Origin of the sequence: Novosphingobium gossypii (genome assembly GCF_050433305.1) — a bacterium.
Lineage (GTDB): Bacteria > Pseudomonadota > Alphaproteobacteria > Sphingomonadales > Sphingomonadaceae > Novosphingobium > Novosphingobium gossypii.
In genome coordinates this window covers 1-57,443 of sequence record NZ_JBNPXM010000006.1, presented here as the reverse complement: position 1 = coordinate 57,443, position 57,443 = coordinate 1, and the positions used below count along the sequence as shown (strand labels likewise).

The window sequence follows — 57,443 nt, the reverse complement described above, 5'->3', positions numbered from 1 at the left end:
AGCCCCCATCCAGCAAGTCCGTCTTCAAGCGGGCGTAGACCCGCTCACTCGTGTTGTGATCGGCGACCATGGTGTAGCTCCCTTCGCCTGTAACCGGGTTGCCGCGCGGCCTAACTCTGCGCGCACCGATCCTGCGTTTGAATCCGGATCGCGATGGCGCCGCTTTGCCCGTTCCCGTTCGCAGGGTTGTCGTCCGGCCACGCAGTGCGGCTCCACGCAGACTCCGGATACCCCCGCTGCTTGCGCCATTGATGCCGCTCGATGGCGAGGCATAGAATGGCGATCATCGGATAGGAAAGCTTGCCCAGCACCAGCCAGTACGAATAAGGCAGGAGCTGTGGCTCGATGCCCTTTGCCCCGTGGCTGGCAACGGCGAAGCCCTGCAGGGCTGCAACCCACATCGGCCAGAACCGGTCGGCGAACAGTGCAATCAGGATGAGCCCTGATAGCAGGCCGACATCGATCCACAGCACCCCCCATTCAACGCTGCGGAAGGCGTGGGCCATGGCCGTGTTGCTCAGCACTGTCGCAATGGTTGCCATCAGCATGGCCGCACTGGCAAGCCTTTCAGGCGCACCGCCGCGACACGCCGCCTGCAGCGTAAGCAGCGTGATGAGAACGATGAACAAGCCGATCCCGCTCACCCCTGTTTCCCGATTTTGCCCCGTTGCGCTATCATGCAGCGAGGCCGGTAACGCCACTCTCATGCGATGCAGGCGGCTTGAGAACATCGCCAAAGGCCGTGGGATCAATGCCCAGTTTGCGGGCCAGCGTCTCCAATTCCCGGTGCGCATGCGCAATGTGGCCAAGCGCCGTTGATGTCAGCAATTGCGCATTGCTGATCGAAGTCAGGACCTGGTGGCCGGCTACCGGCGACAGATTTTGCCCGGCTTGCGCGAGGATCGCTGCGGTCGCAAGTTCTCCGCCTTTTGCAAAGAGCGCCTGCAGCAGCCGCTCGTAGGCATGCAGGTCGCTTGCCAGTGCCAGCATGCTCGATCGATTGTCCTCAGGTGCCGACGAGAAATCGGGAGAGGATGTCGAGGCCGATGAGAAGCATGCCAAAGCCGATGGCGCAGGCGATGACGAGCAGGAGGATCCAGAGGAAACGTCGAGAAGGCTTGATTGCATTGCGTGTGGCTCCCGAAGAACGATAGGGCAGCACCACCAGCAAGTCGCTGGTCTGCGAACCTGTCGTCATGGGTGGAGGAAATTCTGCCACCGCGGGTACCCCTATAGATTGGGGATTGAAATTCTCGGGGGCGTGCTCCGCCTCGGCGAGGAACAGCAGCTCGGCGGCATGTCTCCGATTGCGAGCGCCCAACCGGGTGACGGCGTCGGAGATGTAGGAGTTGACGGTCCCAACCCCGATACCGAGTTCGGCAGCGATCTCCTTTGAGGAATAGAGCTTTTGAACAAGCCCAAGACAATCCTTTTGACGAGGCGAAAGCCGCTTGGCCGCAACAGCTGCGTCATCAACCATGTCGCGCATCCGCTTTGTACTGCGGCGGCGGAGAATGTTGCCGGGCATTCCAGGACGGGCCCTCTCCGATGAGGACCACGAAGCCGAATATCATTGCGTGGAACAGCGTCTTTCTCCTCAAGCACGTTGCCACTGCATCGAATTTCAGGGAGAGAGCCCGGCATCCGATGCAGTCGCGCTTTATGCAGCCCTTTAGGCGCGCGATGTGCTTGGCATTCCGCAGGCCGCGGTTTCACCTGCCCTACCAGCGGACGCCTTTGTGGCCCCGGCGTGCGGCGGTATCAAGTGCTCACGACATCAATACGCGGATGCCAGGCGGAGTTGGGCACAGCCAACCTTCAAGCTTCTTACCGCAGTCTGCGCTGTTTGTTGGCAGAAGCTGCGAGGAAGTAACAGGCAGTGCGGACGACCTGTAATTATCTTACAGGGACCCGTCTTTCCTGCAACCTGAACGTATTTTTTAGGTTGGCAGGCTGGGGAGACTGCGATGCGCCAGACAGGACGGGATAGTTGCCAATCGATCGGACAGGCACGGCGAAGCGGGTCACCGCTCTTATCAACGGGACGCCGCGGCGCCTCGGCACCGAGGACCTCTAAACGGCCAAACGAATTCGCGAGGCGTCGCCATTGATGGAAGCGCATACCCGACGTTGTACCAGGCCCATTGCTTTCGATTCCAGGTCCGGAGCCCATCCCCGAGGGCCCGTCGTTCAAATCTGCGCCAGTATCTGCTCCAGAAAGGCGGGCTCCAGCGCTGCCGGGTGCGGCCTGAGTGCAAGGTCGAGGCTTGAGGCACCGCATCCCATCTGGATTTCCTTTGGATGATCTGCAGGTCCACTTGGCTACCGTGATGGCTGAATGGCCGACCAATGGCGTCGTGCGAATTTCATGGACTTCGCCAGTAGGGAACGAAGTCGATGTGCGGTCCGTCACGCTGGTCGACGAGCCTCCCCGGGCGCCTGATTGGGCAGCGGGAACGCAAGAGCAGGTTCGTCGACGCAGGAAGGGGTCATTACGAGCTGGCCCCTCGCTGTAGAAATTTTTGCCGCAGAGGCAAGGATCATGCTAGAGCTGTCCAAAGTGTCCAGTTCTGTCCCGGCAGGTTCGCAGACATGCAGACGGCTATCGAGCTCTCCGCGAGCAAGATGTCGCACTTCTCCGGCCAAGGGTACGATTAAGCCGTACTTCGCGGCATCCCGCGGCGAGGCGTCGGGTGCGAGGCGCGTCTGCCTGGATTCACCTCGACGACCATCGTTGCATTACATCCGCAATGTTGCTCGCGTGGTCTTTCGCGCGGGACAGAAGCTGGCTGGTACGATCGGCGCTGAGCGCCCGGCCGAACAGATATCCCTGCGCTATGTCGCAGCCCAGTTCGCGCAGCTTGGCGACCTGGAAACTGGTCTCCACCCCTTCGGCGACAGTGCGTATGCCCATGCGGCGCGCGATGTCGATCACGCCATGCACGATAGCCGTACTAGAGGCGTCGCGCTCATCCAGGCGCTCGACGAATGAACGATCGATCTTGAGCACATCGACTGGAAATTGCTGCAAGTGTGCAAGCGAGGCATGTCCAGTCCCAAAATCGTCCAGCGCGATGGTAACCCCTTCCTCACGAAGCAGGCCGAACGCACGCTCGACCGTGTCGGCGACCTGGCTCAGCAACACCGTCTCGGTGACTTCCACTTCGAGGAGGCTGGGCGCTACGCCGTGCTTGTCCAGGCGCGTGAGAATGCGGTCGGCAAAATCGCCCCGGCGAAAATCCGCAGGTGATCCGTTGATCGCGATTCGGCCGGGAGACAGTCCCTGGTCACGCCACCTGCAGATATCCGCCAGAACGAGATCCAGCATGCGATCGGTGATCTGCGTGGATAGCGAGAAGTCCTCGAACGCCGCAGCGATCGAAGCCGGCGACTGGAGCCCCCGCTCCCGATGCTGCCAGCGCAGCAGGGCTTCGAACCCAACGATACTCTCGGTCTGAAGGGAAATCTTGGGTTGATAGAAGGCGATGACCCGCTGGTCTCTTAAGGAAGCGCGTGCGTCACGCAGCATGGTGTTCCTGGCTTCAACCGCATGACGCATGCTGGGCACGAAGCGCTCGACGGTTCCCTGCCCGTTCGCCTTGGCGGAATAGAGTGCAAGATCGGCGCTTTTCAACACGGCTTCGGGAACGTCGCCGTCGAGTGGCCATGTTGCGACACCCGCGCTCAGGCCGATCTCCACCATGCTTTCGTCGACGGTGAGGGGGTTGCTCACAGGCTCCAAAACGGTGCCGATCCGGGCGACACAATCTTGATCCGCCTGCAGGGCAGGAAGGATGATTGCGAATTCGTCTCCGCCAAGGCGTGCAACACATGCTCCGGGAGGCAGAGCCTCATGGATCCTGGCACCGACGGCCTTCAGGACGGCGTCGCCCGCCGCATGGCCCAGGCCATCATTGATGGACTTGAAGTTGTCGATATCCACGACGGCTATTCCAACATGCGTGCCCAGCCTCCTCGCAGTCGCGAGAGCGCGGCTCAGTTCTTCGGCAAAGCCTGTCCTGTTCGGCAATCCCGTCAGCGCATCGTGGTGGGCTGCATGACGCAAAGCCTGTTCGGCAATGACCTGATCGTGGATGTCCTCGATATTGCCGTACCACATCACGATCTGCCCGGTCTCGTCGCGCCGTGGATAGGAGCGGGCACGTACCCAACGAAAATTGCCGTCGGCCTGTCGCAAGCGATACCGCGCATCAGCTACAGGCGCGGCTTCGCGGTCCTCGAGCGCAGCATTCCACTTCGCGATCAGGAGAGCCAAATCATCGTTATGGACGGCCTGCATCCAGCCCGTTCCGAGGCCTTGCGCAGTCGGGATTCCGGTCATCAGCGACCAGCGTGGACTAAGTTCACGCACTCCACCTTGCGCATCGCTGATCCAGGGTATCTGCGGGTTGAGATCGACAGAAAACCGGTAATGTTCCTCGCCCTGCCTCAACGCGTCGAGGAGGGCGCCCATCTCGGAGCGGGACTGAACGAGCTCACAAAAAGCGGATTGATTGGCCGCGAGCGTACGCACGATGACGGCGGCGACAAGGAGGAACGTCATCCCGGTGCCAATGAGATACCAGTCACCCGACACAAGCAGCCTGATGGTGATGGGCGCTGCGCCGAAGAGCAGCACGAGCCGAGCCGCGGCGGGAAGGGCCTGGAGGCTGTAACAGGCGCCGATTGCCCCCACGAACACGTACAGTGCGATGGAGCTTGCCCGGGTCGGGTCTGCTCCGGCAAAGAGAAGAAGGCCCCAGCTTCCATAACACAGGCTGAGGAGTGCCGCTGCAAGCATTGTCGTGCGGAAACGTTTTTCGATCTGCTGGACGGAGACGTCCCGTTCGCGACGCAGCAGCCAGACCCCAGCTCGCCACGCGGATACGGCGGTGAGGACCGCCGGCACGGCGATGCTGACCAAAGTCCGGGTTTCGCGGTGAGCCACAACCGCAAGAAATCCCGCGTTGATGGTCATCAGCAGATACATGAGCGGGATCTGCCGTCCCAGACTTGCGTATTGTTCGCGAAGCAAGGAGGCGGATTGCGCAAATTCTTGCCGAGGGTTGAGGGAAGAGCGCACGAAGACCGATGCCTTTCTTGTTTGTCGCTCATATACCCTTTTTGTCTTAATAATTACTGAGTTCACTTCTGATCACAAGATCATTCCAGATCAGATCTCCTCAGATAGGGATATGCCGGCAATCCTCTTTGCGGTTCAGGTAATGGGTGGAGGCTGTAACTGTCAGGGGCGAGGGAAGCTGGAATGGACTTCGCGCATCATTGGCTGGTCTCCTCGAGCGGCTCGGTGATCCCGAACGGCAACGGACCCGGGCCGAAGCATGAGTGAGCGGCGCCGTCAGGGAAGTGCACACGCATACTGAGGTCGGCGAACGTTTTTACAACATTGTAACTGAACCATCCATCCAGCCAGCCTTATGTTGTGGACGTTGTAGGAGAAAATCATGAGCCAGCCCGTAACACTCGACTGTGTCAATGACTGCGATATCGAACGCGCACTGGCACACATTCCCCCTTTTGGATGGCCTGTCGACGAAGAGGAACTTGTTGCCTTGTTCAGCCGAATGTTGCAGGCCCTGTATTCCAGCGCGCAGAAAATCGCGCGCCAATAGTTGTCCGGCGAGATCTCTGGAGCAAGGTCCGAGCCAGACATCATCAGACGGGCCCTATCCTGAGCGCTTTTTGACGCAAGCTGCAGTGATGGACGGGTTTGACTCTTGCAAGCGCCTGCGGAAGGATTTTCCGCGAGCGCCGGCCTTGGAATTCACGATCCCCGCAGCAAGCGGGCCGAACAGCTTGGGCATCGTGTCGGCTTGCGCCGGGCCGTGTCCCGGAGATACGAAACACGCTTTTCCTGCAAGAAGGCCAGATCGGCCGCTCGTTGCGAACAGGCGAATTGTCAATTCGCGCTCGGCGTCATGAGGGGCGGATGTCGGTGCGATCTGCAGTCACCTCGATTATGCACACTGCCTCGAGACCACCATTGGTCCTTCCGGCAGGTACAGTACTGACTCGGCAGGCTCCTGTAAGGGAAATGGATGAAACCAGCCGCGTCAGCCATTGACTGTTCGGCCCCACGCGCGGTCACAGTTTGCGCGAACGTATTGCCGGTAGTGTCCAAGTCTGCTGACATGCGCGCCGACCAGCATGGATGGCTGGATGTTTTCCTCCCGTTGCGCACCGTCATGGCCGCAGCACATCGCGCAAAGGAACGTTCCACTGGTTCGAATCCCCCGGCAACCGGCTATACCAGGCTCAACGACCTGCAATCCCGCCAAGGGCAAACGCTTCCTAGCTTATTGCTGCTTGCATCGTTGGTTTATGCCTGCAGTTTCCGCTTGCCCACGCAGTGTCCGAAGCCGGCGGCATGTTATCCGCTGCCTGCTGCAGGCGTTCGTGGTAAACAGGTATTTCGTACCGGTGACTGCGGGCATCAGGGCCAGGGTTTGCCAAGCTCCTTCGCAATGCCCCACATGCGGTTGGCAATAAAAGCGCATCCCGGTCAGATTGCGTTTGCCGGCAATCGTGCTAGAGGACGCCAAGGACGGCAGCGCGAACGCGACCACGTACCCTGCCGTCCGCCAGGCATCTCCCGCATGATCGCAGCAAGACGGCAGAGTCTTCCACATTTCTTGCGGGTTTCGCCCTGGACTTCGTGCCTGAAGCGGAAGGAGCGACGACCACGATGCCGATCCGTCGGTGCCGCCTACCATCGGCCAACAGGTTCGGCAGGTATGGATGGACTTCGCGTCGTCGCTGTCTCGTTGCACGGCTGTCGCGGTCGATCACGCGAGGGGAGGGGCCTTCTTGAGACTGATCGCAGTTATGGTGCAGGCTTTTTGGATCCAGGGCGCAGTTGCAGGGGTTGGCTCAATATGTTCGTGTTTATCGATTTCGAAGCGTCATCGCTCGGCAAAATGAGCTACCCGATCGAGGTAGCGTGGGTTTTTGAGGATGGTCATGGAGAAAGCTTCCTAATCCAACCGGCCCCGCACTGGACAGACTGGGATCCAGATGCGCAGGCCATCCATGGGATAGCGCTCGAAAGCCTGCACGAACACGGGACTGCGGTAGAAAGCGTGGCGCAGCACATGATCAATCAATTATCTGGCCATGACCTGTTTGCCAGTGCGCCGTCGTGGGACGGTAAATGGCTGAGCGCCCTCCTGCGTGCTGCCAAGCGTCCCCGCCACGCCCTGCGAATTCGTGACACCGAAGAAGCCCGAGAGGAGACGGCAAGGCGAATCCTCTCCCCAGCTGTGCCGGCCGACCAGCTTCATGTGGCCATCGCGGATTTGCTTGCACTCGTGGAGGTCAGACATACTCGCGAGGCGCGGGCGCACCGCGCACTTTCCGATGCCCGGGACGAATATCGTCACTGGCACGAAGTCGTGTCCGGAGCGACGGCCATTGCCAAACGAGCTGGCGCTGATGGCTAATTCGCCGGCGGTGACACCCGATGGACGCTACCTTGTTGTACGAGGACGCCTCTGGCGTCGCTCCGATCCGGCTATCCCTGAAGAACGACGCCAGCAGCTCGTCGATGAACTAATGGATGCGCGGCGCTCGGTGGGGGTTGCGAAAAGACGCGGTGACAAGCTCGGGGAGCGCAATGCACGCATGCGTGTCGATCACGCAAAACGTGACCTGGGAGAACGTGGTCCTGTATGGTGGACGGATGGTGACGCGGATTACAACCGGCATAAGGCAGCAAATACCCCCTATGCCGATTGGTACGCTACTTTCACAGCATCTCGTTCAGGATGAGCCAGCTGCACTGCCGCGCCCATCAATCGGATTGAAGGTGCGCGGTGTCGTAGATGCCCGGCAGCTGTGCAACATTTTTCCGATGGTTTTGCAGCGGCTGCGGGAGAAGGTTGAGATCACCTGGAATTTTCTCTCGCCCGAAAGCCTCGATCTGCGTGATCAGAAGGGGTGGCAGCGCCTTCGTCTCGCGGGCGAGAGACCGGAACGCGACGATCAGCTCGCGCTGGCATCGGCGCTCCTGTGATCAAGAGGATGAGAATCAGCCTCTGCCCCGGACGGCTGACGACAGTGGGTGCGGCCAATCCGCATGCCGCACCCACATTTTTCCCCGCCGAGCGTAACTTTGCGTGAGTCCGCGTGTTATCGGGTTTGTAGTTGACACGGAAGATACGGGACCGATCCTCTCAGTAAACCGCACCAAGCGGGTGAGCTTGAAGGCGATCGCAACGATCGCAACAGAAAGGTTCTGCATGATTACTGGACGCCCGATACTGGAGCGCGCTTTCGAGCTGTCGCGCGACGGAAGCTGTGCAAGTCTCGGTGAACTCAAGGTCCGACTTGCCAAAGACGGTTATTCCAATATCGACGCCCACCTGGAGGGCCCATCGCTGAGGAAGCAACTCTCGGCGCTTATTCGCAGTTCTAGGCTCGTGCCCGCTCCGCCGGGTTGAACAGCTGCCAGACGGGCTGCTCACCCTGATCCCTAAAGGATACAGCACACACCGCGCGATCGAGTGTCGGCCGCAATGTTGTCCCTGGCAAGAACCAGTTAGGGCTCCTCTAAGCGGCAATCATAGATCCCAAGCCTTACTGCGCCGGGCCCGCACTTCCTCATATGGACATTTAGCATACTCGCCCCCAGATGAACCATGCACAGCATCATGCAGTGCTTGGCAATCACGCCCGTATGCGTCGCGAGAGGTCTTCAGCACCAGACGCTCACGCCTCAGATGCCGCCGTCACGCGCTTTATCTGCTTAGTTTGAAAAGTTAACCGGGTACGGGGAAGGTCAGAGGTCTTCACTTTCCTTGATGGCCGCGTCGACCATTGCGGACCATATGCCCGGATCGCCGTTTTGAGCCATCCATTCCGACGGCTCGCGTATGGTGCGAAGAACTGCATCGGCAGACACGAGATAGGCCCGCCAGGTGTCATCGACGCTTTCTGACGCCGAGGCTTCGACGCCATCCGCGTTGGCACTGTGGTCGAGGCCCGCCAGAACGCGGGCGATGCGCTCGACCAACGAGGTATGTGCAACATCCATGGTTCGATCTCCTTGCCCGGCTTCAACCGCGGCCCTAGGCGGCTTGTTCCCGGAATTCCGTGAAGCCCAGGAGCAGTGCATAACTCAGCTTCGTGGGAACAACCGCCACACCGGCCGCTTGAACGATCATGGAGCCGAAACATCTCTCGATCCGATGGCCCAGCATACTGTGGCTTGTACGGCATGGGCAGAGTGCCGGGAACGTCGCTCGTGACGAGGCCGCCGCCAACGGGCATCATCGTATTGCCCTCGATCATCGAGATGTGGACGTGCCGCTTTCAGACTTGGGTCGGGAGCAGGCGCGGGCATTGGGGCACTGGTTTGCGGATGGACAGGAGGGCGACCGCCCGCAGGCCATTTTGTGCAGTCCCTACGTCCGGGCGGTGCAGACTGCGGAGCTGTTCCGCAAGGCGGGCGGATGCGCGCAGGACCTCGGCATTTCTCTCGATGAGCGACTGCGCGAGAAGGAGTTTGGGATTCTGGATGGGCTGACAGGCGCGGGCATTCGGCAGCTGCAACCCGAGCAGGCCCACTTCCGCAAGGTGCTGGGCAAGTTCTATCACCGCCCCCCCGGCGGGGAGAGCTGGGTAGATGTGATTTTCCGGTTGCGAGCGCTGCTGGACACTATTTCGCTTCACTATGCCGGGCAGCGCGTCATGATCGTGGCGCATCAGGTCGTGGTGTTATGCTTGCGTTACGTGCTGGAGAACCTGACCGAAGCGCAAATCCTCGACATCGACGCGCAAGGCGATGTCGCCAATTGCAGCGTCACCCAGTACCGCTTCGATCCCAACACCGCGCAGCTCCTTCTCGATCGCTACAATGCCCTTGCCCCGCTGGAACGCGAAGGTACCCCGGCGACCCGTGCGCCCGATCCGATAGTGGCTTCGCGTGGCTGAGGAGCAGGACCAGGGCCTCCCCCTTGATCGCGCATGGTTGCGCGCTCACCCCATTCCGCTGCCCGACGAGGGAACCGACAAGAACATGCGCGGGCGGGTCATGGTGCTTGGAGGGTGCCTGGAGGTTCCGGGCGGTATCCGGCTTACAGGCGAGGCGGCGCTGCGCGCGGGGGCGGGCAAAGTGCGGATCGGAACCATTGCCCCTGCTGCGATCATGATAGGCACGCTGCTTCCCGAAGCGGCCGTCGTGGCCTTGCCGGTCAGCGATAACGGAGAAATAGACGCCTCCGTCACGGTTCTCGAAAGACATGTCCGTCGCTGCGATGCGATCGTAGTCGGTCCGGCCATGGCATGCCGCGACCACGCGTTTGGGCTGCTGGAGGCGGTGCTCGATCTTGTCGGCGAGGAGCAGGACATCGTCATCGATGCAGCTGCATTGATGAAGCTGGGTGGCCATGCCGAGCGCCTTCGTCGTCGCCAGCGCCCTGCCATCCTCACTCCCCATCCGGGAGAAATAGCCGCCATGCTTGGCGAGGATCCTACCGTGCTGGAGCAGGACCGCGCAAATACTGCTCGCCGGGCCGCCGCTCGCTTCAACGCTGTGGTCGTCCTCAAAGGCAGCACTACGCTTGTTGCCGGTCCTGAGGGAGCGCTTTTCTTCTATGGCGGGGGTACGACAGGGTTGGCAACAAGCGGGTCCGGAGACGTACTGGCCGGTATCGCCGCAGCACTGCTGGCGAGAGGATGCAATCCGCTGGCGGGGGCATTGTGGGCGGTCTGGCTGCATGGGGAAGCAGGGCGCAGATGTGCCGATACGATCGGGCCGCTGGGATTTAGGGCCAGCGACCTCTTAGCGCTTCTGCCACGTCTCATGCAGTCGGGGGGGCAATCCTGATCAGGGGCCTTGCAGTCGTAAGGTCGCTCAGATCGCGTAGCGAACGGCAGGCTGGGCAGCCCCTGCGCGATCTCGCTGCCGCTGCATGGACGAACGCGATGCTCCAGTAGCTTGCGAGGACAGCGGCCATAAACAAGCAGCAGCGACACTTTACCCGAAAAACGGGTAAAGTGTCGCTAGCGACAAATGATGGCTCTGATCGATGGCGTCGTCGAATAAATGGATTCACATCCGCGGCGCGATGTGCTTGATTCATGGTATGTTCCAGACCGATCTGTTCGCCTCCTTTCCTTCCGGTAGGGAAGGGCACTCAAGACAAGAGCTCGATTTGCAAGGGGTACTCGGGCGCCTGACGATCACGAGCCAACGTCCTCGATACGCGTTTATGGTGCTCAACCTGATTGCCAAAGCAAGCCTGCAGACCGGAGCAGCAGGTCCTTACGTGCAGGAAGGCGACAACCTGATGCCGGTGCGCGAATGGCTCTGCGCGGCTATGGCGCCAATGACACAACGTGCATCCTCCAGACAAAAACTCATCGCGCGCGTCTTGGACGAGCTCGCCCACGCAGGGAAGTTGCCGAAAGACGCCGCACTTGCCGAAGCGCTCGTCAATCAGCAAGTCGAACAGCGTGTCCGATCATCGGGACTGACAAATATCAGCCGCGCCGTGTCTGAACTCGTGAGGGCAGGCTTGGTGCACCGGCACTATCAGGGGTTTCGGGTGGATCATCACAATCGGGGCGCTCAGCGTCTCGCTGTGTATACCTTGACGCTGGAAGCGCATCGAGCGCTAGCGACGCATTAGCGCGCTGTGCCGCGATCATACAGTGCGGCCGCAGATCATGCCGATAGGTGCGACTACCATTTACACCAGCATACTGGAACTGGTTGTTTAGGGTCTGCAAGTGTTGTGGCTACTGCGATGGAGGCGTGTGAACCTTGAGCGTCGCGCCGAGAGCCGGCTGGTTAGAACCAGGGAAATCATGGCGCAGTTGGCATTCCCATTCAGACGAAAAACTGTTGCGTATCGTGCAATTGCTCGGAGCCCATGTCAAACTGTTCGCGAAGGTCCGATTTCCGGGTGGTCCAGCGTAAGGAAACGATGTTCAATAGCGTTCGGCGAATGAACAGGAGGCGCCGACCGTGTCGAACCTGGTCAGCTGCGAGTTGAACAAGTCAGGGTTTGAGCAGGAGGATATGTTTAAACTCCACTCCAGAGATTATGAAACTGCCCTGATTTCCCGAATTTGACCGGGCCCAGCTAACTTCGCAACTATTGCACGGTCTTATTGCCGCGACCTTGTACTCCCACAGTCCATGGGGTTGACCGCTCGCCTGTGCAGTGGCGCGCACGTACGTCTGGGCCGTTGACGCGCTGGCACTCTTGGCTCGAAGTGCCTTCACTTTGCGGCAGCGCGAAGAGGCGTTAGTAACGGTTGGCATCGTCAGCGGACTGGATCATCCCCCGACAATTCCGTTTCAACGGGCGAGATACAAAAACGCCGCCCCGTAAGGGCGGCGTCTCGAAGGTCGAGGACCCTTACTCCTTGGCGCCGGTGCCTGGCTCCGTAGTCTTGGGGGCCTTCCCGTCTTCAACACGGCCTTCGTTGCGAAGGTCGCGGCCTTCCTGAGCCTTCTTCTTCGCTTCCGGGGTATCGCCGTGTTCGTTCATTTCTTCCTTTACGAAACCGGCGGCTTCCTTGGCTTTACCTTCGATGCTCATGATAGTCTCCTTCAATCGCGTTGTTGGTAAAACACGCACGCACACGGGGTGTTCCCGGATCATGCCGCGCTTGTCTGAGCGCATCGAGCGAACATCCCGGGTTGCCTATGGCACGTTGCCGTTACCGGAACGGAGTTTGGCGCGGGCTTCGCCGGACGAAATCATCTGCGGGGAGATCTGCATCGGCGAATGTTACGCCAGCTCAATAAAGGACGATAGGGAGCCGTCGCTATCATAACTTATGATAGTATTCTGTGCCCGCCTGTTTCGAAAAACAGCGCTCGGTAAGAAGCGATCCTGCAACATTTAGATAGCAGGATCTGATCCCGCCTCGTAGAAGCAGTGCGCTGCTCGCGGGAAATCTGTACCTTCCCGAGATTTACCTCGGCTACGCGTGTCGCATTACGGAAACAAAGAGAGACATAAACGGTTGAAGACACGCCGATCGCGACCCTTGCGCATCGTCCCTGGGAGAGCGTTGGATGCGGATAGCTGTCATAGCCCATCTGAAATATGCCATCGGTGAGCCTTTCGCCGGCGGGCTCGAGATGCACACGCATATGCTCGTTCGCTCGCTGCGCGCGCGTGGCCATGACGTTACGCTGTTCGCATCGACGCGATCCGACCCGACCTTGGGACTCGAGCCGATCTGCGACGAGACCTCGCTCCTGGAAACCGGCATTGCCGAGGCCAATGATGTCGCCTTCTTCCGCGAGCATCATGCCTATCTCGGCCTGATGACCGAACTGCGATCGCGTTCGTTCGACGTCATTCACAACAACTCGCTGCACTATCTGCCCGTCAGCATGGCCGAGACGATGAATGCGCCCGTCGTGACCACGCTGCACACGCCGCCGTTCTGCTGGCTGGAGAGTGGCATAAGGCTCAATCGCGGGCCGATGACCTATGTGGCCGTCTCTGAAGCAACCGCCGCGATGTGGAGCCATGTGGCATGCGCCGATCACGTCATCCCCAATGGCATCGACCTTAGCCATTTCCCGTTTCGTGCGGTTGCGAGCGAGGAATCCTATCTGGTGTGGTACGGGCGGATCGTTCCGGAGAAGGGGTTGGACTTCGCCATTGATGCCGCGCGCCTTGCCGGCCTGCCCTTGCGTATTGCCGGGCCGATCTCGAACCAGACCTACTTCGACGAACTGATTGCGCCTCGTCTGAGCGGCGATGTCGAGCATGTCGGGCATCTGTCGCACGAAACGCTGGCCCGCCTGGTCGGCGGAGCCACCGCCGCCCTTTGCACACCGCGTTGGGAAGAGCCCTACGGTTTGGTTGTGGCCGAAGCTCTTGCCTGCGGCACTCCGGTTGCAGCGTTTCGCCGTGGCGGTGTGCCGGCACTCCTCAACCCTGACTGCGGCGTCCTTGCCGAACCGGATGATGTCGCGTCGCTGGCATCTGCGGCGCTCGCCGCTTCAGCGCTCAGCCGCAGCGCCTGCCGGGCCCACGCGGAACGCTACTGCGATGCACAGCACATGGTCGATGCTTATGAGGCCTTGTACCTTCAGTTGTCCGCGTCCTCGCCGGCCGTTGCCAATGAATCGGGAATGCCTCTCACCACGGTTGCCAGTGTCGCATGACACCGCCTGTCTGCGTTTGCGTACCGGCGCGCAATGAGGCGAGCCATATCGGCAGCCTGATCGAAGCCCTTGCGGAGCAGACGACGCAGGTGCCGTTTACCCTTGTGGTGTGCGTCAATAACAGCAGCGACAAGACCCGGGCCGTGGCAGTCGAGGCGGCGCTGCGCTTCGACGCGCGGTTCCAGCTTGAGGTGATCGAACGGGAATTCGAGCCTGCTCTGGCCCATGCAGGGTCGGCCCGCCGCGCGGCAATGAACCTTGGCGCAGAGATAGCGGGTATAGACGGGTGGCTGATTTCCACTGACGCGGACTGCCGCCCCCCGGCAAGCTGGCTGGAAGCAAATCTTGCGCAAATGGCGGCGGACCGCATCGTCGGTGGCCGGATCGAACTGGACGAGCGGGAGGCAACCACCGATCCGACGATCTTTGCGCTACGGGCTCGCTTTGACGCGTACTGGCACGCCGTCCGCGCCATCGAGGATGCCATCGATCCCGTCGCATGGGACATGCCGCCCAGGCACGGCGATCATACAGGCGCCAGCCTTGCTTTGTCCGTCGACTTGTATCGACGGGCGGGCGGCGTTCCGCTCCTTCCCACCGGTGAAGATCGCGCGTTGGTGGAAGCCGCGATGAAAGTCGGCGGCAAGCTCGTCCACCCAGTCACAGTGTGGACGCGGGCATCGTCTCGCACGGCAGGGCGCGCCGCTGGCGGCATGGCCGCCGATATGCAGCGATGGATCGATCATGCAAGAAACGGCGACGCGCCCCTGGTCCCGGCACTGTCGCACTGGGAAGCGCGGGCCCGCTGGCGCTCTCGAGCAAAGCGTGAATTGAGTCCGGACGCTTGGCTGGACGCCGAGCGCGCGCTGCCGGCGATGCCCTGCGACATGCCGCTTCCAGCGATGGCAGCAGTATCATGAGCCGTCCGATCGGCTACTACGTCCATCATCATGGCGACGGTCATCGTCAACGGGCGATGGCGATCGGCCAGGCGCTGCAAGACGTCGTTCTACTGGGGACAGGATTGGCGGGGAGGGCAGGCGATCTGCCGTGCGTCGATCTTCCCGATGACCGTCTGGAGGACGGGTTCACCGGCATCGATCGCACCGATCGCCCCGCATCGCTGCACTATGCCCCGCTGGATCATGAGGACATCCGCCAGCGCACAGCGATGATGAGCGCCTGGATCGCGCAGGCGCGCCCTTGTCTGATCGTGGTCGATGTGTCGGTCGAAGTCGGGATGCTGGCTAGACTGGCGTCGGTGCCCACCGTCTATGTCCGTTTGAACGGCCGGCGGCTTGATACCCCGCATCTCGATGCCTTCCGGGGCGCCAAAGCCTTGCTTGCGCCCTTTCATGAGGCGCTTGACGACGACGAGGTGCCGGCGTGGGTACGTGAGAAGACGTTCTACGCCCCCGGCATCGTTCGGGCCGCACCCAGCGATGCAGGTCCGGGCGAGGATGTCGTGTTGATCGTCCTGGGGCGTGGCGGCGACATGTCGGATGGGGGCAGGTGGGCAGAGGTTGCCCGCGCGACACCCGGCGTCCGGTTTCGCGTCATCGGCCCCTGCACGGTGCCCGCGTCCCTCCCGGCCAATCTGGAGTTTCGGGGATGGGTGGATGATGCCGGTTCGCAGATCGCCAATGCCCGGGTCGTGATCGGTGCCGCCGGAGATGGGGTCGTCAGTGCGGTGCTATCGGCACGCCGCCCGTTCATCTGTCTGCCCGAACCGCGCCCGTTCGACGAACAGGTCTCCAAGGCGCGACGGCTTGCAGCTGTGGGTGGCGCGATCGTGCGTTATACCTGGCCGCAGCCAGAGGAATGGCCGGCGCTGATCGATGAAGCAACGCAGCAGGCCGGATGCTGGCCGGGATGCCTGACGATGGAAGGCGGACCGGATCGCGCGGCCCGCTGGCTGGAAGACCTTACGCAACGATCATGCACACTACGGAACCGCAGCGCGTGATGAGCCATGAGCTCGGCCGGTCTTCACCGGCGATCGACATCGTGGACCACTTGGCCCGGCTTGGCGCGCGCTATGACGCGGCGCCCGGCTTTCCGGTGGAGAGCATGTCCACGCTCATCGAGAGCGGCCACCATCGACGCTTCGCGCCGGACGCCAGTGGCGGTCAGACATTCGCGGATGAGGCGGCACGCTGCCGCACAATGGCGCAGGCGTTGCGGGAAGTCGGGCGCGGGGATCTCAGCGTCGGCCGGCTCTACGAAGGCCATGTCAACGCCCTGTCGCTTCTGGACTGGTACGGCACGCCGGATCAGCATCGCTGGCTGGCCCGCGCCCTCGATCGCGGTGCGTGGCTGGGGGTCTGGGCGACCGAGCCGCCCCGCGGTACACGTTTGACACAGGAGGAGGGCGGGGCCTCGCTCGTCGGCGAGAAGGTCTTCGCAAGCGGCGCGGGGGGTCTCGATTATGCACTGGTCACAGCCGCCAGCGAGGATCAGGCGCGCCGGCTCGTCATTGTCCCTGCAAGCGAGAAGGCCAGAACCGACCTTTCGGGGTGGCGCGTACGCGGGATGCGCGCCAGCGTGAGTGGGCGCTATGTGCTTGACGGCATGACCGTGGACCCGATCATGCTGCTGGGCGAGCCCGGGGATTACGATCGCGATCCCCGCTTCACCGCAGGAGCCTGGCGCTTTTGCGCTGTCCAGCTTGGCGGTATCGAAGCGCTTGTTACAGAAGTTCGACGCGCCATGGGAGAAACCGCCCGCGAAGATCCCGTGCAGCGTGCCCGCTTCGCCAAGGCTGTAGTGGCGATGCGCACCGCCGGCTTTTGGGTGGCAGAAGCCGCGCAGCGCTTCGCGTCCGGCCATGAAGATTGCCTTGCAGTCGCTCTTCTTACCCGCGGCATCGTCGAGGATGCCGGATTTGCCGTGATGGAAGCCGCAGCACGCATTCTGGGCACGCGCAGCGCGTTCGATGGGGAACGCGCGGACAAGATCATCCGCGATCTTTCCCTTTACCTGCGGCAGGCAGGCCCCGATTACGCCCGGGACCAAGCCGCGAGGAGGCTTCTTGAACAGAATGTTTGGGATGAGAGCGACCGCTTATGGTAAAGATGGAGCCTTTGACATCCAGCCGATGGTCGCGCGCGCGCTGGCTCGTTCTGGCGCCCCATCCCGATGACGAGACATTGGGCGCGGGTGCGCTGATCGCGCATTCTTCTGCCACCCATCGACTGGGCGGGATCGTCTTCCTGACCGATGGGACTGGATCGCATCCTGAAGGGACACCCCGCGTCGCCATCACCCGGCGCAAGGAAGCCCGTCACGCCATCGGCAGGCTGACGGCGACTGCGCCGTGCATAACCTGGATGGGCTGGCGCGATGCACACCCTTATCGGTGCGATAGCTTGGCGTTCTCAAGAGCGGCCAACAGGCTTGCAGCATTGATCCGTTGGCGCCGGATCGATGCGATTGCCGTAACCGATCATAGCGAGACGCACTGTGATCATGTCGTGGCCTACAGCCTCGCTGAAGCAGCACTGCGCAGAGCACACCGACGAGTGACCCTGTTCGCCTATCATGTCTGGAGCGATTCCCCGGCGCGCGTGCGGCGCATCGCGACCCCAGCCATGCCGATCGGGCAGCGTCGGCACGCTCTTCTCGCCCACAGAAGCCAGATGTCGCCCATATTGGGCGACGGCTTTCGCCTTCCGCGCAGAATGCTTCGCATGCCCGCGCACGACGTGCTGACACTAAGACAGGATCGCCGATGACAGGTTCAAGCCTTGACGCCGAATACTTCGACGGCATCTTCGCAGCGGACGAAGATCCGTGGGATCTGGCGTCAAGCGATTATGAGGCTGCGAAATTCGCTCACACGCACGATGTGCTGGCGGATCGGCGCTATGCCCGGGCGCTCGAGATCGGTTGCGCGCATGGCGTTCTGACCAGCCTGCTGGCGCCGCTGTGCGACCGTCTGCTCGCCACAGACATCAGTGCCAGGGCGCTGGCTCTGGCGCGCAAGCGGGCAGGTGGTCATCCGGGCGTAACGTTCGCACATATGGCGTTTCCGCATACGACACCAGATCCTGCCGACTTCGACCTCGTGGTCCTCTCAGAGGTGGCCTATTACTGGGATCTGGTCGATCTCAAGAGGGCGGGTGCGTGGCTTCGGGATCATGTAGCGCCAGGCGGTCGGCTAATTCTTGTCCATTACACCGGCGAGACTGATTATCCGCATACTGCCGACGATGCAGTGGAGACCATCTGGTCCGCGCTTGGCGGAGAGTTCAGGATGGAAATGATGGCTCGCAAGGACATGTATCGCCTCGATCTGTGGGAACAAAAGTGAGAGGCGTTTCTGTCCTCACGATCGTGCGCAACCGCAGCGCACACCTCGCTCAACTGGTGGAAGGTCTGCGACGCAGCGATCGCATCCCTGATGAATTGATCGTTGTGGACATGAGCGATGAGCCAGTCGACCCAGGGCCGGCCAGCTTTCCCGTCCGGATCGATCGCTTCGAGACCGATGGTTTACCGCTGGCCGCTGCCAGAAATCGTGCAGCATCGTTGGCGAGGTACGACCAGCTCGTGTTTCTCGATGTCGATTGCATCCCTTTGCGCGGTTGTGTTGCCCAGCTGGTCGATCTCCTGTGCGGGCATGACGCCCTTCTGTGCGCCGACATACGTTATCTCGGTCCGAATGACGCTCGCGGATCCTGGGACGAGGCTACCCTTTTAAAAAGCGGGCGAGCGCATCCGATCCGCGTCTTCCCTGAAAGGGGCGTGCGCGAGGAAAAGAACGCCGGGCTGTTCTGGTCGCTTGCCTTCGCGTTGCGTCGATCGACCTTTGAGTCGCTGGGTGGTTTCGACGAGGCGTTCGCCGGTTATGGCGCCGAGGACACCGATTTCGGGTTCAGGGCTGCGGCGAGCGGATTGAAGTTGCTGTTCGCGGGACAGGCTATTGCCTGCCACCAGTATCACGACAGCTATGAACCTCCGGTCCAGCATGTCGCTGATATTGTGCGTAATGCCACACAGTTTCACGCGCGGTGGGGCCGGTGGCCGATGGAAGGATGGCTCGACGCCTTTGTTCGCATCGGCCTGATCAACTGGACGGACGAAGGTCTGGAATTATTGCGTTTGCCCACCTGTGCCGAAATGGCTGCAGCTCGCATCGAACCAAAGCAGTGGGGCGCGGAAACGCAGCTGGCGACCCACAGCGCCGGCTGCGTTTCAAAGGATAATCACCCGTGGGTAGCCAGGCGCCCGTAGTCGTCGATGAGCGTGATCTGCGATGGCGGTCCATCGCTCCAGTTCCAGAGCACCAGATTCAGGTCATCGTCATTGGCGCCGCGGGCATAGCTGCGCACGAGCAAGCCGTTGAAGCCACAAGCGACAAGAGTTTCGGCGAAAATCTGCGTTCGGGATTTGCCGCTCTTCTGCATTTGATCTCGCCAACCTGGGTCGGCCAGATCCGATAGGGTCATGTCGAAATTACGAAGTGCACGAGGATCGCGACTGTCGAGCACACTTTCGATGAAGGCATCATACGCCACGATCGTGGTCGGCTGCAGATCGCCGACCTGATTTGCCTCTCGTATGGCGGTGTGAAGCGATGTCGCAAGATAGAGTGCAGCCATCCCCTTCGGATTGAAGCGCCCGCCGTACAGTTCGGCGCCGCGGCCCGATAACGGCTCGTGCGCAAAGACAGGGTTCAACGCCCGGTAGAGCTTGCCTTCATATCGCACGGCCACGTTCAGGCGTACACGCCCGCATCCACCGCATCGATGTACTCCAGCACTTCGTTTGCCCGGCCACTTTGAACCAGTTGCATGGCAGTCTGACCCGAAAAACCAGGCAGCGGTTCCGAGCGGTACCATGCATAAGCAATGAGCGAGGATCCAAACCGCGGGGTAGTCTTGGTGACCACCTCGATCATTTCCCTGAGGCGGCGCTGCGTTTTGTCGGACCCGATGCGGTCCTTGCGTTGAACAGCGTCGCGGCCCAGACCCGCCGAGCGAGCCACCTCTTCACTCGTGGTGCGCAAGGCCAGCGCGATTTTGCTCGGAGCAAAAAGCCCATGATCAGCAAATTCGAGCAATCCCATATATCGTCCCTCGCGAATGCGGTCTGACGCTATATAGCGTCAGAATATGCGCGCTTCAAGGTCAGCGGCTGCATTGTCCTTCGCCACGGCATCCGTGCCGGGCGCTCAGGCACAAATGCATTCCGGGTTCGGTTGCCGTTCCTTCCATACGAAGCAGATAGTGAACCGTCCTACTGCTACCGAAGACCACTGCGCGAGATGTCGCATTGAAGAGGATGTCCTGGAAGCCGATCGCGTCAATAGCCGGGTGATAGAACTGCCGCGCCGCGTCGAGGCATCGTCGTGAATTCAACGTGGTCGCACCTGGGCTTACCCCTACAAGCTATTCTCGAGACGTGGACGATGATCCGTCTCTTCGTGAGGAAGCGGGCGCGGGGGTCCTGGTGCTTGAACAGGACATCAGGGGCGTCTCAGAAAACCAAAGATTGCAAGCCAGGAAATGCCTGTCACAGCGGCAAGGTCAGCTGAGTTCCATTTTCGCGCCGAGCGGCAGCAAGGCCAATCGCCAAATGGTCCGCGAGGCTGGCGATAGCCTCATGGCGCGCGCGTTGAGTTGCAGCGGTCAGTCCTACTCGCGCCCATGCCGGGGCGCTCTGCAGCAGATCCGCTAGGACGGAATTGGTGGAGCGTGAGTCGGTCATGAACTCATTTTAGAACATAAGGCGAACAAAGACGCAAATGAAATCGACGAAGCGCAATTGTTCTGGAAAGTTTGCTTCAAGGGCAGTTGGGCCAAAGGAAATCGGCAGGAATCTCCGGTGGTGCAAGCTTGGAAATTTCTAGTCTATGGGATGCGCCTAAAGGGCCAGTTTCATCGTCCGACTGTCGCAAAGCGGCATAGTCGCAGTGGCGGGGAGTGTGTCACGGGAAGGGATGGGCTACGGGCGCGGAGCGTCTTTGCGACGTCGAGTGATCAGGGGCCGCCACGCAATGTTCAGGCTCGTCCAGCTATCCAACCGGCCGCGCACCAACTTGCTTGGCTTACATGCAAACTGGACAATCGGCGCCGCCTTTGGAGTGTCTCAATGCCTACGTTTCTTCCTGCCCGACTTGTTGCTGTTGCTTTTGGATTGTCGATTGTCCCAAGCCCGGTTCTCGCGGCTTCGAATCATCTGCATCCATCTGCCCATAAAACCGATGCTTTGCAGTCGCGCCTTAGTGCCCGGTTGCACACCATCGAGGGCAAGCTGAGCGCCGCCCGCAAGGCTGGAAGGATCGGCCCTGCAAAGACAGCCCAACTCAGCAAAAAGCTTGCCTGGGTACGGGCCGATGCGGCGAAGTATGGCAAGGAGCAAGGCTTTCTGAGCGCGGGCGAGAGCGCCAGTTATAACCGGGCGCTTGACGAGGTGGAGCGCACTTTGCGCTGATCTGCGCGCTCGAATCAACAGGATGGCAGCGGATTGGTCGCTTCAACCCGCTGCCGTCGGCCACCTGACGCCTGGCCGTTGGCCTGTAAGAAAAGAATTTGAAGCAGCATCGTCCGGCCATGGGTGGGGATCACGACTTCACTGTTTCTCGCACCGGGCATTTCGACGGATCCTGACAATAACCAAAATGGTTTGGGGCGATAATAGAAATTATGTAAAACTACATGCGTGCTTGATCGTACAGATGCAGCACGAATGATTGATGTAGCTTCCGCTTCATGTTCAACCTGCGGGGTATGCCTGCGCGAGGCGTTCCAGGCGGCAGCGGATATCATCCGGTAGTACGAACTCGTCGCGATGGTAATCGTGCGTTCCCGCCACTGCACCTTCCACAAGGTCGTCATGAAGACTGCCCATTAACCCGTTAATGGCGCTGAGAAAGCGCGACATTCGAAACAGCTTGTCGCCCGGTTCCAGCGTTCGCATCGTATCGTAGAAAGAAACCTGCCGGCTGACGATCTTGCGCATGGCGTGAAAACGATGTGCTGTCAGTCTGGCATCGCCTAGCCACCGCCGCAGACGGCTGATCTCCTGCTTGCGGTAGCAAAGAAAGCCCTCTGCGTCGTCGAGCCGGACGTGCCGCACTTCGCGGTGCACGGCGCTCCAGACAGGCCACGTCAGTAGCAACCGCAATGCCAGCGCATAGCCCAGCACCGCAAAGCGACGATTGTTGCGGTATGCGTCCTGCAGATGACCCATGACTGCCACAGTGGCACCGAACAACGTGGGAACACGGTGTTGCACGCCGTAGAGCACGAGCGCAAAGCGCAAGTGCTTGTATCGCGCCCGGATCAGCTTGTAGCGGCGGCGTGCGGCAGGCGCGAGGTTTCCGGTCGACAACAGCGTGCCGGTCAGGGAGCGCAAGTCGCTGCGCAGCGCGCCTTCGCGCCAGAACTGGATGCACAGGTCTAGGCATCGGCGCATTTCCTCTTGCGAGCAAGCGACGGGAATCCTGTCGGGCAGGCTGACCACCGGATCAACCACATCGTCCATCTCGACGGCTTCGAACAGCGCGTCGATGATTTCCGGCGCATATTGGACGCGCCGGGTCACGCCGGTGCTCCCGCTGCCATGTCGTGCGTCAAGGTATGGCGGGCGCGATAGGCAAGGATGGTGGGCAGCAGCATGAGCAGCGTCTTGAGGCAAACCCCGACGACATAGGCAAGGCCTGCGCCCCAAATCCCGAACAGGTGGATCAGCACGACGAGAACCACGGCATACCCCAACGCAGCCGCGCCTTCCGCGGCCAGGGCCGATCGCTCTCTACCAGCCATGTAAAGAAGGGACTCCAGCGGGAAAGCCGCCATCGCCACTACCAGCGACGCGGTCATCAGTTGCAGCAGATCGTAGGCTTCCACGTACTTCTTGCCGAAGACCAGATCGATCACCGGCTTTCCGCCAACTGTCACGATCAGCAATACGACCATGGCGATCGCACCCGAAATCACCGCGCTGCGCAGAGCCAGTTGCCATGGATGCCGGCTGCCCGGATCGAGGCGCATGATCTCGGGATAGAAGCTGCGGGACATGAGTTCTGCGGGCTTGCTGGCAGAATCGAAGAAGGTGGCCGCGATCTTGAACAGGCCGGCTGCAGCGGGACTGAGCAGCGCGCCGACGATCAGGTTGCTGACGGGCCCCCAGGCTGCCCAGATGGAGTGAGCGATATTGGTCGTCCACACGAAACCCCAGGCGCGGGGCAGTCTTCGTGCAGGGCCAAGGAGGCCGGGCCGCAATGCACCGCGCACCTTCCGGCGGCGCAACTCCCGGATTGAGAGCACCCAGAGGCACAGGTCACCGGCCAGATCCGCTGTGTACCACGTCAGCACGAATCCGGTGAAGCCGAAGCCGCCGAAATAGGACAGCAGTGCCCCTGCTGAGCGGACCAGCGGCGTGACCATCTGCTGCAGCGCAATCTGGTCGAACCGGTCGAACACGCGCAGTATGCCGGTTGGCGTAGCCGCCGCCATGGTAGGGATAAGCGTGCAGTAAAGCATGGCCAGCTTCAGATTTTCTGGCCCGATGCCGAACCATTGCGCTGCATGGGGAAGCAGCAGCAGGCCACCGGCAAGGCCGACGAAGCCGCTGGCAAGGTCCAGCCCCACGGCAAACCCGGTGACATCGCGCAAGGTCTTCATGTCACCGCGTTCCAGCGCGGGCGCGCCATAACGGACGATGAATTGCCAGGTCTGGAATTTCACCACAGCACCCACGCCGTTGGCATAGGAGTGGATCAGCACCAGCGTCCCGAAAAGCGCAGGCGTCAGCCCCCGCCCCGCGCAGGCGAGCGCGATGAGGCCCAGCAACGCGCCTCCCAGTTTGCCCGAAGCGAGCAGAGAGGCATTGCGCACGATCGTGCGGAACACGCCGTCGGAGAACCAGCGTTGCATCGGAAGGCTTGCCATCACGCCGCCAGCGCCTGCCGGGACACCAGCAGTTGCCACACCGCCGCCCTTGCCCGCGCGATCACCTGCTCCAGCGGTTCCTCCGCATCCAGTTCCACGATCGGAGCATCGCCGAAACGCAGGCGCGGCACGTCCGCCACCTTGCGCGCCAGCGAGGTGAAGCGATGGTCGGGCTTGCGGGCGGCGGCAACCTCAAGCGAGACGTTGAGGCGCAGCACGAGATCGGGGGCCTGCGCTGTCATGATCCGGAACATCCGCCGTTCGGACGCCGCCATCATGCCGACTATGCCGCTGGCGGATGCAGCGGCGAGGCCGGGGCCGTCCATCGGACCGGGCAGGTCCATTTGCGGAAAGCGGTCGGCGATGATCGTCCTGCCCCCTGCCCGCAGCCGCTGCATCCGGCGGAAGCGGTGCAAGCGGCGCAGCGAAAACGCGTAGATCACCAATGCAGCCAGCAGGCCGGGGCCCTTCTCGCCCTGCGCCTTGCGGGCCGTGGCGTGGATCGACTTGTCGAGGCGCCCGCCCAGCAGCGGCAGCCGCGCGATGACACGGCCGACATTACCCGACTGCTTGCCGAGGTGGCAGGTGACGGTGGGTCGGGTTTCGTTCAGCCAACGCTCCAGCTCCTGCGTCAGGGTGGACTTGCCGGAGCCATCGCAGCCCACGACGGCGATCAGGGGAGGCTTTTGCGTCATGCGCCCATGCCCCCAACCTGGGCCAGGGCGAGCACGGTGGTCAGAACTTCCAGATAAGGGCGCGTCGCATCGACATCGACGATGGGCGCGCCGCCGAACCGCAGCGTGGGCAGGATCGCCAGCTTCTTTTCCAGCAGTGCGCGCGTATGGTCTGACTTTCGAGCCAGGGCAGTGTCGGCGTCCACGTTGAGGCGAATCACCAGCGTGGGGCGGCAGGCCGCCATGTCCTGATAGAGCGCGCGTTCGCGGGCGGCGAGACGTTCCACCGCGGGCGTTCCCTGGCGCGTCCAGGCAAGGCCCGGCCCATCGAAACCACCGGGCAGTTCGGCCTGCGGATAGCGATCGGTGATGACGCGAATGCCGCTCTGGCGCATTGCGACAACCAGATCGAACCGCCGCTTGCGCGCCAGCGAGAAGCCATACATCGCCAGCGCCGTCACCATCCCCGGCAGCCGCTTGTCGGGCGCAGAGTGCGCCTTGCCGGCCTTGGCGGTAAGGAACCGTTCGACAATGCCGCCAATCAGCGGAAGACGCCCGATACGACGCCCCATATCGCCCGTGCCGAGGCCGAGGTACATCGATCGCGTCGGTGCCTCGCGATTGAGCAGTGCGGTCAGGTCGCCCACCAGCGTCGACTTGCCGGAACCATCGCAGCCGACCAGCGCGATGCACGGCGCCAAAGCCGCCCTGCTTTGCGACATGCCTTGCAGCGCGAGAGAATCCAGAGGTGCGAACGCCGCGATATCCTGCGGCCGATTCTGCATTGTCATATATCTGCAGCCATGCTCTGATACGTCGAGTGAAGGTTGGCGGTATTGCGCCCTCACGCGCTTCGAAATCCGCTCCGTAATCCATCAACCTGATGCGAAGCTGATGCGCGAAAATGCGTGTCCGCCGTTTGACAGCGCTTGCTTTCGGGGCCTAATTTCCGCGCGAATCCGGGCCGTTTCAGGCCCCCTGCACACTTTCCCGGAGCCACGCCTTGCCCCGCCTGCTGCTTGCAGAAGACGATGTCGATCTTGGTCCAGCGATTCGCCGCGCGCTGGAACTCGAAGGGTACGTCGTCGATCTGTTCACGCGGGGCGACGATGTGCGAACCGCCGCAAGAGTCAGCGAATACGACGTCATGCTCCTCGACATAGGGCTGCCCCATGGGTCGGGTCTGGACGTGCTGCGCGACTTGCGCGCAGGCGGTGATGCCACCCCGGTGATCGTGGTCACCGCGTTCGATCGCACGCAGCAGCGGGTAGCCGGACTGGACGCAGGCGCGGACGATTACGTGGTAAAGCCCGTCGATCTGGAAGAACTAGCCGCACGGATACGATCGCAAATGCGCCGCCGCGACGGGCGGCAGAACGACAGCATCGCGGTGGGGGCCGTCACGCTCGATTTCACGGGCCACGTTGCGACGATGGACGGTCAGGACGTTCCCCTCACCGCCAAGGAATACCGTGTGCTGGCGTTGCTGATGCGCCGTGCCCGTCGGTTCGTGTCCAAGGCAGACATCGAGGCCGAACTGTACGATCAGGACAACTGGGCCGAATCCAACACGGTCGAAGTCGCCATTTCCGCCCTGCGGCGCAAATTTGGACGCGAATTCATCCGCACCGCGCGCGGGCTGGGTTACATGGTCGGGGCCTCGCACGGATGAAGCGCAGGCCCTCGCTATCCACCGCGCTCTACCGGCGCGTCCTGCTGCTGCTGGCGCTGACGGGACTGGCCATGGGCGCGGTGCTTTATACGGTCGCCACGCGAGAGATCGCTCGTGCCTCTGACGCCCAGTTGGTCAATGCGTCGCGCCTGCTCTACATGATGATGCAGGACGATCTGGCAGCTGGCGTGCTCGAACGGCACGACCGCATCGTGGGGGCAGACGGTGACCCGCTGCTTTCCAGCCAGGAAGCGAAGGCATTCCAGGCGTCCTACGACACGTGCATGTTCACCGTCTTCTGGAATGGCAAACCGATTGCCCAGTCCGGATGGGGTGCGCCGGTGCGTCTCGTACCTCGCCGCGCCGGCCTGCACGATTTTCACGCGCTGGGCGATCACTGGCGCAGCTATGGCATGAAGGGGCATGATCCGCGCCTGCTGATCGTGGTGGCCGAACGCAGCGCCCTGCGCGAATTTTCATTCGGTCGCGTTCTGGGCGAACTCGCCGTGCCGTTGCTTGCGCTGCTGGCGGCCGCCATGGTCGTGCTGTGGTGGACGCTGAGCAAGAGCCTGTCGCAAGTGGAGCGCCTGGCCTCCACGCTGAATGCGCGCTCGCTTTCCGATCTGGAAGCGCTGGACCCGCAGGAATGGCCGCGGGACGTGGAACCACTGATCGTAGCGCTCAACAAGCTGTTCGCCCGGCTGGAAGGCGCCTACGAACTGGAGCAGGCGTTTACGGACGATGTGGCGCACGAATTGCGCACCCCGCTGGCGGCGATCCGCGCACAGGCGCAGCTGCTGCGGCGTCTGTCGCCCTGTGCCTTGGGCGAAGATGCCGACCGGCTGGTCGCGACGGTGGATCGCGCGAATGACCTGATCGACGGGATGCTGGTCCTTGCCCGGCTCAATTCCACCGCCGTAAGCGCGCGGTCGATAGACGTTCATGCGCTGGTCGCTGAAGTGGTGGCCGACAGTCTGGTGAACCTGCGCGCCGATGCGATGGAGGTTAGCGTCATCCCCGAGCATATCGTCCGGTGGCGGTGCGATGCCGCGTTGTTGCAGATTGCGCTGTCGGCCGTGATCGCAAATGCCATGCGGCACGGTCTGGCCGGTGCCCATCTCGACATCGCCATCGTGCGTGCATCCGACCGGCTGGTCATTACCATAGGCGATCGCGGCCCCGGCGTTCCTGCAGAGGAGCGTGAGCGCCTGCTGCACCGCTTCGAACATGGCGGTTCGAGCACTTCAGGAAGCGGTCTCGGCCTGTCGATCGCGACCAAGGCCATCGCCCTCCTGTCCGGCACCATTAGGCTTGACGACCGCCCGGACGGTCAGGGGCTGCTGGTGATCCTCACCCTGCCCTCGGCATGATGCCGCGACGTGAAGTCTTTTTTCGGAGTTCTACCATATCATGACCAGACGGCCGGTGCTGGCGACACTTTGTCTTTCCCTGAGCCTGCTTGCCGGCTGCGGTACCGCGCCGCCGCTACGCCATATGGCTCCTGCCGAAGTGCCGCCTGCGCGGATCGAACGCGCAGCGGACGGCGTCACCTACAGCACCACCTTGTCCGTGCTCACATACAATATCGAGGGCCTCGGCTGGCCGGCGAAGTCTGATCGCAAGGACGATCTTGCCCGGATCGGCGCCCATTTGGCCGCCCTGCGTACAGCAGGCAAGGCGCCTGACGTGGTATTGTTTCAGGAGGTGTTCAGCGGCGCCGCCAAGCGAGCCGTGCGCGCGACCGGCTATCCCGCCATGGTGCCCGGACCTTCGCGCCTGACCCCGCATGTCCGCATGTTTCCCGAGCGTCTGCCGGGGCACGCCAATCCCCGTCGCGGTGAAGTGGGGCTGCGCCTGACCGGCAGCGGGCTGGTGATCGCGTCAGCCTTCCCGGTTATGGAGACGCGCAAGCAGGCATATGGCCGCCGTTCGTGCGCGGGCATAGACTGCCTGGCCAACAAGGGCGTCCTGCTGGCGCGCATCGCCGTCCCCGGCGTTCCGGTTCCTGTGGACATCTACGATACGCACATGAACTCGCGCCTTGCGTCACGCTCGCCGGCCGCGCGCAATCTGGAAGCCCATGCGCGGCAGGCAATCGAAGCCTCTGCCTTCATTTCGGCCAGCCACGACAAGAGCAATCCGATCGTCTTTGGCGGCGACTTCAACATGCGTCAGTCGCAGGGCCGGTGGGAAAATTTCACTCGCTATCAACAGATGACGCTGGTCCACCGTGCGTGCATCGAACCGCAATCCGGCTGCGATGTCCGGATGTCCTGGGACGACGACGAGCCATGGGTGGACACGCAGGATCTGCAGTTCTTCGAGAGCGGCGAAGGCGTGGAAATCAGGCCCATCCGTGTGGAAGCGTTGTTCGATGGCCGACCCGGCAGCCCGGTGCTGTCAGATCATGACGGGTTTCTGGTGACCTATCGGCTGACGTGGCGCAATGGCGGATCGTAGCGCAGCCACTTGCCCCCAGACTGAGCGTCGGTCCCGCTTCTTCGCGCAGGCGCCCGTCGATTTGCGGGGCACCATCCGCCGCCCCGGCCTTTGCATCGTGCATGACCCGCGATATGCGCAGGCCATGATGAACATTCCCTGGGATCAGCCCGCGACATTGATCGATCTGGATGGCAAGACGCCCGTGATCGGATCGATGCTGGAATGCGTAATGCATTTTTCGCTCTTCAAACCTTTCGCCAAGGAGCAGGCGCGCATTCTGCTTACGCGGCCCGTGTTTCGCGAGGGCCGCAGAACGCGCACGTGGATCCTCAACCCTGACGACATCGCAAAACTCGTCGAACGGCTCAATGCCGAAAGGAACCAGGGTCAGTAAGGCTGCGCCATCACGCCGCATCTGCGGCATTCATCGCAGCGTAGAGGGCGAGGATTGTGCACGCGTGCCGCGCGGCCACGGCTTCGCGGTCCGCGCCATACCCTCCGCCCAGCGTACTCGCCAGTGGAATGCCCCGCCGCGCGGCTTCTGTCGCCACGAAGCGATCGCGGCCGGCAAGACCCTCGTCGGTCAGGGACAGGCGGCCAAGCTTGTCGTCGCCATGGGCATCGACGCCTGCCTGCAGCAGGATCAGGTCCGGCACGAAGTGATCGAGCACCATGGGCAACGATCCTTTCAGGGCTTCCAGATAGCCGGCATCGCCCGTCGCATCGGGCAGTCCGATATCCAGTGAAGAGCGCGCCTTGCGAGTGGGGAAGTTCTTCTCTGCATGGATCGAAAACGTGAATATCTCGCTTCGCCCTGCGGTCAGCGCTGCGGTCCCGTCACCCTGGTGCACATCGAGATCGAGGATCAGGATGCGCGAGGCGTCCCCCTCCTCCAGAAGCCTGTTGGCGGCAAGCGCCAGATCGTTGAACACGCAATAGCCCGCGCCGCAATCAGCCAGGGCATGGTGGCTGCCGCCTGCCGAATTTGCCGCGTACCCATGCTGGAGCGCGATCTTCGCCGCAAGCCATGTTCCGCCGGGGGAAAGCTGCGACCGCAGGGAAATGCGCTCATCGATCGTAAAGCCGATCCGACGCTGCTTCGCCGCCGGTACCGTGCAGGTGATGACTTCATCGACATAGGCCGGATCATGGACAGCTTCGAGCCATTCTCGCGGCATGACTTCGGGTTCATGCACCGCCAACGGCACAGTGCTTTCGTGCAGCGCACGCATGACCAGCGCATACTTGTCATGCGGGAACGTTCCCGAGCGCTCGGTTTCGACCACGTACCCGGGATGATGGACGACATGCAGCATGACCATTCAGGTAGGACGACAGGGCATGCACGTCGAGCAGCATTGCGCAGTGCAGAAGGGATAAGGACTTGCCCCCACCCCTTCCAAGCTCAGGCGAGAATTCGCCCTATTCGAAACGTTCGGGAATCACTCTTCCACACGCGCAAATCGATCAGTGAAGCTTCAACCGCGGCCTTACGACGCGATTGACATGGCCTACCGCGACCAGAGCCAGCCCCTTGATCCAGCCGTGAATGGCGATCAGGTGCAGGCGGTAGAGCGACAGGTAGATCATGCGCGCCAGGCGACCTTCCACGGCCATGCGTCCGCCCACCAGATTGCCCATGAGCGTACCGACGGTGGAGAAGCGGCTCAGCGAGACCAGCGAACCGCGGTCCTTGTAAACGAACGGCCGGGGCTGCTTTCCGGCCATGATGCGGTTCAGGTTCTGGAACGCCGTGGCAGCCATCTGGTGCGCTGCCTGCGCTCGCGGCGGGACCGGGCGATCACGGCCGGGGAGCATGCAATGCGCGCAGTCTCCCAGCGCAAGGATGCGCGGATCGGTGACGCTTTGCAGGGTTGGGGCGACCACGACCTGCCCGATCCGCGACACCTCGATGCCGTCCAGTCCGTTCGCGATCGGGCGCGCCTTGACCCCTGCGGCCCATACCTGCAGGTCCGCCGCAATCAGGTCTCCTGCGCCGGTCATCATTCCCGCTGCGGTACTTTCGACGACCGGCGTGGACGTGCGCACTTCCACGCCCAGCTTGCGAAGTTCATCCTGGGCCGCTTCGGCCAGTCGCTCTGGCAAGGCGGGCAGGATGCGCGGGCCTGCCTCGACCAATGTGACCTTGAGCCGGGTACGGTCGAACACTTCGAGCCCGTAGTGGCCCAGCGCATCCGCCGCGTTGAACAGTTCAGCCGCCAGTTCGACCCCGGTGGCGCCGCCGCCGACGATCGCCACTTCGACGCGCGCATCGCTTGCGGCATCGGCTGACATTGCCCGTGACACACGAAGGCACTGGTCCAGCAGGCGATCCCGGAACCGGTCGGCGTCCGCCCGTCGATCGAGGAAGATGCAGTTCTCCTTCACGCCGGGCGTGCCGAAATCGTTGGTTACGGAGCCATAAGCAAGAACGAGGTAATCGTAGCGCAGCTGCTGCGGCCCGACCACCTGCGTTCCGCGGTCGTCCATGATCGGCGCCAGATGTATGCGCTGCTCCTGCCGCTCTATGCCCGCCAGCGCGCCCCGGAAGTAACGATAGCCCCACTTGTGACAGTGCCCGCGATAGCCGACCTCGTCGAGATTGGCGTCAAGCGACCCTGCCGCGACTTCATGCAGCAGCGGCTTCCAGATGTGCGTGCGGTTCTCGTCCACAAGGATGATGTCATGCTGCCTGCGCCCATAACGTGCGCCCAGTCGGGTGGCGAGTTCAAGCCCGGCAGCACCGCCACCGACGATCACGATCTGGGTCTTCTGGGATTGCACGTCCGGTCCTCGATTCATCGCATATTGCCGAGAAGGCAGTTATGTACTAACTGGTACACACGTTGGGTGATCTTGTCACGACCCGAGTCCCGGTGCCGCAGACCACCCGCCCCATGCACCAGATCGGCATTGGACCCTCGCGATCCAAAGCGGAAGAAACAAGGAGATTCGGCGTGTCCGGCTCACAACAAGGGAGCACCCTGCTCCGCCGGATATGGCTGGCGGTGCTCGGTATCGTCATCCTGGCTGCCGGCCTGTTCTTCGTGGTCGGCGGCGCGCGACTCGCGACCCTGGGGGGCAGCTTCTACTTCCTGCTTGCTGGCCTTGCGCTGGTGGCTTCGGGCTTTCTCATCGCGCGGCAGCGGCAGATCGGCGGCCTGATTTTCGGCGCCACGTTCCTCGCGACCGTGGCATGGTCGATATGGGAAGTCGGCTTTGCATTCTGGCCGCTGATCTCGCGTCTGCTGGCGCTTGGCGTGGGCATGACCGTGGTGGCGCTGTCGCTCCCTTTGATGCGCCGCGCACAGGGGCTGGCACCTGCCTGGCGTCCGGCTCTTGGAACGGCGCTGGTGGTCGGTCTTGCCTCCGCCGCCGGTTTCGCGGCGATGTTCGTGCCGCATCCCAGTGTCCCCTTTGCGGGCGCAGAGACGCAGTTGCTGCCGGTCGATCCAGCGCATGAACAGAAGAACTGGCAGGCTTACGGCAACACCGACGGCGGCAGCCGTTTCGTGGCGCTGGACCAGATCACGCGCGACAACGTCAGTAACCTGAAGGTCGCCTGGACATACCGCACCGGCGACGTCGCCGAAAGCGACGGCAACGGCGCAGAGGATCAGGACACGCCGTTGCAGGTAGGCGACACCGTCTTCATCTGCACCCCTCACAACAACGTCATCGCGCTGGACGCGGACACCGGCCGGGAAAAGTGGAAGGCCAACGTCAACGCCCATGCTTCGGTATGGATGCGCTGCCGCGGTCTGGCCTACTTCGATGCCACCACGCCGCTCCGCCAGCCCGACGTGCCCGGCTCCACGCCCGTGACAGCAGTGACCGTGACGCCCGGCGCACCCTGCCAGCGGCGCATCCTGATGAACACCATCGATGCGCGCCTGATGGCTCTTGATGCGGACACCGGCAAGCTGTGCCCAGGATTCGGCAATAACGGCGTGGTCGATCTGAAAGCCGGGCTGGGCGACGCGCCCGATCCGCAGTACCAGCTGACCGCCGCGCCGACCCTGGCGGGCACCACCGTCGTCATCGGCGGGCGAGTGGCCGACAACGTGCAGGTCGACATGCCCGGCGGCGTGATGCGCGGCTTCGACGTGGTGACCGGCAAGCTGCGCTGGGCCTTCGATCCCGGCAATCCCGCGATCACCGGTGAACCGTCCAAGGGCCAGACCTACACGCGTTCGACGCCCAACGTGTGGTCGGCCATGTCCTACGATCCGGCATCGAACACGGTTTTCATGCCGGTCGGGAGTTCTTCGGTGGATCTGTTCGGCGTTCCACGCACCGCGCTAGACCACAAGTATGGCGCCTCGATCCTTGCGCTCGATGCGACGACCGGCAAGGAGAAGTGGCACTTCCAGACGGTTCATAACGACTTGTGGGACTTCGACCTGCCGATGCAGCCCAGCTTCGTCGATTTCCCGGTGAGGGGCCGTGGCGAGGTGCCCGCGCTGGTGATCGGCACCAAGGCGGGGCAGCTCTACGTGCTGGATCGGCGTACCGGCAAGCCGCTGACCAAGGTGGTGGAGACGCCGGTCAGGGCGGCCGACATCCCGAACGAGCCTTATGCGCGGACGCAGCCCAGATCGGTCGGCATGCCGCAGATCGGCGCGCAGACGCTGACCGAAGCCGACATGTGGGGCGCGACGCCGTTCGACCAGCTGATGTGCCGCATCGCCTTCAAGGGCATGCGCTACGAAGGGCTCTATACAGCGCCGGGCACCGACAGGTCGCTCAGCTTCCCCGGCTCGCTGGGTGGCATGAACTGGGGCGGCCTGTCGGTCGATCCGACAACCAATACCATCTTCGCCAACGACATGCGCCTTGGCCTGTGGGTCACAATGTTCCCCCAGTCTCATGAAAAGACCGCGATTGCCAGTTCAGGCGGCGAGGCCGTCAACACCGGCATGGGTGCGGTTCCGCTGAAGGGTACGCCCTATTCCGTGACCAAGGACCGCTTCCTCTCGGCGCTGGGCATTCCGTGTCAGGCCCCGCCGTTCGGCACCCTGACCGCGATCGACATGACGACCCGCAAGGTGAAGTGGCAGGTGCCGGTCGGTACGGTCGAGGACACCGGCCCGATGGGCATCCGCATGGGGCTGCCGATCCCGATCGGCATGCCGACGCTGGGCGGCACGCTGGCGACCCAGGGCGGCCTTGTCTTCATCGCCGGAACCCAGGACTTCTTTTTGCGAGCTTTCGATTCCGGCACTGGCAGGGAACTGTGGAAGGGCCGTCTGCCCGTCGGCAGCCAGGGTGGCCCGATGAGCTACAAATCGCCGCGCACAGGCAAGCAGTATGTGGTCATCACCGCCGGGGGCGCCCGTCAGTCGCCCCAACGTGGAGACTACGTCATCGCCTACAAGCTGCCGTGACCTGACCCGTGGAGGGCACGGTCGATGGCCCGCCCTCCACTTTTTCGATCCGCTCATGCAATCACCCGCCGCCACGAACACCGGCGCGCGGGAACAGGAGAGGCCATGCGCCGCCACCCGCTTACCGCCGCAGCACTGGGCTGCACGCTGACATTCGCCACACCGGCACTGGCCAACGAAGCGGACACCGCAGCCCAGGATCATCCGGCATCCCCGCAAGGCGCGTCGACTGCAAGGCCGCCGCAGGCCCCGCACCCGCGCGAGACGTTGACTGGCGACTGGGGCGGACTGCGCAACAGCCTGAAGGATGCCGGATTGGCGGCGCGGGCGGACTATGTGTCGGAAACCTTCGCTGCGGTGGATGGCGGTCAACGCCGGGGGACCGCTTACGTCCAGCAACTTCGCGGGGGCGTGGATCTCGACATGGACAGGATCGCCGGGATTTCGGGCGCAGCGATCCATGTCACTTTCAACGATCGCCGCGGCGTGGGTATCTCATCCGATTTCGTGGGCAACCGGCTGCCGATCCAGGAAGCGGCGGGTGGCTATTACACGCGGCTGAGCGAACTGTCGTGGGAGCAGAATTTCGACGCCGGGAGGCTGAACCTGCGCGTTGGATACTTCGCGATGGGTAACGACCTTGGCGGGCTGTCGATCGGCTGCAATCTGGTGAATGCAGCGTTCTGCGCGCATCCGCTTTCGGAATCCGGCAATACCGGATGGTACAACTATCCAAACGCGCGTTGGAGCGCGGCGGTACGCTACAAGCTGCGGCCCGATCTTGTCCTGCGGACCGGCATCTATCAGGTGAACCCGGATCTGGGGCTGGAAGACAACGCCTTTAAACCGTTCGCAGGCAGAACGACCGGAGTGCTGGTGCCGCTCGAACTGGAATACGATCCCGGCTCCAAACCGGGAAGCCATGTCCTTCCGGGCCATTACAAAGTGGGGTTTTACTACGATACGGCGAACGCGGCTCGGCAGGGTCGGCCCGGTCGGGTGCACGGTCGCTTCGGGGGCTACATCCTTGGCGACCAGATGATCCTGCGTGACGCCGGAGGAGACCGATCGCGCGGGCTTTCGGTCTTCGGGCACTTCACCGCCAATCCCGAACAGTCTGCGCAGATCACGCGCTGGTACGCGGGCGGCCTGCTCAAGGTCGGCACTTTCAAAGGCCGGGACGCCGATACCGTTGCCTTGGGCGTCATCCATGCGCAAGTGAACGAGCGGCTTCGGGTTGCGCACGCCGGTACTTCCCCGATGACGCCTGCGGTTGGCTACACGGCGCTTCCGGTAGGAGAGACCGCCATCGAACTGAGCTATGGCGCGCAGGTCACCCGGTGGCTGAACATCCGCCCCGACGTCCAGTACATCGTCGATCCCGGCGCGTTCGCCTATCGCCGGACACCGAATGCGCTGGCGTTGGGCGTGCAGGTCAAGATGCAGATCTAACGACCGAAACGGCATTGCCCTGGCGGCATCGGGCAGGTCATAGGAGGCGGCATGCAGGACCAGGGTTTTACCGAACGCAACCGGCGCGACATCGTTGCCATCGCCACCGCCCACTTTGCCGAAAGGGGCTTTGCGGGCGCGCGCGTGGATGAGATCGCCGCCGCCACCGCAACGTCGAAGCGGATGATCTACTATCACTTCGGCAGTAAGGAGGGCCTCTATCGCGCTGTTCTGACCGAAGCCTATCGCGGGATCCGCTCTGCCGAGCTGGGAGCCGGGCTGGACGCGATGCCGGCCCTGGCCGCGCTGGAGCGGCTGACCGCCCTCACCTTCGACTACCATTTCCGCCACCCTGAGCTGGTCCGGCTGGTGATGGACGAAAACATGCGCCAGGCCCCGCATGTCGCGAGCGTGGTGGAAGCGCACAACGCCACGGTGCTGCCGTCCATCCAGGCGCTGATCGACCGAGGTGTCCTGGAAGGCACCTTCAGGCCGGGCATCGAGGCTCTGGACCTCCACATGACCATCAGCGCGCTTGCCTTCTATTACGTGTCCAATCGCTACACGTTCGCCACGATTTTTCAGGCCGACACTACCAGTGATGCGGCTGCCGCGCGCAGGCGCGAGCAGGTGGTTGCGATCGTGCTGTCCTATTGCAGCTCCGTCACGGTGCCGGCAGTGTGATTGTATAACCCGATGCTATGGTAGACGGTTTCAAGGCCACTTAAAGTTATGCTCTCATGCCCGGATAAGCACAGGACACTCTTGAGCGGAGCATTCGATGCACAACGTCATTGCCACCGTGTCGCTACGCGGCGCTCTTGAAGAAAAACTCACCGCTGCGGCACAGGCCGATTTAACAGTGTCGAGATTCTCGAAAATGACCTGATCGGGTCTGCAATGCGCCCGCATGAGATCCGCAGGCTGATGGACGATGCGGGACTTGCCTGCTCGCTTTACCAGCCGTTCCGCGATTTTGAAGGTATGCCCGGCAAAATGAACCAGCGCGCGCTGGATCGCGCGGAACGCAAGTTCGACGTGATGGAAACGCTGGGCACCGATCGCATCCTGGTATGCTCCAATTGCTCACCCGCTTCGCTGGGCGATCGTTCGCGCATCATCGACGATTTTCGCGAACTCGGAGAGCGGGCCGCCAGTCGTGGCATCTGCGTCGGCTACGAAGCGTTGGCCTGGGGGCGCCACGTCAACGATCACCGGGAAGCGCCCGCCCAGGGTTTGCGAGATCCGGCGCGGTGGGCACCTCCCCCTCCGGCAGGAATGCCAAGGCACCTGCCACATTGCCGCCGAGCGCCTGCAGCAGCCGGAAAGGGTTGTCGCGTGAGACGCAAAGGGCCGCGGCGACGGCAGTGCGCTGGCCTTCCTCCGGCAGCAGACCACCGAACACCGCGTCGCACACGGCATCCGGGAAAGGCTCCTCGCGTTTTGGCGAAGCCTCTGAAAACGGTGGCGCGGCAATATCCGTCAGCCATTCTGGCGCATAGGCGAAGTGCATCGTCCCGCCTCGATCAATTGTCAGCTGACTCGACGCACGGCTGTTCCACCAGACGATCAAGCGACCTTGCACCGGCAAACTCATATGCCCTGCCCTTCGCCCGGCTGCGCAAGCTCAATCGAGCAGCCTAAGGCGGCCAGCACAGCGAGCACCTTCCCCAACTGAACCGTTTCTTTTCCGCGCTCAAGGTCGACTATGAAGCGCAGGCCCACTCCGCTGGCAGCTGCAAGATCGTCTTGGCGCAGACCCTGCGCTTTGCGTTCCGTGCGGATCAGTTGGCCGATTTCGGCAACACTTTTTAAGGGCTGACTCCGTTTTCCCGAACGGGAAATTAAGCGATCATACCATCGCCCTATCACATAATTTTTCCCGAACGGTATGTTTCTCGCCAGAAAGCACTCAGTACGATTTTTCCCCGGTCGGGGCGATTAGCTCAGCAAAAAGCTTGCTTGGATGCGGGCCGAAGCGGCGAAGTATGTTAAGGAGCAAGGCTTTCTAGGCGCGGGCGAGAGCGCAAGTTATAACCGGGCGCTTGAAGAGGTAGAGCACACTTTGCGCTGATCTGCGCGCTTGGATCAACAGGATGGCAGCAGATTGGTCGCTTTAGCCCGCTGCCGTCGCCCACCTGACGGCTGGCCGTTGGCCTTTAAGAAGATAATTTAGAGCAGCATCTTCCGCCTGAGAGCGGGGATCACGACTTCACGGTTTCTCGCACCGGGCATTTCGACCGATCCTTACGATAACCAAAATGGTTCCTGCATCAGGGCGGTATCGCGCGAAGGGTCATCGGCGATCCGTGCAGACGACCAGCGATCCGCGAGGAACTCAAGCCGTTCGCTGCGGCTCAACCTGAGGCTGAAGACTGCAGTTCCGCCACCGCACATCGATGCCTTTAGGGACGCCCTCCCCAAAGGGCTTCAGCGGCACCGGCCCCGGTCGGTCCAGCCGGTATCGCCGCCCAAGAACTACCGGATCAGCGCACAAGCTCGCTCACCAGCGACGGCTTATTCGATTCAATTAAATCTTTAGTGGATCAAACCGCGCGCAAGTGGCGCGGAAATGAATGGTTCTCAGTTTTGTACTCCGCGCCTGATTGCGCGAACATGCGGCCATCACGCCAGAACCCATCAGGATGCTCAATGGCTAAAATGTTTGTCACCCTTTCGATCTTGTGCCTTGCCACGGTGATGGCCGGCTGTACAGGAAGCGAACAGCTGCCCAATCTCACCTTGACCAGCAGCGACACCAGCTATTCGCTTGGTTCGGGAGACAAGCTGCGGATCACCGTTTACGGGGAAGAAAAGCTCACAGGTGAGTACCTTGTCGATGGTACGGGCGCGATCGCCTTCCCGCTCGTCGGTGCCATACAGGCAAAAGGGTTGACTGCGCCTGCCTTGGCAGACCGGCTATCCGCCGCACTTAGCAAGGGTTACCTGGACAACCCCAGCGTTGCGATCGACGTCCTGAACTTCCGTCCGTACTACATCCTGGGCGAGGTGTCCAAACCGGGCGAATATCCGTTTGTCGAAGGTCTTACGGTGTTCAGTGCAGTTGCCAAAGCCGAAGGGTTTACATATCGTGCGGATGACCGGCGGGTCTATATCCGACACAAGGATGGTACTGCTGAATCCCTTTACAGGCTTGACGGTGTTACTCCAGTTCAGCCCGGAGATACGATACGCATCCTTGAACGGCGCTTCTGACATGCGGTCTTGGTACCGTCCGGAACCGCCGCCTGCTTCATTCGCGCGCTACATACGGACGCCTGCTGGCTTAGCGATCGTGGCTTTGACCGCGGGGTGGAGCTAATCCTGCCACTCACAGGCAATCGGCCCTCTGATCCATGAACCCGACGACGTTCCCGGCCAGCGTGTCATTCCGGAATACACACCGATCGGGTTTGATCTGGCGGGCTTTGACGCCCTACCTTCCGTAGCTTTCGGCATTCGACTGGACGACAACATCTTCACGAGGAGCACGGTCAAGGCTTCCGACATCGTATTGCAAGCCGAGCCGCGAATTCGCCTCCGCAAAGAGCATGGGACTGGAAGCGTTACCATTGATGCCAACGCCCGGATCAGTCATTACGCCAACCTGACGGACCAGGACTCTGCCGAATACCGTCTTCAGGGTACATATGTCCGCGGAGCCAAAGGCCCTGAATCCATTACCGTGAACATGGGCTACAGGCGCGAAACCGTCCTGCGCGGCACGGCGGAGAACGATCTTATCGGCGGCGAACCATTGATGCGCCGTGTGTTGCACGGCTCGCTGACAGGACGCAAACGGTTCAACCGGTTATGCCTGGATACGCAGCTTCTTGGCGTGCGCCAACGCTTCGAAGATATCGGCAGCCGCTCAGGCCCCGACATACAGCAAAGCTTTCGCAACGTCGACCATCTCGGCCTTCGTGCCATCGCCGCCTATGATACGACGAGCAGGACGGCGGTGTTCGGCAGCCTTGAATATGATCGCTTCGATTATGCGACATCACCGCTGCTGAACAACCGAGACGCAGTTAACTGGAGTGCCGCTGCAGGCGTTCGGTACGAAGTCACCCACATCCTACACGTACAGTTGGCGGTCGGCTACCGGCGTTACGATTTTCACGACAAGGCTCTCGGAGCAATCGGCGGCCTCGCAGTGTCAGGCCACTTGCGATACTTCCCTTCTCGGGTGCTTGCGATACGTGGCACACTCAAACAAAGCAACACGACAAGCCCCTACGATCTCGTCGGATCCGTCACGCTCACCACCACGCGGATCGAAGCCGAATACGAGATGCGCCGGAACCTGTCCTGGCTCGGTACCGCCAAGTTCACGCTGGAGGATTACGCCAAGCAACCGTATTCGGCACGAAGGACAGAGATAAACGCCGGACCTCGGCATCGTTTTAACCGCTGGCTGACGATTGATGCGACTGCAGGATATGCGCAACGGTTCGTGCGCGGGCCGGCCCCTTTTGAACCTTTTTCCCAGTTGTACGGGATGGTTACATTATCGCTCGCCCGATGAGTATGAGCATTGGGGAAATCCCGCCTTCATGATCGTGACCATGATCGACCACGCACACCTGCTCATCCAGGCCGGCGGGCTCAACATCCTGACCGATCCGGTCTGGTCCGACCGCACGAGCCCGATCGCCTTTGCGGGGCCGCGGCGCCTGACGGCGCCGGGCATCCGGACGAGCGAGCTGCCGCCCATCGACGTGATCTTCCTGTCCCACAATCATTACGACCATCTGGACCTTGCGACCCTTCGGCATCTTCAGGCGCGGCATGCCCCAAGGATCATCACCCCGCCCGCGTCGAAACGGGCGACTGGTTCGATCGCTTCGACATCGCCACGGGTGCCGATGCCCATATCGTGCCGGCCTTGCACTGGTCAGCGCGTGGTCTCCGCGACCGCCGCATGGCCCTGACTGGCGGGTTCATGTTGCAGACCTTTGGCAGGACGGTCTATTTCGCCGGGGACACGGGCTATGGCACAGGTGCGATTGCTCGCGACTTGCGGGCGCGCTTCGGGCCGGTCGATGTCGCGATCCTGTGGTCACGATCGCAGCAAAGATCAGCGGCGGCACGGTGGCGCTTAACAGCGAAACAAACGTGCCACCGATAGTCTTCATTGCAAGTTCGAGCCCATCGCCCGCGTCACCAAGAGAACGGGCGAGAAATCCGAGCAACAGGCCCGCCACCATTCCGAGCAGCACGCGAAAGCCGCAACCGCGATGATCAATCTTCATTGCTACGACTGTCAGCGCGCCGGAGCGAGATAACGATCGCGCAATTCTTCGGCGCGCGATGTTAGCGGCTGTTCCGCACCTTCCACGAAGACCTGCGTTGCTACGCTGAGCGGTTCCAGCGGATCGCCAGTCCAGACCACGATATCGCCGCGTTTACCTGGGGCGATCGATCCGACTTGTTTGTCGAGGCCGAAAATGCGCGCCGGCGCAAGCGTGATCGCTTCCACACCCTTGGCATAGGGAAGCCCACGCGACACAGCGACGCCCGCGTTGTAGCGCAGGTCGCGAACGCGAGGGCCCGTGTCGTTGCCTTCTATCGCGATCTCGACGCCCGCGTCGGAAAGTCGTTTGGCATTGAGCAACGTTGCGCCCAGCATATCGAAACTGCTGGGAATATTGTCAGTGGGATTAAGCAGCACTGGCACCTTCGCAGCAGCGATCTCGGAGGCGACCATCCACGCTTCTTCCGCACCGCTGAGAATCAGCTTCAGACCAGAATCCCGACCGAGGCGCAGCACTTCTGAAATGTCGGAAGCCCGGTGCGCGATGACGATGAGCGGCATCGATCCATCGAGAACTGGGGCCAAAGCCTCCAGGTCTAGGCGCGAAAGACCAAGGTTACGCCCCTCGCCCCGCTCGTAAGCCGCCTTGTGCGATGTGTAATACCGCGCGTCGTCAAACAGGGCGCGAAGTTGAATGAATTCCGCGGCCCGCGATCCGCCCGCCCGGCTGGCGCCGTCTTCGCCAAATTCCAGCACCAGGCCGATCTTAGGCTTGAGAAGCAGGCGCCCGCCATACTTTAGCGAGATCGCTGCTGCCTGTCCGGCGAACGGCAGTTGCCGCGCTTTGTCGGTGTCATCGTATTGCGGCACGACGATGGCGCTGGTCACGCCCCCAAGTCGTGCGACCGGTATCAGCGTCGTATTGGGATTTAGCCCATACTGCACGTCGAAAGCAGCGCTGATCCCCTCGCTGTGCTGGCGATCGTCGCGCGTGCCGCTGACGGAGCTGACTTCGGTGAGCCCAAGCCCTGTGTTCACAGCGACGAGGCCAGCGGTCACGATCTGCCCCTTCGCATCGACAACGCGCGCACCTGAGGGAACTGCAACACCCTGCCCGGCTGCGGAGATCACGCCGTCCTTGACGACAATTGTACCATTTTCAACCTCACCAACCGGCTCGGCAGTCAGGATATGGGCATTGACGATGGCTAGGGTTTCCGCATGGGCGGCCGCGCCCATGACAATGGCAGCGACGGCCGCGCCAGTGACGATCTTGCGCAGCATGTCAAATGTCTCCGTTGGGCTGGCCGAGTTCGAAGTCGGAGCGGTAGTTGCCTGCGGGATTTTCCGCGTCCTGAACGAGGGCACCGTCGATGAAGACCTTTTCTGCGATGGCGTAGACGCTGAACGGATCGCGGCTCCACAACACGACGTCGGCGTTCTTGCCCACCTCCAGACTGCCGGTCTTGTCAGCGATACCCATGACCTTGGCCGGGTTCAGGGTGAACCACTTGACCGCCTCAGCCTCGGAAATGTCGATCCCCGCACGGCGACCGGCGGCGAGCGCGACGGCACTCTCGACGTTTAGGCGTTGGGTCAGGCGCTGTTCGTCCGAGTGAATGGCAACGCATACACCCTTCTTCGCAAGGATCGCGGTGTTCTCCTCGATCCCGTCGTAGGCTTCCATCTTGAAGCCCCAGCGGGTGGCCCAGGTCGCAACGCAGATGTCATTCTCGCGCAGCAGATCGGCGATCTTGTAGGCTTCAACCGCGTGGTGGAACGCGCGCGTCTTGTAGCCGAACTCCTTCGAGACATCGATCATCACGGCCATCTCGTCCGCACGATAGCAGTGGTTCTGGACGAGAATCTTGCCCTTCAGCACGCCTGCCATGGTCTCCAGGCCAAGATCGCGCTTGGGCGCTTCGCCTGCACCGCCGCTGGCCTGCTTCTTTTCGTAAGCGTCCCACTTGCGCGCGTACTCCGCCGCATCGATCCAAGCCTTGCGAAAGCCCGCGACCTCACCCATGCGGGTTGCCGGTGCGCGCCCCCGGCTGCCGTAGCGGCCCTTGGGGTTCTCGCCGCAAGCCATCTTGAGCACCGAAGGTGCACCGGGGAACTTCATCGCCTGCTCGGTGACCGAGGGCACGTTCTTGACCGCAACACCGCGTCCGCCGAACAGGTTGGCCGAACCAGGCAGGATGAGCAGCGTGGTGACGCCGCCCGCGCGCGCCTTGTTGAATACCGGGTCCTGCGGCCAGATGGAATGCTCGGCCCATACGTGCGCTGTATAAGGGTCGATGTTTTCATTGCCGTCGGCATGGCCCTGCACGCCAGGCGCCGGGAACACGCCAAGGTGCGAGTGCGCGTCGATCACGCCGGGCGTGACCCACTTATCCGTGCCATCGATGATCTTTGCCCCAGCCGGCGCGGTAACATCGGCGCCCACGGCGATGATCTTGCCACCGTCCATAACGACTGTGCCGTGATCGATCCTGTCACCGGCGGCCGTCAGGATGGAGGCGTTGACGATCGCAGTCTGCACTGAGGGCAGTGGCCGATATGTGCTAGGAAAAGCTTCTGGCGCAGTCGGAACCGGCCGGGCAACGGCAGGCGCTGGAATGGGAGATGGAGCGCCTTGCGCGCCGGTGGTCACCAGCGCGGCAAGGCCCACGGCCAGCGGGAGTGCGGTGCGCGTCATCCAGCGGACGTGCCTGGTGGGTTCGGAACAAGGGCGCACGTGCGCTTCTCCTTCAAAGCTTGCGGGTAAGGTAGACGGCCCGCCGCGCCAAGCGACGGACCGGTTGGCAGATCAGAAAGACTTGCGGACGCTCGCGTACCAGTAGCGGCCATAAGGCTGGTAGAGCGAGCCGGCATAGCCATAGGTGCTGGAATCTAGCGGCGGTTTTTCGTTGGTGATGTTGCGGGCGCCCACCCGGATCGCGGTGCCATCGAGCGCACCATTGCTGAAAGCGTACTGGAGATAGAGATTGGCCGTAACTTGGCCCTTCACCACCCAGTTGTTGCCGGCTGCATCGGTAAGGCCAGTGTCCTCGATGCTGCTGATGTACTGCGCGAAGGCGCCGGCGGTAATATTGCCAAGGCTCCAGGTGAAAGATCCCGAGACGCGCCATTTGGGCAGGCCATCCTGGCGGATCAGGTCGCCGCCACCGGTGATCGCAGTGCCAGCATTGATGAGCCCATCGCTGCGTGCCTGCAACAGTTCTGCAATCGCGGGCGAGGGATCGCGCTGGTACTTGAGCAGGCGCGCCGCATTCACGTCGAGCGCGAAGTTGCCGATGCCGGTATCGCGCTTCTGCCAACCGAAGCTGAGGTCGATGCCGCGCACGGTCTGCGGTTGGAGATTGACGTACTGGTCGTTGACGTACTGCACCTGACCCACAGGGGCGAGGTCCGTTCCCTGCACCAGCGCGATATCATCAGCCGTAGGCGCAAGACGGATCACATTGGGATTGGACGACCCCTGCTGGCGCAGCAGGTAGTCGAGGATCAGCGCGTTGCCCTCGCCGAACAGGCCGACGATACCCTTTTGCTTGATCTGCCAGAAGTCCACCGTGAACAGGAAATCGCCAAGACCTGCGGGAATGAACTTTGGCTGGAAGACAGCGCCAACCGACCAGTTGGTGGAAGTTTCAGGCTTGAGGTTCGGGTTGCCCGCACGCTGCGCCGTGGCGACATAGGACTGCGAGCAGTTGGCGAACGATGTAATGCGTCCCGCCTGCAAATCCGCCTCACACCGCACGTAGTCGGTGCGGGTATTGCCGCGCGTCACCAGCGATGCATTGACCTGTTCCAGGTTCGGTGCACGAAAGCCCTGCGCCCATGAACCACGCAGACGAAGCCCGTCGAACAGATCCCATGCTGCAGCGACCTTGGGTTTCGCTACGCTGCCAAAGTCGCTGTAGTGCTCGTAACGACCCGCGACCTGGAATTCCAGCTTGCGCACAAGCGGTATGTTCATGTCGGGCGAGATCACCGGTACGGCCAGTTCCGCGTAAGCCGCTGCCACCGTGCGGGCGCCATACGTGTCGGGCGTCGGGCTGACCCCGTAGAGGTCGCTGGGCTGAACGGTTCCGGTAACGGTGTCGGTCCAAGTGATCGTGCCGTCAACCCGGCTGTCGCGGTCGTCGAGCTGTGTATCGCGGCGCACTTCCGCACCTGCTGCGAAGCCGACGTTGCCGCCTGGCAGCGTAACGAGGTCAGGCGTCGAAACCTTGAAATCGCCCAGCGCCAGCGTCGTCTTGCCGCGGCGGGTGGCGATGATCGAGATCGAATCCAGCGCGGCCTGATTGCTTACAGTGGTGTCCACCCCTGATGGGTTGGTCAGGTTCCCGCCATTGAACGGATTATAGGCGTTTGGCGTCGAAAGTGCGAGGTTCTGTTGCAGCAGGGTGGAACTGATCCCATCCTGCTTGTCGATCACTTGCGCGGAGGAATAGAGCGCAGCGGTTTCCCAGTTGAACTTGCCAAAGTTGCCGCGCAGGCCGAGCAGGAAGCGGCTCTGCTGGTTCTCCACCTTCACCCGCGTCGGGCCAAGATCGCTGAAGCGATAGCTGGTGATCGTCACCGGCAAGCCTGAAGCCGGAATGTTGAGGCCGGCAACCCGGTTGGGATTCACGGTGCCATCCGGCAGCGTCGTAGCGGCGAAAGGATTCCAGTAGTTGGAGGCCGGCACCGTCATGCGGATCGAGCCGATCGAAAACACGGCATCCTGCACGCTTTCCGTCTGGGCGAGGTAATAACCCGCTTCGCCAAACACCGTAAGATTATCGGTCAGGTCATAGTGTGTCGTTGCAAAGAGATTCAAGCGCTTCAGGGACGGCATGACCGACATCGGATAGTTGGCCTGCGCATCACCGCGCAGATTGCGGTCGGCTGCAGCGGTCGCGCGGTTCCCGTCATCGATGCAGATGCCGTTGCCGATCGACCGCTGGCACCCGCTGTTGGTCGAGGGCTGGATGTGGAACTGACCCGAGGCATTGGTGAGCGCCGTGCCGTTGGCACGCACCGTACCAAAGCTCGCCGGGCTCTGGAAATCGCCCCAGGCGCTGGTCGTGCTGCGCCGGTCAAGCGAAGTCGCGCCTTCGAAGCGCGTACCCTCGAAAAGCGCCCGCTTGTCGGAGGACGCGGTAAAATCCTGATCGGTCGAATCCAGCGAGGTGCGGTCGGTGTAGCTGAACGAGAGCGTGAAGTTGCCCCGGTTCTCCGCGAAGTTGTGCCCGGCAAGGCCGCTCACCTGCAATTCGCGAAGGCCCGTTCCCTCCGCGCCGCCGTACTGGACTTGCGCATGGCCGCCTTCCACGTCGTCGCGCAGCACGGTATTTACGACGCCCGCAACGGCATCGGTACCATAGATCGCCGCAGCGCCGTCGCGCAGAACTTCAAGGCGCTCAAGTCCCGCTACGGGAATAGCGTTGCTGTTGTAGGTGATGACAGGGACGAGATTGCCATCAGCCTGGCTTCCGGGGTGCTGCACCACGCGGCGCCCATTAAGCAGGACCAGCGTATTACCAACGCCCAGATTACGCAGGTTCACCGAGCCGACATCTCCGCGCGCGAAGTTGCTGCTGGTGCCGCCATTGGTGCTGTTGAACGAAACGTCGCCCATCTGCGGAATCGAGCGGAACAGCTCGTCGCCCGACACCGCCGCCACTGCGTCAATCTGGCTGCGGTCGAAGACGCTGACCGGCAGCGCCTCGTTCACCTTAGCGCCCTTGATCTGGCTCCCGACAACGACGATCTCGCTGGCGCGGGCGGCATCCTCCTCGGCGATGGTGGTCTGGGCCCCGTCCTGTGCATGCGCGGCGGCGCCATAGGCCGCGAACGTCAGGATCGAGGATGCGAGCAAGGCATGCCGGAGGCCGGCACGATAATTAGACATTAGGTGATTTCCCTGTTTCTCAAGTGTCACGCGCCCGCGGCCGGGTGGCAGTGGTTCTTATCGCTGAGCGGCGGGAAGCCCCCTTCCCGCCCGTTTTCAGTAGAAAGTAACGTTGTCAATCTGGAGCCAGACGCGCTCGCCCGGCTCACGGCTCGCGCCGAATTCGACCTGCGTGATCCCATCGCCGCTCCAGCGCGGGCCCGGACCCTTGCGGGTTGCCTCTGCGGCCAGTTCGGAGAACGGCACCTTGATGCTGGTCCAGCCGGGCGTAGCAGAGAAGCCGCGTGTCCAGCGCCCATCGATGCCGTTGACGCGCAAAGTATAAGCGCCTTCGCCCTTCACTTCGAAGCGCACGCCTTTGTAGCCGCGCACATCAACCGGCTGCACCGACCCGCGCGTCAACGGGATGGCGATACCGGCGTAGACGTCGTCCTTTTGAGCCATATGCGCCGAAATCAGCAGCGCCTTATCACCTTGCGCATCGCCTTCACGCGGTACTACCTGGGAAATCTCCAATGTGCGGTCCATGCCGCCATCGGGTGTTTCCACGCGCAGCGTGCCCAGACTGGTGCGCTGGTCGGCACGCTCGAAGTCGTCGATCAGTGCAGCGACCTTGGTCGAGGGCAGGCGATCCGGTGCGCTCTGTCCCGGTAGCGGCGGAGCGCCCTTGCCCACTACCACGCGGCCATCAACCAGCACGCTATTGATGCGATGGATGGCGCCGATGTCCTCCCACGGCTTGCCATCGATCAGCACGATGTCGGCCCGTTTGCCTGCAGCGATGGTACCGCGATCGGTATCGTCATGCATGATCCTGGCACTGACGGAAGTTGCTGCCACAAGCGCTTGCGCCGGGGTCAGCCCCGCGCGCACCAGTAGCTCCAGTTCGCGCAAGGTGGAGGCGCCGTGCGGGGTGTCAGGCATGCCGGCATCGGTGCCAACGCCGATCGGAACACCTGCCTCGAACAGCACCTTGGCATTGTAGAGTGCATTGTCGAACTTGGCGAAGGATTGCGCGACCTTGGGGTCGGTGCGGTCGCGCGGCGCGCTGCCTGGCCTTTGTGGCTCGTAGACCGCAAGCGTCGGGATGACAGCCATGCCCAATCGCTTGATTTCAGCGACGGCGGCTGCGTCCAGCTTGCGATCCTGCATGGAATGCGCCAGCGAATCCACCCCGGCACGTGCCGCCGCCCGGCCGCGATCGACCGTGACGGTGTGCGTCAGCACTTCCAGGCCATTGGCATGTGCTTCCTCAGCCAACGCACGCAGCGTTCCTTCGTCCATGCTGGTGTTGTCGGGTGCCGTCCCGTAACGCCACCCGTCCGCAAAGCCTTTGATTAGATCCGGCTTGTAGACAAGCAGACCCTTCACGGCAGCGCGCGCGGCTGCAGGCGTGTTGATCCAGACCGTCGTCGACTGGTCGCCCCAGTCGGCACCGTGACCGCCCGGCGTGCTCACACGCGCGGCGAAGCTGACGTGCGGTGTTGCCAGCCGACTCAACCATTCACGACGCGGCAGATAGGATTCAGGCGCCTGGTGGAAGTCGTTGACCGAAGTGATGCCGCTGCGAAGGTAAGCGGCGGCGATCTGCGGTGTCGTGGCCGGAGCCCCGGAAGGAGTCCAGTGCGTATGCAGATCGAACAGACCCGGAAGCAGCGCTTTACCCTCAGCACGGATCACTTTGGCGCCGCGCGGAAGCTTTACCGCGCCTTCGACCTGTACGATCCGACCGCCGTGTATCAGGACGTCCGCACGGCGCGGCGCAGCGCCGGTCCCGTCGAAGACGGTGGCACCAACAATTGCGAGGTCCTGCCCTGGCGCACTCGAAGCGGCGTACGCTCCGCCCGAAAAAATCCCCGTCGAAGCGAGCGCGATCGTGACAACTGATCGCATCCTTGCGCTGACCACTTTGAATACCCCTATGCCAACCGCGCGAAAAAGGAGCCGAAGCCCCAGGGAGCGCAACTTTGCAGTTGAGATTGACCCCCGCCGGTCGCTATGCGCTATTCTCAACCAATTTAGTTGTCAATCGGAGTAGGTCCAAAAATGTTCACGAATGTGAATGGTGTGTGTGCATACCCGAACACGGTCGTTGTCGGAGTGCTAAAATATCATTCTTCCCGTTCTCTTTGACTTTGTGGCGTTCCTCAAGCACCGAACGTACATATTGCCAGCAGTGGTGGCAAAACGTGGATTTGTCGTCATAAAGAATCTCTTGCCGCCTTTGAGACGGCAATCACCGAGTTCACCGTTATGAACACTGAGATCAAATCTGCCGGACGTGTCCTCGACGTGCTCGAGATGTTCTCGACACGATGCGATGGCTTTACGCTCAGTGAAGTCGCCCGCGACCTCGACCTTCCCAAGAGCAGCACGCTTGGCCTGCTGCGCACATTGCACCAGCGTGGCTACCTCATCCGCGAAGACGAGAACGACACCTACCGTATCAATGACCTCATCCGCAGAGACGGTTTTGCCCGACACGGCCTGATCCTGCGGGTCGTTCCCCCGGTGATGCAGGCGTTAGCTCGCAGCGCGGGGGAAACTGGACTGCTGGGAATGCTGGATACGGCCGGGCAAGCTCGCCTGCTGGCAAGCGAGTTGGCGCCCAGCGACATCCGCTTCGACATCGAGGCCCCTCGCAGACTTCCGGCCTATGCTAGCGCCATCGGTCGCATTCTGATGTCGCGGCTTCCGACGCCGGATGTCGAGGCCATGCTGGACGCGGCTCCCCGCGCCGCGCTCACGCCGGCCACGCGCGTCGAGCGCGGAGCCATTCTCGATGCCATCGCCGCAGCTCGGGAGACCGGCTTTGCAATCGTGGAGGATGAATTCTGCGTTGGCGGCACCGAGCTCGCCGCGGCGATTGCGATGCCGGAGGGCCAGCCCTCCATGGCACTCAGTCTGGCGTGCCTTTCGCAGCGCTACCGGTCGGATACCGGCCGGCTGCAGGCGCTGCTCAGCGCGGCTGTCACCGAGACGGCCGAGGCGATGGCGCGCCAGGGCCGCCCTTGAATCCGAACCCAGCCTGGCACGATACTGGAAAGGCCGTGGGCTCGGCGATCGTCGGGCACTGGCTCGAACTGTTCGATTTCATCATCTACGGCTACTTCGCGGTGCAGATCGGCATCGCCATGTTCCCGCAAGCGGATCCGGTGACGACGATCCTGTCGAGCTTCGCGACGTATGCTGTAGGCTTCGTGATGCGCCCGGTCGGCTCGATGGTGCTGGGCTCGATGGGCGATCGCTTCGGGCGAAAGTCGGCATTGGTGCTCACGATGATGCTGATGGCGGGCGCGACCTGCGCTACTGGTCTAATTCCGACCTACAATGCGATTGGCCTGCTCGCACCTGCACTGCTGGTGGTATGCCGCCTGATGCAGGGCTTCGCAGCGGGCGGCGAGTGGGGTGGTGCAACGACGTTCCTCGTCGAACATGCTCCGGCCAACCGGCGCGGGCTGTTCGGTGCGCTCCAGCAGCTTGGGACCAGCCTTGCAGTCACATCGGCCGCGCTGGTGGCGCTGACCCTCAACACCATTCTCTCGCCTGAAGACCTGCAGGCCTGGGGCTGGCGCGTGCCCTTCGTCGCGGGGATCTTGATCGCACCGCTGGGCCTCTACCTGCGCAACAGGGTGCCCGAAACCGCACTCTTCAGGGCCGAGCGTGAATTACCCGAGCATCCCCTGCGCGAGGCGCTGACCTTGCACCGCCGCACGGTGCTGACGATCGCGGGCATTGTCGTGATCTGGACCGTGGCGGGCTATACTTACGGTACCTTCCTCGTCAGCTTTGCCAGCCAGGTTCTTGAAGTACCGTCTCGCTACGCGCTGCTCGGCACGCTGACCGGCGCACTGTGCAACATCGCGGTTATCCCGCTTGCGGGTTGGGCATCGGACAGGGTCGGTCGGAAGCCCTTCCTGCTGACGAGCGCGGCCGGGTTCGCGGTCTGCTCGATCCCTCTGTTCACCATCATGGCGCAGGCGCGCAGCGGCATCTCGGTTATTGCCGCAACAGCAGTAGCGGGTGTGTTTTCCGGTCTGTTCAGCGGTACCGCGCCGACATACCTTTGCGAACTGCTGCCGACCCGTGTTCGCTACACCGCACTTTCCGTGGGATACAACGGCGCGGTCATGCTGTTCGGCGGCTCCGCGCCGTTCATTGCCACGCTCCTGGTGCGGATCACCGGCACCGACATCGCTCCTTCTTTCTACGTAACCGCCGCCGCAGTGCTCTCATTCACGGTGATCGCCTGCGTGCGTGCGCCCGACCCTGCAAAGGCCATCGACCGATGAGACTGACCCGCGCCTTCCTCCTCGCCGCCTGCCTGAAGCTGGCGGCGCCCGTCGCCGCGCAGGAACGGGCCGCGCCCACACCCGAGCAGGGGCCTACCCCCCAACAGCTTTTGGGCCACCGCATGGGCGAGGATCGCTACGTCCCGTCCTACAACGATATGATGGCGTATTGGAAGGCCGTCGCCGCCGTGAGCGACCGGGTTAAACGTCGCTCAAACCCGCCCGTCCATATCAACCTTCTCCGTAAGGATTAACGGGTCGGCCTGCACATCGTCCTTTTCGAGGATTGCTCAGCGTTCACTCACGTTACGGCCTGTACGCTCGCACGGTCACCTACGTGACCGTTATCCGGGGGCTTCAGACGTTTCGCCACCTCCATGCCTGCCCCGGTCGCTTCCGGCTGGAGCGTCGCCGGGTGGGCCTCTCACCTACTAGAAAGTGCCGCCTTTGCACGGCGCACACCCTTTGCGGACGCTCAGCATCCAATCTTTGATCTCCGGGTGCTGACGGTCCGCTTTCCCGGCAGGTGTCGCCCATTGCACGAACCCGCTCCGCGGGAGAGTCGCTTGGGGTGACCCGGCAGTATGAACGACGCGGCTGCGGTGACTTCAGTCAGCGTGCGATCGCATCAAGCACTTCCCTTACGCGCGCCGCGAGCTCCTCAATAGTGAAGGGCTTGCCGATTAGTTGGACGCCCGGATCAAGCACGCCATTATGAACCACGGCGTTGCGAGTATAGCCGGTGGTGAAGAGAACCGGCAGGTCCGGTCGCCGCCGCCTCACCTCCGCGGCGAGCTTCGCGCCATTGACCTCGGGCATCACGACATCTGTGAACAGCAGCGCGATGTCGGGGTGGGCGTCGATCAGGCGCAGGGCGGCGCTGGCGGACTCCGCCGAGACGACACGATAGCCAAGCTCGGTCAGCGCATCGACACTGAACTGGCGCACTGCTGGCTCATCCTCGACGACGAGGATCAATTCCTGTTTTTCACCGAGCGGGAGATCGACCGTGTCATCAGCACATTCTTCCTCGCCGACATCGCCGATTAGCCGTGGCAGATACACCTTGATGGTCGTACCCTGACCCGGCTCGGAGTAGACCTTCACATGGCCGCCGGATTGCTTGACGAAGCCGTAGACCTGGCTGAGCCCAAGGCCCGTCCCCTTACCGACTTCCTTGGTGGTGAAGAACGGATCGAATGCCCTGGCGATCACGTCCGCCTGCATGCCGGTTCCCGTATCGGTGATTGCAACCAGAACATATTGACCAGCGACGATACCGAAATGCTGGGCGACATAGCGTTCGTCCAGATGGGCGTTCTGCGTCTCGATCGTCACGCGACCGCCTTCAGGCATCGCATCCCGCCCGTTGATCGCTAGATTGAGGATTACGTTCTCGAGCTGATTGGGATCGGCGTGCGTGCGCCATAGGCCACCCGCGAGCACAGTCTCTAGCCGTATGTCTCCACCCAGCGAATGCCGAAGCAGATCCGACATGCCTGCTACGAGGCGATTGATATTAATCGCCTCGGGCCGCAGCGGCTGCTGCCGCGAGAACGCGAGTAACCTCTGCGTCAGATTGGCGGCGCGCCTGGCGCCTTCGGTTGCCGCGTGGATATAGCGTTCGGCGCGGGCATCATCCGATCCGATACGGCGTTTGAGCAGATCGAGTGATCCGATGGTCACCGCGAGCATGTTGTTGAAGTCATGCGCGATGCCGCCGGTAAGCTGTCCGACAGCCTCCATCTTCTGTGCCTGGCGGAGCTGGTCCTCCATCTGACTTAAGCACTCACGCTGTTCGACCTCGGCAGTTATATCGCGCCCAATGGCGTAGGTGATGTCGCCGGCAGGCGCAGCGACCCAGGCCACCGAGCGGGCCGATCCGTCCTTGTGGCGGTAGCGGTTCACGACCTGCGTCTTGCTGCCCTCGGCCGCCGTCTCATAGGCCTCGACAGTGTCGTCGTGATGCTGCGGGAGCACAAAGTCATTGACGTGTCGGCCAACTAGCTCGTCCGGTGCGTAGCCGAGCAGCGCCGTCCAGGCGGGGTTCACGCGACGGAACACTCCGTCAAAGTCGATCTCGAGCAGCAGATCGGGCGATACATTCCACATAAGGTTGAGCTCGGCGGTACGAGCCTCGACCTGCGCCTCGAGGCTGTCGTTGAGCTCACGAAGTGCTATCTCCGCGCGCCGCCGATCGCTGATGTCATTGAAGAGGATGGCCACGCGCCGTTCGGCCGGATCGCCAACGCGGAAGGCGTGCACATCGTACCAGAAGCCCAACGCCGCTGCTTCGTTTTCGAAGCGGATCGGCGCGCCGGTCGCCGCGACCCGGCCATAAATGTCAAACCAGTGCTGCTCATGTGCGGGCGCGAGTTCTCGCATGCGCTTGCCGGCGGCATCCACAAGGCCGGTTTGCGCCTCGAACGCCTTGTTGACCTCCAGGAAGCGATAATCGATCGGGACACTGCCCTCGAAAATCACCTCGATCACGCAGAAGCCGGCATCTATCGCTTCGAACAGGGCGCGGTAGCGCTGTTCGCTGGAGCGCAGTGACGCTTCCAGCGTGCGCCGCGCGTTGACCTCGGCCTCCAGCGCCTCGGCGCGTTGATCACGAAGCGTAATCTCGCGGCGCAGCTCAAGCTGGGTCATGACCTGCCGCGACAACAACTCCAGCGTAAGACGCTGCCGATCTGTGATGCCTTCGGGGCGCGGCTTCGTATCCAGGACACACACGGTGCCAAGCGGCAGGCCATCGGGGGTTTCCAGCAGCGCGCCGGCGTAAAAACGTAGCCCCGGCTCGCCGGTCACCAGAGGATTGCAGGCGAAGCGCGGATCATCGATTGTGTCCGGAACAACGAAGATCCCGGGCTGAAGAATGGCATGCGCGCAGATCGAGACATCGAGCGGCAGCTCGTCAGCGCCGATGCCGATCTCTGCCTTGAACCATTGCCGGCCGCTTGCGATCAGGTTGACCACCGAGATGGGAGCGCCGAAGACATCGGCAGCAAGCCGAACGATATCGTCGAATTCAGGCTCGCGTGGCGTATCGAGGATTGCATAGCGACCCAATGCCGCCAACCGATCCGATTCGTTCCAGCTTGGAGCAGTAGCGCGGTCTACACCGCGGAAGTCATCGATCACGTCCTGCACACACCTTCGCCAATAGATCCGAGGTTCAACGCATCGCAAACCGGATCGCTCCACCGTTCAAATATCATAGCACGGACCCAAAGGATGGCCGATCTCTGGTCCCGGGCCTCATGTCGCGTCCCGTCGGCTGATAGTGGACCGGATTCCAATCGATCGTTCTTGCTTCGACCCAGGGCCCTTGGTGGTGACGACTCTGGGGGCGAGTGCGACCGTTGTTGCCGTTCAATCGTCGGGATCGAATCCCCAGGTGCAGACGGTCCGGTTCCGTCAGCTCGCGACCATTCGCCCTCGGCTCTGCTGGGTCCACATCCAGAGCCTGAATCAGACGCAGAGCCTCGCGACAACCCCCGGGCAACGATTTTCCAAACAGCCTCTAAGGCCCGCGCGCTTCGTCATTAGACGAAGGAATCCGAAGCAGCACCCATCCATTTAGGACGGAGAAATTTGCCTCCAACTTTTGAAGTTTTCGAACGTCGTTTCTTTCCTATAGCCGCCGTTGACGGGTGAATAATCGACGGCCGCTTTGTCCCAGCCCTCCCCCTTCCCGCTGCCGACCCATGCACGAACCCGCTTCGCGGGAGGGCGCATGGTGCATCGTAGCGTGTTATATGTAGGCCTTTAACGGGGCGAGGCTGGCAGTTCCTTCAACGGAGGGGAACTTGCCATGACTGTCTCGATTGATACCGCCCCGATCAGCCCGCTGCGCCAGCGGATGCAGCACGACATGATGATGCGGGGCCTCGGTCCCCATACCCAACAGGATTACGTGCGCCATGTGAAGCGCCTTGCAGCCTTCCTGGGGCGCCCTCCCGATATGGCAACGGAAGAGGACCTTCGCCGCTTTCAGCTCATGCAGCATGAGAGCGGGGTCAGGCCGAGCACCATCAACGGCACCGTGTCGGCCTTGCGCTTCCTGTATAACGTCACGCTCAGGCGACGCGATCTTGCGCGGGCCCTGGTCGTCACCCGCATCGTGCCCCGGCTGCCCGAAGTGCTGAGCGTCGAGGAGGCTGCGCGGCTGCTGCAGTCCGCGCCCGGCATGAAGTACAAGGCAGCGCTGGGCGTGGCCTATGGCGCGGGCCTGCGCGTGTCCGAGGTCGCCCACCTCAAGGTCGATGACATCGACAGCACGCGCATGCTGATCCGCGTCGAACAGGGCAAGGGCGGCAAGGATCGCAATGCGATGCTCTCGCCCCAGCTGCTTGAACTGCTGCGGATGTGGTGGCGCGACGGCCGGAAGCGCGGGGTGCTGATCGCGCATGGCTGGTTGTTCCCGGGCCAGAACATCACCGACCCGATCTCGACCCGGCAACTGCACCGCGCGGTTCAGGAAGCGGCCGAGGTCGCCGGGATCCGCAAGCGCGTCAGCCCGCACACCCTGCGTCATTCCTTTGCGACGCACCTGCTCGAGCAGGATGTCGATATCCGCGTGATCCAGGTCCTGCTGGGCCACAGCAAGCTGGAGACCACCGCGCTCTACACCAAGGTGTCGACCCGCACGATCCACGCAGTGTCGAGTCCGCTCGACCAGTTGATGGCGCTGATGGAAGGCAAGGCACCCACAGGGTCAGCCGACGCCGGTTGAACCGGTGCGCGCCGACCTTGAGGTCGCGGACATCTTCCGTTCTGCAGGGCCAGCCTACCGGGCGGCCCATGCCGGGCACCTGAGCTTTACCCAGCTCAAGGTGATGTCCGCGATCGAGACCTGCCGCACCGCGGCCCTGGGCGGGCACGTCGAGGCCTGCGAGGACTGCGGGCACTGGCGGGTCGCCTATAACAGCTGTCGCAACCGGCATTGCCCAAAATGCCAGGGCGCCGCCGCGCGCACCTGGCTGGCCGAACGGGAGGCCGACCTGCTTCCCGTCGGCTACTTCCACGTCGTCTTCACGCTACCCGCCGAGGTTGCCGACATCGCGTGGCAGAACAAGGCGCTGGTCTACGACCTGTTGTTCAAGGCGGCCGCGCAGACGATGCTGACCATCGCCGCCGATCCCCGCCATCTGGGCGCCCGGATCGGGATCACCGCCGTCCTCCACACCTGGGGATCGGCAATGACCCACCATCCGCATGTCCACATGATCGTGCCGGGCGGCGGTATCGCGCCCGATGCAAGTCGCTGGATATCCTCGCGTCCGGCCTTCCTCCTGCCCGTGCGCGTGCTGGGAGCGCTGTTCCGGCGACTGTTCCTCACCTGGCTGAACGCGCTGCACGGTGCCGGCAAGCTCGCCTTCTTCGGCTCCCTGACCGATCTGACAGAGCGGCGGGCCTTCCAGCGTCACCTTGCTCCGGCGCGCAAGAAGCGCTGGGTGGTCTATGCCAAGCCGCCCTTTGCCGGGCCGGAAGCGGTGCTCGCCTACCTCTCGCGCTATACCCACCGCGTCGCCATCTCGAACCGGCGCCTGATCGCCTTCGACGAGAACGGCGTGACCTTGCGTTATAAGGACTATCGCCGCGATGGGCCCGAACGCCAGCGGGTCATGACGTTGACCGCTAACGAGTTCATTCGCCGCTTCCTGCTCCACGTCCTGCCGCGTGGCTTCCACCGCATCCGCCATTACGGCCTGCTCGCCAGCGCCGCACGCCACGACAATCTCGCGCTCGCCCGCCGCCTGCTTGCGGTCACCCCGGAGACGGAGGCGCCAGAGCCCGAAGCCGAGCCCGACACCTGTGCGCCATGCCCGTGCTGTGGCGGGCGCATGATCGTCATCGAAACCTTCCCACGCTGGAGCCAGCCCCGCGCGCCGCCCAAGCCCAACCCGCCAATCCGGGAGCGCATCGCATGACCCGGCATGATCCGCCTGCCGGCATGGCCCCGCATAACGCGCGGTGGTCAAAGGGCCGACTTGCCCCCGGCACGCGCCGCACCCGCGTCCGCTCCAGGCATCAACGTCGACAGTGGGCCGAACACACCGTCAACGCATCCAGACACTCACTACTGCGCTGCTGTCGTGCCTCAATCAAAGCGCGAACTTCACCCCGCCACACCACACGAAAGCGCAAATCCCCATAGCCCACCCTACAGGGCACGCGGGTTCCTGCATGGGAGGCTTTCGTACGCAAGCGCCCGAAACATGGGATAATCGCGGGAGCGAGTCGTCCTGACGCCCGGTGGGTGTAGTAGCAGGTGACTGTTCCCCGATAGGATGAAGATACGGGCT

At 62.4% G+C, this 57,443-nt stretch carries 52 protein-coding genes and 2 pseudogenes (1 of these 54 running past the window's edge); 31 read left to right on the top strand and 23 right to left on the bottom strand.

Annotated elements, in window-relative coordinates:
* The 5 genes from GGR40_RS12645 to GGR40_RS12625 form a co-directional block, all read right to left on the bottom strand.
* Positions 1-70 carry the 5' portion of a GntR family transcriptional regulator gene (locus tag GGR40_RS12645; RefSeq protein WP_429276597.1) on the bottom strand. 524 nt of this gene lie to the left of the window's left edge, so only the first 70 of its 594 coding nucleotides appear in the window; its start codon is at positions 68-70; the stop codon falls past the left edge of the window.
* A gap of 40 nt (positions 71-110) precedes the next feature.
* On the bottom strand, positions 111-644 hold the full coding sequence (locus tag GGR40_RS12640) for a hypothetical protein (protein WP_429276596.1): 534 nt from the start codon (positions 642-644) through the stop codon (positions 111-113).
* Between the two features lie 31 nt (positions 645-675).
* A complete protein-coding gene (locus GGR40_RS12635; RefSeq protein WP_429276595.1) occupies positions 676-990 on the bottom strand; it encodes a hypothetical protein in 315 nt (104 codons plus the stop codon).
* Between the two features lie 16 nt (positions 991-1,006).
* Entirely contained in the window at positions 1,007-1,528 is a 522-nt protein-coding gene (locus tag GGR40_RS12630; protein ID WP_429276594.1) for a helix-turn-helix domain-containing protein, read from the bottom strand.
* A 1,188-nt stretch (positions 1,529-2,716) separates the two neighbouring features.
* Complete coding sequence (locus tag GGR40_RS12625; RefSeq protein WP_429276593.1) at positions 2,717-5,035, bottom strand: putative bifunctional diguanylate cyclase/phosphodiesterase; 2,319 nt, start codon at positions 5,033-5,035, stop codon at positions 2,717-2,719.
* Between the two features lie 430 nt (positions 5,036-5,465).
* Here GGR40_RS12625 and GGR40_RS12620 point away from each other — a divergent pair, with 430 nt between their 5' ends.
* From GGR40_RS12620 to GGR40_RS12610, 3 genes are all read left to right on the top strand, one after another.
* A complete protein-coding gene (locus tag GGR40_RS12620; RefSeq protein ID WP_429276592.1) occupies positions 5,466-5,633 on the top strand; it encodes a hypothetical protein in 168 nt (55 codons plus the stop codon).
* 1,263 nt (positions 5,634-6,896) lie between these two features.
* The gene (locus GGR40_RS12615; protein ID WP_429276591.1) at positions 6,897-7,460 is read left to right on the top strand and encodes a 3'-5' exonuclease; all 564 of its coding nucleotides are present in this window, start codon (positions 6,897-6,899) and stop codon (positions 7,458-7,460) included.
* Positions 7,461-7,663: 203 nt separating this feature from the next.
* Complete coding sequence (locus GGR40_RS12610; protein ID WP_429276590.1) at positions 7,664-8,032, top strand: hypothetical protein; 369 nt, start codon at positions 7,664-7,666, stop codon at positions 8,030-8,032.
* 765 nt (positions 8,033-8,797) lie between these two features.
* Here the strand turns inward: GGR40_RS12610 and GGR40_RS12605 are convergent.
* Entirely contained in the window at positions 8,798-9,052 is a 255-nt protein-coding gene (locus GGR40_RS12605) for a hypothetical protein (protein WP_429276589.1), read from the bottom strand.
* Between the two features lie 128 nt (positions 9,053-9,180).
* Here GGR40_RS12605 and GGR40_RS12600 point away from each other — a divergent pair, with 128 nt between their 5' ends.
* From GGR40_RS12600 to GGR40_RS12590, 3 genes are all read left to right on the top strand, one after another.
* The gene (locus tag GGR40_RS12600; RefSeq protein ID WP_429276588.1) at positions 9,181-9,951 is read left to right on the top strand and encodes a histidine phosphatase family protein; all 771 of its coding nucleotides are present in this window, start codon (positions 9,181-9,183) and stop codon (positions 9,949-9,951) included.
* A 37-nt stretch (positions 9,952-9,988) separates the two neighbouring features.
* Positions 9,989-10,846: an NAD(P)H-hydrate dehydratase gene (locus GGR40_RS12595; RefSeq protein ID WP_429276587.1), complete on the top strand. Its 858-nt coding sequence runs from the start codon at positions 9,989-9,991 to the stop codon at positions 10,844-10,846.
* A 202-nt stretch (positions 10,847-11,048) separates the two neighbouring features.
* Positions 11,049-11,651 (top strand): hypothetical protein, encoded by a 603-nt coding sequence (locus GGR40_RS12590; RefSeq protein ID WP_429276586.1) that lies wholly within the window; start codon positions 11,049-11,051, stop codon positions 11,649-11,651.
* 735 nt (positions 11,652-12,386) lie between these two features.
* Here GGR40_RS12590 and GGR40_RS12585 read toward each other — a convergent pair.
* Complete coding sequence (locus GGR40_RS12585) at positions 12,387-12,569, bottom strand: hypothetical protein (RefSeq protein WP_211152052.1); 183 nt, start codon at positions 12,567-12,569, stop codon at positions 12,387-12,389.
* 482 nt (positions 12,570-13,051) lie between these two features.
* Between GGR40_RS12585 and GGR40_RS12580 the strand changes: the two genes are divergently transcribed.
* The 7 genes from GGR40_RS12580 to GGR40_RS12550 are packed head-to-tail and all read left to right on the top strand — an operon-like array spanning position 13,052 to position 19,393.
* Positions 13,052-14,158 (top strand): glycosyltransferase, encoded by a 1,107-nt coding sequence (locus tag GGR40_RS12580; protein WP_429276585.1) that lies wholly within the window; start codon positions 13,052-13,054, stop codon positions 14,156-14,158.
* The gene (locus GGR40_RS12575) at positions 14,155-15,078 is read left to right on the top strand and encodes a glycosyltransferase family 2 protein (RefSeq protein WP_429276584.1); all 924 of its coding nucleotides are present in this window, start codon (positions 14,155-14,157) and stop codon (positions 15,076-15,078) included. The genes GGR40_RS12580 and GGR40_RS12575 overlap by 4 nt, the downstream gene beginning before the upstream one ends.
* Complete coding sequence (locus tag GGR40_RS12570) at positions 15,075-16,124, top strand: glycosyltransferase (protein ID WP_429276583.1); 1,050 nt, start codon at positions 15,075-15,077, stop codon at positions 16,122-16,124. Before GGR40_RS12575 ends, GGR40_RS12570 begins: the two co-directional genes overlap by 4 nt.
* On the top strand, positions 16,124-17,230 hold the full coding sequence (locus GGR40_RS12565) for an acyl-CoA dehydrogenase (protein WP_429276582.1): 1,107 nt from the start codon (positions 16,124-16,126) through the stop codon (positions 17,228-17,230). Before GGR40_RS12570 ends, GGR40_RS12565 begins: the two co-directional genes overlap by 1 nt.
* A complete protein-coding gene (locus GGR40_RS12560) occupies positions 17,224-17,892 on the top strand; it encodes a PIG-L deacetylase family protein (protein WP_429276581.1) in 669 nt (222 codons plus the stop codon). The genes GGR40_RS12565 and GGR40_RS12560 overlap by 7 nt, the downstream gene beginning before the upstream one ends.
* Entirely contained in the window at positions 17,889-18,470 is a 582-nt protein-coding gene (locus tag GGR40_RS12555) for a class I SAM-dependent DNA methyltransferase (RefSeq protein ID WP_429276580.1), read from the top strand. Before GGR40_RS12560 ends, GGR40_RS12555 begins: the two co-directional genes overlap by 4 nt.
* Positions 18,467-19,393 (top strand): glycosyltransferase family 2 protein, encoded by a 927-nt coding sequence (locus GGR40_RS12550; protein WP_429276579.1) that lies wholly within the window; start codon positions 18,467-18,469, stop codon positions 19,391-19,393. Before GGR40_RS12555 ends, GGR40_RS12550 begins: the two co-directional genes overlap by 4 nt.
* Here the strand turns inward: GGR40_RS12550 and GGR40_RS12545 are convergent.
* The 3 genes from GGR40_RS12545 to GGR40_RS12535 all read right to left on the bottom strand — a co-directional run bounded on the left by GGR40_RS12545 (position 19,366) and on the right by GGR40_RS12535 (position 20,869).
* Positions 19,366-19,875, bottom strand: coding sequence for an RES family NAD+ phosphorylase (locus GGR40_RS12545; RefSeq protein ID WP_429276578.1), 510 nt, complete (start codon positions 19,873-19,875; stop codon positions 19,366-19,368). The two genes, GGR40_RS12550 and GGR40_RS12545, sit on opposite strands and share 28 nt — an antisense overlap.
* 2 nt (positions 19,876-19,877) lie before the next feature.
* On the bottom strand, positions 19,878-20,228 hold the full coding sequence (locus tag GGR40_RS12540) for an MbcA/ParS/Xre antitoxin family protein (protein WP_429276577.1): 351 nt from the start codon (positions 20,226-20,228) through the stop codon (positions 19,878-19,880).
* Between the two features lie 446 nt (positions 20,229-20,674).
* A complete protein-coding gene (locus GGR40_RS12535; RefSeq protein WP_429276576.1) occupies positions 20,675-20,869 on the bottom strand; it encodes a DUF6771 family protein in 195 nt (64 codons plus the stop codon).
* A 384-nt stretch (positions 20,870-21,253) separates the two neighbouring features.
* Between GGR40_RS12535 and GGR40_RS12530 the strand changes: the two genes are divergently transcribed.
* The gene (locus tag GGR40_RS12530; RefSeq protein WP_429276575.1) at positions 21,254-21,595 is read left to right on the top strand and encodes a hypothetical protein; all 342 of its coding nucleotides are present in this window, start codon (positions 21,254-21,256) and stop codon (positions 21,593-21,595) included.
* Between the two features lie 282 nt (positions 21,596-21,877).
* Here GGR40_RS12530 and GGR40_RS12525 read toward each other — a convergent pair whose 3' ends face one another.
* The 4 genes from GGR40_RS12525 to GGR40_RS12510 are packed head-to-tail and all read right to left on the bottom strand — an operon-like array spanning position 21,878 to position 25,432.
* Positions 21,878-22,708, bottom strand: coding sequence for a hypothetical protein (locus GGR40_RS12525; protein ID WP_429276574.1), 831 nt, complete (start codon positions 22,706-22,708; stop codon positions 21,878-21,880).
* Positions 22,705-24,057 carry a lipopolysaccharide biosynthesis protein gene (locus GGR40_RS12520; RefSeq protein ID WP_429276806.1) on the bottom strand — a complete coding sequence of 451 codons (1,353 nt, stop codon included), beginning with the start codon at positions 24,055-24,057 and terminating at the stop codon, positions 22,705-22,707. The genes GGR40_RS12525 and GGR40_RS12520 overlap by 4 nt, the downstream gene beginning before the upstream one ends.
* Entirely contained in the window at positions 24,057-24,752 is a 696-nt protein-coding gene (locus GGR40_RS12515; RefSeq protein ID WP_429276573.1) for a nucleoside/nucleotide kinase family protein, read from the bottom strand. The genes GGR40_RS12520 and GGR40_RS12515 overlap by 1 nt, the downstream gene beginning before the upstream one ends.
* Complete coding sequence (locus GGR40_RS12510) at positions 24,749-25,432, bottom strand: nucleoside/nucleotide kinase family protein (RefSeq protein ID WP_429276572.1); 684 nt, start codon at positions 25,430-25,432, stop codon at positions 24,749-24,751. The genes GGR40_RS12515 and GGR40_RS12510 overlap by 4 nt, the downstream gene beginning before the upstream one ends.
* A gap of 302 nt (positions 25,433-25,734) precedes the next feature.
* Between GGR40_RS12510 and GGR40_RS12505 the strand changes: the two genes are divergently transcribed.
* The 4 genes from GGR40_RS12505 (at position 25,735) to GGR40_RS12490 (ending at position 29,239) form a co-directional block, all read left to right on the top strand.
* Positions 25,735-26,403 (top strand): response regulator transcription factor, encoded by a 669-nt coding sequence (locus GGR40_RS12505; RefSeq protein ID WP_429276571.1) that lies wholly within the window; start codon positions 25,735-25,737, stop codon positions 26,401-26,403.
* Positions 26,400-27,773 carry a sensor histidine kinase gene (locus GGR40_RS12500; RefSeq protein ID WP_429276570.1) on the top strand — a complete coding sequence of 458 codons (1,374 nt, stop codon included), beginning with the start codon at positions 26,400-26,402 and terminating at the stop codon, positions 27,771-27,773. Before GGR40_RS12505 ends, GGR40_RS12500 begins: the two co-directional genes overlap by 4 nt.
* A 40-nt stretch (positions 27,774-27,813) precedes the next feature.
* Positions 27,814-28,863, top strand: a complete 1,050-nt coding sequence (locus GGR40_RS12495) for an endonuclease/exonuclease/phosphatase family protein (protein ID WP_429276569.1) — start codon at positions 27,814-27,816, stop codon at positions 28,861-28,863.
* 124 nt (positions 28,864-28,987) lie between these two features.
* Positions 28,988-29,239: a hypothetical protein gene (locus GGR40_RS12490; RefSeq protein ID WP_429276805.1), complete on the top strand. Its 252-nt coding sequence runs from the start codon at positions 28,988-28,990 to the stop codon at positions 29,237-29,239.
* Between the two features lie 10 nt (positions 29,240-29,249).
* Here the strand turns inward: GGR40_RS12490 and GGR40_RS12485 are convergent, their stop codons facing one another.
* Both GGR40_RS12485 and GGR40_RS12480 read right to left on the bottom strand, forming a co-directional pair.
* Entirely contained in the window at positions 29,250-30,161 is a 912-nt protein-coding gene (locus tag GGR40_RS12485) for a histone deacetylase family protein (protein ID WP_429276804.1), read from the bottom strand.
* Between the two features lie 151 nt (positions 30,162-30,312).
* Positions 30,313-31,647 (bottom strand): NAD(P)/FAD-dependent oxidoreductase, encoded by a 1,335-nt coding sequence (locus GGR40_RS12480; RefSeq protein ID WP_429276568.1) that lies wholly within the window; start codon positions 31,645-31,647, stop codon positions 30,313-30,315.
* A gap of 155 nt (positions 31,648-31,802) precedes the next feature.
* Between GGR40_RS12480 and GGR40_RS12475 the strand changes: the two genes are divergently transcribed.
* The 4 genes and pseudogenes from GGR40_RS12475 to GGR40_RS12460 form a co-directional block, all read left to right on the top strand.
* The gene (locus tag GGR40_RS12475; RefSeq protein ID WP_429276567.1) at positions 31,803-34,232 is read left to right on the top strand and encodes a glucose/quinate/shikimate family membrane-bound PQQ-dependent dehydrogenase; all 2,430 of its coding nucleotides are present in this window, start codon (positions 31,803-31,805) and stop codon (positions 34,230-34,232) included.
* Positions 34,233-34,337: 105 nt separating this feature from the next.
* Complete coding sequence (locus GGR40_RS12470; RefSeq protein ID WP_429276566.1) at positions 34,338-35,684, top strand: carbohydrate porin; 1,347 nt, start codon at positions 34,338-34,340, stop codon at positions 35,682-35,684.
* 51 nt (positions 35,685-35,735) lie between these two features.
* Positions 35,736-36,368, top strand: a complete 633-nt coding sequence (locus tag GGR40_RS12465; RefSeq protein ID WP_429276565.1) for a TetR/AcrR family transcriptional regulator — start codon at positions 35,736-35,738, stop codon at positions 36,366-36,368.
* Between the two features lie 216 nt (positions 36,369-36,584).
* Positions 36,585-36,824: pseudogene (locus tag GGR40_RS12460) on the top strand (3-keto-5-aminohexanoate cleavage protein); the annotation flags it as partial.
* 64 nt (positions 36,825-36,888) lie between these two features.
* On the opposite strand, the gene GGR40_RS12455 reads toward GGR40_RS12460, so the two are convergent.
* Positions 36,889-37,281: a HipA N-terminal domain-containing protein gene (locus GGR40_RS12455; protein ID WP_429276564.1), complete on the bottom strand. Its 393-nt coding sequence runs from the start codon at positions 37,279-37,281 to the stop codon at positions 36,889-36,891.
* Positions 37,278-37,556 (bottom strand): helix-turn-helix transcriptional regulator, encoded by a 279-nt coding sequence (locus GGR40_RS12450; protein WP_429276563.1) that lies wholly within the window; start codon positions 37,554-37,556, stop codon positions 37,278-37,280. The genes GGR40_RS12455 and GGR40_RS12450 overlap by 4 nt, the downstream gene beginning before the upstream one ends.
* Before the next feature lie 789 nt (positions 37,557-38,345).
* Here GGR40_RS12450 and GGR40_RS12445 point away from each other — a divergent pair.
* The 3 genes and pseudogenes from GGR40_RS12445 (at position 38,346) to GGR40_RS12435 (ending at position 40,815) form a co-directional block, all read left to right on the top strand.
* The gene (locus GGR40_RS12445; protein ID WP_429276562.1) at positions 38,346-38,900 is read left to right on the top strand and encodes a polysaccharide biosynthesis/export family protein; all 555 of its coding nucleotides are present in this window, start codon (positions 38,346-38,348) and stop codon (positions 38,898-38,900) included.
* 124 nt (positions 38,901-39,024) lie between these two features.
* The gene (locus tag GGR40_RS12440) at positions 39,025-40,212 is read left to right on the top strand and encodes an outer membrane beta-barrel protein (protein ID WP_429276803.1); all 1,188 of its coding nucleotides are present in this window, start codon (positions 39,025-39,027) and stop codon (positions 40,210-40,212) included.
* A pseudogene (locus tag GGR40_RS12435) lies at positions 40,112-40,815 on the top strand (MBL fold metallo-hydrolase). The gene GGR40_RS12440 and the pseudogene GGR40_RS12435 overlap by 101 nt, the downstream one beginning before the upstream one ends.
* 135 nt (positions 40,816-40,950) lie before the next feature.
* Here GGR40_RS12435 and GGR40_RS12430 read toward each other — a convergent pair.
* The 4 genes from GGR40_RS12430 to GGR40_RS12415 form a co-directional block, all read right to left on the bottom strand.
* Positions 40,951-42,225 (bottom strand): amidohydrolase family protein, encoded by a 1,275-nt coding sequence (locus tag GGR40_RS12430; RefSeq protein ID WP_429276561.1) that lies wholly within the window; start codon positions 42,223-42,225, stop codon positions 40,951-40,953.
* Position 42,226: 1 nt separating this feature from the next.
* Positions 42,227-43,639, bottom strand: a complete 1,413-nt coding sequence (locus GGR40_RS12425) for an amidohydrolase (protein WP_429276560.1) — start codon at positions 43,637-43,639, stop codon at positions 42,227-42,229.
* Positions 43,640-43,750: 111 nt separating this feature from the next.
* On the bottom strand, positions 43,751-46,840 hold the full coding sequence (locus tag GGR40_RS12420) for a TonB-dependent receptor domain-containing protein (RefSeq protein WP_429276559.1): 3,090 nt from the start codon (positions 46,838-46,840) through the stop codon (positions 43,751-43,753).
* A gap of 96 nt (positions 46,841-46,936) precedes the next feature.
* The gene (locus tag GGR40_RS12415) at positions 46,937-48,520 is read right to left on the bottom strand and encodes an amidohydrolase family protein (RefSeq protein WP_429276558.1); all 1,584 of its coding nucleotides are present in this window, start codon (positions 48,518-48,520) and stop codon (positions 46,937-46,939) included.
* Between GGR40_RS12415 and GGR40_RS12410 the strand changes: the two genes are divergently transcribed.
* From GGR40_RS12410 to GGR40_RS12395, 4 genes are all read left to right on the top strand, one after another.
* Positions 48,470-48,727, top strand: a complete 258-nt coding sequence (locus GGR40_RS12410) for a hypothetical protein (RefSeq protein ID WP_429276815.1) — start codon at positions 48,470-48,472, stop codon at positions 48,725-48,727. The genes GGR40_RS12415 and GGR40_RS12410 overlap by 51 nt on opposite strands.
* Positions 48,728-49,093: 366 nt before the next feature.
* On the top strand, positions 49,094-49,855 hold the full coding sequence (locus GGR40_RS12405) for an IclR family transcriptional regulator (protein ID WP_429276557.1): 762 nt from the start codon (positions 49,094-49,096) through the stop codon (positions 49,853-49,855).
* Entirely contained in the window at positions 49,852-51,132 is a 1,281-nt protein-coding gene (locus GGR40_RS12400; protein ID WP_429276556.1) for an MFS transporter, read from the top strand. Before GGR40_RS12405 ends, GGR40_RS12400 begins: the two co-directional genes overlap by 4 nt.
* Positions 51,129-51,386, top strand: coding sequence for a hypothetical protein (locus tag GGR40_RS12395; RefSeq protein WP_429276555.1), 258 nt, complete (start codon positions 51,129-51,131; stop codon positions 51,384-51,386). The genes GGR40_RS12400 and GGR40_RS12395 overlap by 4 nt, the downstream gene beginning before the upstream one ends.
* Before the next feature lie 358 nt (positions 51,387-51,744).
* Here the strand turns inward: GGR40_RS12395 and GGR40_RS12390 are convergent, their stop codons facing one another.
* A complete protein-coding gene (locus GGR40_RS12390) occupies positions 51,745-54,276 on the bottom strand; it encodes a PAS domain S-box protein (protein ID WP_429276554.1) in 2,532 nt (843 codons plus the stop codon).
* A gap of 673 nt (positions 54,277-54,949) precedes the next feature.
* Here GGR40_RS12390 and GGR40_RS12385 point away from each other — a divergent pair.
* Both GGR40_RS12385 and GGR40_RS12380 read left to right on the top strand, forming a co-directional pair.
* Entirely contained in the window at positions 54,950-55,870 is a 921-nt protein-coding gene (locus tag GGR40_RS12385) for a tyrosine-type recombinase/integrase (RefSeq protein ID WP_429276553.1), read from the top strand.
* Between the two features lie 4 nt (positions 55,871-55,874).
* Entirely contained in the window at positions 55,875-57,068 is a 1,194-nt protein-coding gene (locus GGR40_RS12380; protein ID WP_429276552.1) for an IS91 family transposase, read from the top strand.
* Positions 57,069-57,443: the final 375 nt, after the last annotated feature.

What these genes read in the sequence shown, in the direction of transcription:
- GGR40_RS12530 (WP_429276575.1), top strand. Translation starts at nt 21,254, where the DNA reads ATGCCTACGTTTCTTCCTGCCCGACTTGTTGCTGTTGCTTTTGGATTG.
- GGR40_RS12515 (WP_429276573.1), bottom strand. Translation starts at nt 24,752, where the DNA reads ATGACGCAAAAGCCTCCCCTGATCGCCGTCGTGGGCTGCGATGGCTCC.
- GGR40_RS12470 (WP_429276566.1), top strand. Translation starts at nt 34,338, where the DNA reads ATGCGCCGCCACCCGCTTACCGCCGCAGCACTGGGCTGCACGCTGACA.
- GGR40_RS12455 (WP_429276564.1), bottom strand. Translation starts at nt 37,281, where the DNA reads ATGAGTTTGCCGGTGCAAGGTCGCTTGATCGTCTGGTGGAACAGCCGT.
- GGR40_RS12485 (WP_429276804.1), bottom strand. Translation starts at nt 30,161, where the DNA reads ATGCTGCATGTCGTCCATCATCCCGGGTACGTGGTCGAAACCGAGCGC.
- GGR40_RS12445 (WP_429276562.1), top strand. Translation starts at nt 38,346, where the DNA reads ATGTTTGTCACCCTTTCGATCTTGTGCCTTGCCACGGTGATGGCCGGC.
- GGR40_RS12430 (WP_429276561.1), bottom strand. Translation starts at nt 42,225, where the DNA reads ATGCTGCGCAAGATCGTCACTGGCGCGGCCGTCGCTGCCATTGTCATG.
- GGR40_RS12405 (WP_429276557.1), top strand. Translation starts at nt 49,094, where the DNA reads ATGAACACTGAGATCAAATCTGCCGGACGTGTCCTCGACGTGCTCGAG.
- GGR40_RS12385 (WP_429276553.1), top strand. Translation starts at nt 54,950, where the DNA reads ATGACTGTCTCGATTGATACCGCCCCGATCAGCCCGCTGCGCCAGCGG.
- GGR40_RS12635 (WP_429276595.1), bottom strand. Translation starts at nt 990, where the DNA reads ATGCTGGCACTGGCAAGCGACCTGCATGCCTACGAGCGGCTGCTGCAG.
- GGR40_RS12605 (WP_429276589.1), bottom strand. Translation starts at nt 9,052, where the DNA reads ATGGATGTTGCACATACCTCGTTGGTCGAGCGCATCGCCCGCGTTCTG.
- GGR40_RS12410 (WP_429276815.1), top strand. Translation starts at nt 48,470, where the DNA reads ATGCAGATCGAACAGACCCGGAAGCAGCGCTTTACCCTCAGCACGGAT.
- GGR40_RS12615 (WP_429276591.1), top strand. Translation starts at nt 6,897, where the DNA reads ATGTTCGTGTTTATCGATTTCGAAGCGTCATCGCTCGGCAAAATGAGC.
- GGR40_RS12585 (WP_211152052.1), bottom strand. Translation starts at nt 12,569, where the DNA reads ATGAGCATCGAAGGTAAAGCCAAGGAAGCCGCCGGTTTCGTAAAGGAA.
- GGR40_RS12630 (WP_429276594.1), bottom strand. Translation starts at nt 1,528, where the DNA reads ATGCCCGGCAACATTCTCCGCCGCCGCAGTACAAAGCGGATGCGCGAC.
- GGR40_RS12555 (WP_429276580.1), top strand. Translation starts at nt 17,889, where the DNA reads ATGACAGGTTCAAGCCTTGACGCCGAATACTTCGACGGCATCTTCGCA.
- GGR40_RS12570 (WP_429276583.1), top strand. Translation starts at nt 15,075, where the DNA reads ATGAGCCGTCCGATCGGCTACTACGTCCATCATCATGGCGACGGTCAT.
- GGR40_RS12500 (WP_429276570.1), top strand. Translation starts at nt 26,400, where the DNA reads ATGAAGCGCAGGCCCTCGCTATCCACCGCGCTCTACCGGCGCGTCCTG.
- GGR40_RS12425 (WP_429276560.1), bottom strand. Translation starts at nt 43,639, where the DNA reads ATGACGCGCACCGCACTCCCGCTGGCCGTGGGCCTTGCCGCGCTGGTG.
- GGR40_RS12565 (WP_429276582.1), top strand. Translation starts at nt 16,124, where the DNA reads ATGAGCCATGAGCTCGGCCGGTCTTCACCGGCGATCGACATCGTGGAC.
- GGR40_RS12490 (WP_429276805.1), top strand. Translation starts at nt 28,988, where the DNA reads ATGATGAACATTCCCTGGGATCAGCCCGCGACATTGATCGATCTGGAT.
- GGR40_RS12620 (WP_429276592.1), top strand. Translation starts at nt 5,466, where the DNA reads ATGAGCCAGCCCGTAACACTCGACTGTGTCAATGACTGCGATATCGAA.
- GGR40_RS12560 (WP_429276581.1), top strand. Translation starts at nt 17,224, where the DNA reads ATGGTAAAGATGGAGCCTTTGACATCCAGCCGATGGTCGCGCGCGCGC.
- GGR40_RS12395 (WP_429276555.1), top strand. Translation starts at nt 51,129, where the DNA reads ATGAGACTGACCCGCGCCTTCCTCCTCGCCGCCTGCCTGAAGCTGGCG.
- GGR40_RS12600 (WP_429276588.1), top strand. Translation starts at nt 9,181, where the DNA reads ATGGAGCCGAAACATCTCTCGATCCGATGGCCCAGCATACTGTGGCTT.
- GGR40_RS12480 (WP_429276568.1), bottom strand. Translation starts at nt 31,647, where the DNA reads ATGAATCGAGGACCGGACGTGCAATCCCAGAAGACCCAGATCGTGATC.
- GGR40_RS12520 (WP_429276806.1), bottom strand. Translation starts at nt 24,057, where the DNA reads ATGGCAAGCCTTCCGATGCAACGCTGGTTCTCCGACGGCGTGTTCCGC.
- GGR40_RS12540 (WP_429276577.1), bottom strand. Translation starts at nt 20,228, where the DNA reads ATGGGATTGCTCGAATTTGCTGATCATGGGCTTTTTGCTCCGAGCAAA.
- GGR40_RS12580 (WP_429276585.1), top strand. Translation starts at nt 13,052, where the DNA reads ATGCGGATAGCTGTCATAGCCCATCTGAAATATGCCATCGGTGAGCCT.
- GGR40_RS12535 (WP_429276576.1), bottom strand. Translation starts at nt 20,869, where the DNA reads ATGACCGACTCACGCTCCACCAATTCCGTCCTAGCGGATCTGCTGCAG.
- GGR40_RS12420 (WP_429276559.1), bottom strand. Translation starts at nt 46,840, where the DNA reads ATGTCTAATTATCGTGCCGGCCTCCGGCATGCCTTGCTCGCATCCTCG.
- GGR40_RS12590 (WP_429276586.1), top strand. Translation starts at nt 11,049, where the DNA reads ATGGCGTCGTCGAATAAATGGATTCACATCCGCGGCGCGATGTGCTTG.
- GGR40_RS12495 (WP_429276569.1), top strand. Translation starts at nt 27,814, where the DNA reads ATGACCAGACGGCCGGTGCTGGCGACACTTTGTCTTTCCCTGAGCCTG.
- GGR40_RS12465 (WP_429276565.1), top strand. Translation starts at nt 35,736, where the DNA reads ATGCAGGACCAGGGTTTTACCGAACGCAACCGGCGCGACATCGTTGCC.
- GGR40_RS12575 (WP_429276584.1), top strand. Translation starts at nt 14,155, where the DNA reads ATGACACCGCCTGTCTGCGTTTGCGTACCGGCGCGCAATGAGGCGAGC.